The organism is Edwardsiella sp. A.80236, from assembly GCF_044540725.1.
Taxonomy (GTDB): Bacteria; Pseudomonadota; Gammaproteobacteria; order Enterobacterales; family Enterobacteriaceae; genus Edwardsiella; species Edwardsiella tarda.
Window position 1 is genome coordinate 57,672 of sequence record NZ_JBIUCY010000010.1, and the last position, 57,671, is coordinate 115,342.

At 58.3% G+C, this 57,671-nt stretch carries 50 protein-coding genes, 2 tRNA genes and 1 pseudogene (2 of these 53 cut by a window edge); 21 read left to right on the forward strand and 32 right to left on the reverse strand.

Translation table 11 applies throughout. The features are described 5' to 3' along the window. Positions 1-389: the 5' portion of a NarK family nitrate/nitrite MFS transporter gene (locus tag ACEQFP_RS10070; protein WP_035599017.1), read on the reverse strand. Its footprint begins 994 nt before the window's first position; the window shows 389 of its 1,383 coding nt (coding positions 1-389); the start codon lies at positions 387-389; its stop codon lies off the left edge, out of view. A 1,162-nt stretch (positions 390-1,551) separates the two neighbouring features. Here ACEQFP_RS10070 and ACEQFP_RS10075 point away from each other — a divergent pair. From ACEQFP_RS10075 to murP, 3 genes and pseudogenes are all read left to right on the forward strand, one after another. Beyond that, on the forward strand, positions 1,552-3,006 hold the full coding sequence (locus tag ACEQFP_RS10075) for an anion permease (RefSeq protein WP_078000552.1): 1,455 nt from the start codon (positions 1,552-1,554) through the stop codon (positions 3,004-3,006). A gap of 231 nt (positions 3,007-3,237) precedes the next feature. Further along, complete coding sequence (gene murQ / locus ACEQFP_RS10080) at positions 3,238-4,140, forward strand: N-acetylmuramic acid 6-phosphate etherase (protein ID WP_370558305.1); 903 nt, start codon at positions 3,238-3,240, stop codon at positions 4,138-4,140. 33 nt (positions 4,141-4,173) lie between these two features. Continuing rightward, positions 4,174-4,503, forward strand: a pseudogene (murP, locus tag ACEQFP_RS10085) (PTS N-acetylmuramic acid transporter subunit IIBC); the annotation flags it as partial. A 188-nt stretch (positions 4,504-4,691) separates the two neighbouring features. On the opposite strand, the gene ACEQFP_RS10090 reads toward murP, so the two are convergent. Beyond that, positions 4,692-4,767, reverse strand: a tRNA-Phe gene (locus ACEQFP_RS10090). A gap of 511 nt (positions 4,768-5,278) precedes the next feature. On the opposite strand from ACEQFP_RS10090, the gene speFL reads away from it, so the two are divergent. From speFL to nikR, 4 genes are all read left to right on the forward strand, one after another. Further along, complete coding sequence (gene speFL, locus ACEQFP_RS10095) at positions 5,279-5,383, forward strand: leader peptide SpeFL (RefSeq protein ID WP_109579252.1); 105 nt, start codon at positions 5,279-5,281, stop codon at positions 5,381-5,383. 305 nt (positions 5,384-5,688) lie between these two features. Beyond that, positions 5,689-7,851, forward strand: a complete 2,163-nt coding sequence (speF, locus tag ACEQFP_RS10100) for an ornithine decarboxylase SpeF (protein ID WP_396464300.1) — start codon at positions 5,689-5,691, stop codon at positions 7,849-7,851. Between the two features lie 94 nt (positions 7,852-7,945). Continuing rightward, a complete protein-coding gene (gene potE, locus ACEQFP_RS10105) occupies positions 7,946-9,265 on the forward strand; it encodes a putrescine-ornithine antiporter (protein WP_005296088.1) in 1,320 nt (439 codons plus the stop codon). Between the two features lie 127 nt (positions 9,266-9,392). Then, complete coding sequence (nikR, locus tag ACEQFP_RS10110) at positions 9,393-9,842, forward strand: nickel-responsive transcriptional regulator NikR (RefSeq protein WP_035596153.1); 450 nt, start codon at positions 9,393-9,395, stop codon at positions 9,840-9,842. Positions 9,843-9,852: 10 nt separating this feature from the next. Here nikR and mltC read toward each other — a convergent pair whose 3' ends face one another. From mltC to mutY, 3 genes are read right to left on the reverse strand one after another with little or no spacing between them, the layout of a single operon-like run. After that, complete coding sequence (gene mltC / locus ACEQFP_RS10115; protein ID WP_035594126.1) at positions 9,853-10,932, reverse strand: membrane-bound lytic murein transglycosylase MltC; 1,080 nt, start codon at positions 10,930-10,932, stop codon at positions 9,853-9,855. A 47-nt stretch (positions 10,933-10,979) separates the two neighbouring features. Then, positions 10,980-11,252, reverse strand: a complete 273-nt coding sequence (locus ACEQFP_RS10120; protein WP_005280942.1) for an oxidative damage protection protein — start codon at positions 11,250-11,252, stop codon at positions 10,980-10,982. Between the two features lie 2 nt (positions 11,253-11,254). Further along, complete coding sequence (gene mutY, locus ACEQFP_RS10125) at positions 11,255-12,343, reverse strand: A/G-specific adenine glycosylase (protein WP_370558304.1); 1,089 nt, start codon at positions 12,341-12,343, stop codon at positions 11,255-11,257. 265 nt (positions 12,344-12,608) lie between these two features. Between mutY and trmB the strand changes: the two genes are divergently transcribed. The 5 genes from trmB to ACEQFP_RS10150 all read left to right on the forward strand — a co-directional run bounded on the left by trmB (position 12,609) and on the right by ACEQFP_RS10150 (position 17,270). Then, entirely contained in the window at positions 12,609-13,325 is a 717-nt protein-coding gene (gene trmB, locus ACEQFP_RS10130; protein ID WP_035594129.1) for a tRNA (guanosine(46)-N7)-methyltransferase TrmB, read from the forward strand. Then, positions 13,325-13,651: a YggL family protein gene (locus tag ACEQFP_RS10135; RefSeq protein WP_005280949.1), complete on the forward strand. Its 327-nt coding sequence runs from the start codon at positions 13,325-13,327 to the stop codon at positions 13,649-13,651. Before trmB ends, ACEQFP_RS10135 begins: the two co-directional genes overlap by 1 nt. 198 nt (positions 13,652-13,849) lie before the next feature. Beyond that, complete coding sequence (gene glsB / locus ACEQFP_RS10140; RefSeq protein WP_370558303.1) at positions 13,850-14,776, forward strand: glutaminase B; 927 nt, start codon at positions 13,850-13,852, stop codon at positions 14,774-14,776. Between the two features lie 10 nt (positions 14,777-14,786). After that, the gene (locus tag ACEQFP_RS10145; RefSeq protein WP_005296078.1) at positions 14,787-15,515 is read left to right on the forward strand and encodes a DUF2884 family protein; all 729 of its coding nucleotides are present in this window, start codon (positions 14,787-14,789) and stop codon (positions 15,513-15,515) included. A 126-nt stretch (positions 15,516-15,641) separates the two neighbouring features. After that, entirely contained in the window at positions 15,642-17,270 is a 1,629-nt protein-coding gene (locus ACEQFP_RS10150) for an ABC transporter substrate-binding protein (protein WP_005296074.1), read from the forward strand. 49 nt (positions 17,271-17,319) lie between these two features. Here the strand turns inward: ACEQFP_RS10150 and hemW are convergent, their stop codons facing one another. From hemW to ACEQFP_RS10205, 11 genes are all read right to left on the reverse strand, one after another. Next, a complete protein-coding gene (gene hemW / locus ACEQFP_RS10155; protein WP_035596151.1) occupies positions 17,320-18,450 on the reverse strand; it encodes a radical SAM family heme chaperone HemW in 1,131 nt (376 codons plus the stop codon). Continuing rightward, entirely contained in the window at positions 18,443-19,036 is a 594-nt protein-coding gene (locus tag ACEQFP_RS10160; protein ID WP_005280967.1) for an XTP/dITP diphosphatase, read from the reverse strand. The genes hemW and ACEQFP_RS10160 overlap by 8 nt, the downstream gene beginning before the upstream one ends. Before the next feature lie 85 nt (positions 19,037-19,121). Beyond that, complete coding sequence (yggU, locus tag ACEQFP_RS10165; RefSeq protein WP_005280969.1) at positions 19,122-19,412, reverse strand: DUF167 family protein YggU; 291 nt, start codon at positions 19,410-19,412, stop codon at positions 19,122-19,124. After that, positions 19,409-19,963: a YggT family protein gene (locus ACEQFP_RS10170; RefSeq protein WP_005296070.1), complete on the reverse strand. Its 555-nt coding sequence runs from the start codon at positions 19,961-19,963 to the stop codon at positions 19,409-19,411. Before ACEQFP_RS10170 ends, yggU begins: the two co-directional genes overlap by 4 nt. Positions 19,964-20,060: 97 nt before the next feature. Next, positions 20,061-20,771 carry a YggS family pyridoxal phosphate-dependent enzyme gene (locus ACEQFP_RS10175; protein ID WP_035596145.1) on the reverse strand — a complete coding sequence of 237 codons (711 nt, stop codon included), beginning with the start codon at positions 20,769-20,771 and terminating at the stop codon, positions 20,061-20,063. A 193-nt stretch (positions 20,772-20,964) separates the two neighbouring features. Next, on the reverse strand, positions 20,965-21,387 hold the full coding sequence (gene ruvX, locus ACEQFP_RS10180) for a Holliday junction resolvase RuvX (RefSeq protein ID WP_005280975.1): 423 nt from the start codon (positions 21,385-21,387) through the stop codon (positions 20,965-20,967). Further along, complete coding sequence (locus tag ACEQFP_RS10185) at positions 21,387-21,950, reverse strand: YqgE/AlgH family protein (protein ID WP_005280978.1); 564 nt, start codon at positions 21,948-21,950, stop codon at positions 21,387-21,389. Before ACEQFP_RS10185 ends, ruvX begins: the two co-directional genes overlap by 1 nt. Before the next feature lie 211 nt (positions 21,951-22,161). Next, a complete protein-coding gene (gene gshB, locus ACEQFP_RS10190) occupies positions 22,162-23,112 on the reverse strand; it encodes a glutathione synthase (RefSeq protein WP_035607122.1) in 951 nt (316 codons plus the stop codon). Positions 23,113-23,144: 32 nt separating this feature from the next. Then, a complete protein-coding gene (rsmE, locus tag ACEQFP_RS10195) occupies positions 23,145-23,876 on the reverse strand; it encodes a 16S rRNA (uracil(1498)-N(3))-methyltransferase (RefSeq protein WP_005280988.1) in 732 nt (243 codons plus the stop codon). Positions 23,877-23,981: 105 nt separating this feature from the next. Continuing rightward, the gene (gene endA / locus ACEQFP_RS10200; RefSeq protein ID WP_005280990.1) at positions 23,982-24,701 is read right to left on the reverse strand and encodes a deoxyribonuclease I; all 720 of its coding nucleotides are present in this window, start codon (positions 24,699-24,701) and stop codon (positions 23,982-23,984) included. Positions 24,702-24,821: 120 nt separating this feature from the next. Beyond that, the gene (locus tag ACEQFP_RS10205) at positions 24,822-25,337 is read right to left on the reverse strand and encodes a SprT family zinc-dependent metalloprotease (RefSeq protein WP_035594186.1); all 516 of its coding nucleotides are present in this window, start codon (positions 25,335-25,337) and stop codon (positions 24,822-24,824) included. A 399-nt stretch (positions 25,338-25,736) separates the two neighbouring features. On the opposite strand from ACEQFP_RS10205, the gene cadB reads away from it, so the two are divergent. Together cadB and ACEQFP_RS10215 are read left to right on the forward strand one after the other, a co-directional pair. Beyond that, positions 25,737-27,056, forward strand: coding sequence for a cadaverine/lysine antiporter (gene cadB / locus ACEQFP_RS10210; protein WP_068871076.1), 1,320 nt, complete (start codon positions 25,737-25,739; stop codon positions 27,054-27,056). Positions 27,057-27,129: 73 nt separating this feature from the next. Further along, entirely contained in the window at positions 27,130-29,280 is a 2,151-nt protein-coding gene (locus tag ACEQFP_RS10215) for a lysine decarboxylase CadA (RefSeq protein ID WP_005280999.1), read from the forward strand. Between the two features lie 142 nt (positions 29,281-29,422). On the opposite strand, the gene ACEQFP_RS10220 is transcribed toward ACEQFP_RS10215, so the two are convergent. The 7 genes from ACEQFP_RS10220 to fucP form a co-directional block, all read right to left on the reverse strand. After that, positions 29,423-30,583, reverse strand: a complete 1,161-nt coding sequence (locus tag ACEQFP_RS10220) for a glutathionylspermidine synthase family protein (protein WP_068871078.1) — start codon at positions 30,581-30,583, stop codon at positions 29,423-29,425. 3 nt (positions 30,584-30,586) lie between these two features. Then, positions 30,587-31,258, reverse strand: coding sequence for a DUF1190 family protein (locus tag ACEQFP_RS10225; protein WP_005296059.1), 672 nt, complete (start codon positions 31,256-31,258; stop codon positions 30,587-30,589). 219 nt (positions 31,259-31,477) lie between these two features. Next, positions 31,478-32,215 (reverse strand): L-fucose operon activator, encoded by a 738-nt coding sequence (fucR, locus tag ACEQFP_RS10230; RefSeq protein WP_370550591.1) that lies wholly within the window; start codon positions 32,213-32,215, stop codon positions 31,478-31,480. A 54-nt stretch (positions 32,216-32,269) separates the two neighbouring features. Next, a complete protein-coding gene (gene fucU / locus ACEQFP_RS10235) occupies positions 32,270-32,692 on the reverse strand; it encodes an L-fucose mutarotase (protein WP_005281012.1) in 423 nt (140 codons plus the stop codon). Then, a complete protein-coding gene (gene fucK / locus ACEQFP_RS10240) occupies positions 32,686-34,149 on the reverse strand; it encodes an L-fuculokinase (protein WP_035598750.1) in 1,464 nt (487 codons plus the stop codon). The genes fucU and fucK overlap by 7 nt, the downstream gene beginning before the upstream one ends. A 47-nt stretch (positions 34,150-34,196) precedes the next feature. Continuing rightward, a complete protein-coding gene (gene fucI, locus ACEQFP_RS10245; protein WP_035598748.1) occupies positions 34,197-35,978 on the reverse strand; it encodes an L-fucose isomerase in 1,782 nt (593 codons plus the stop codon). A gap of 83 nt (positions 35,979-36,061) precedes the next feature. Continuing rightward, entirely contained in the window at positions 36,062-37,366 is a 1,305-nt protein-coding gene (gene fucP, locus ACEQFP_RS10250; protein WP_005281019.1) for an L-fucose:H+ symporter permease, read from the reverse strand. Positions 37,367-38,382: 1,016 nt separating this feature from the next. Between fucP and fucA the strand changes: the two genes are divergently transcribed. Further along, positions 38,383-39,030, forward strand: coding sequence for an L-fuculose-phosphate aldolase (fucA, locus tag ACEQFP_RS10255; protein ID WP_370547020.1), 648 nt, complete (start codon positions 38,383-38,385; stop codon positions 39,028-39,030). Positions 39,031-39,040: 10 nt separating this feature from the next. Beyond that, complete coding sequence (gene fucO / locus ACEQFP_RS10260) at positions 39,041-40,189, forward strand: lactaldehyde reductase (RefSeq protein ID WP_035598745.1); 1,149 nt, start codon at positions 39,041-39,043, stop codon at positions 40,187-40,189. Positions 40,190-40,254: 65 nt separating this feature from the next. Here the strand turns inward: fucO and ACEQFP_RS10265 are convergent, their stop codons facing one another. Then, positions 40,255-40,824: an HdeD family acid-resistance protein gene (locus tag ACEQFP_RS10265; RefSeq protein ID WP_005281035.1), complete on the reverse strand. Its 570-nt coding sequence runs from the start codon at positions 40,822-40,824 to the stop codon at positions 40,255-40,257. A gap of 506 nt (positions 40,825-41,330) precedes the next feature. Here ACEQFP_RS10265 and ACEQFP_RS10270 point away from each other — a divergent pair. Continuing rightward, positions 41,331-42,248 (forward strand): bestrophin family protein, encoded by a 918-nt coding sequence (locus tag ACEQFP_RS10270; RefSeq protein WP_005281041.1) that lies wholly within the window; start codon positions 41,331-41,333, stop codon positions 42,246-42,248. Positions 42,249-42,455: 207 nt separating this feature from the next. Here ACEQFP_RS10270 and torD read toward each other — a convergent pair whose 3' ends face one another. Genes torD through torC form a run of 3 tightly spaced genes read right to left on the reverse strand, consistent with a single transcriptional unit; the run spans position 42,456 to position 46,828 of the window. After that, positions 42,456-43,115, reverse strand: a complete 660-nt coding sequence (gene torD, locus ACEQFP_RS10275) for a molecular chaperone TorD (RefSeq protein ID WP_035598742.1) — start codon at positions 43,113-43,115, stop codon at positions 42,456-42,458. Then, on the reverse strand, positions 43,112-45,658 hold the full coding sequence (gene torA, locus ACEQFP_RS10280; protein WP_370547019.1) for a trimethylamine-N-oxide reductase TorA: 2,547 nt from the start codon (positions 45,656-45,658) through the stop codon (positions 43,112-43,114). The genes torD and torA overlap by 4 nt, the downstream gene beginning before the upstream one ends. A gap of 12 nt (positions 45,659-45,670) precedes the next feature. Next, the gene (torC, locus tag ACEQFP_RS10285) at positions 45,671-46,828 is read right to left on the reverse strand and encodes a pentaheme c-type cytochrome TorC (protein ID WP_370547018.1); all 1,158 of its coding nucleotides are present in this window, start codon (positions 46,826-46,828) and stop codon (positions 45,671-45,673) included. Between the two features lie 137 nt (positions 46,829-46,965). Here torC and torR point away from each other — a divergent pair, with 137 nt between their 5' ends. Continuing rightward, positions 46,966-47,655 carry a two-component system response regulator TorR gene (torR, locus tag ACEQFP_RS10290; RefSeq protein WP_035598736.1) on the forward strand — a complete coding sequence of 230 codons (690 nt, stop codon included), beginning with the start codon at positions 46,966-46,968 and terminating at the stop codon, positions 47,653-47,655. A gap of 10 nt (positions 47,656-47,665) precedes the next feature. On the opposite strand, the gene torT is transcribed toward torR, so the two are convergent. Continuing rightward, positions 47,666-48,712, reverse strand: a complete 1,047-nt coding sequence (torT, locus tag ACEQFP_RS10295; protein WP_370547017.1) for a TMAO reductase system periplasmic protein TorT — start codon at positions 48,710-48,712, stop codon at positions 47,666-47,668. Between the two features lie 79 nt (positions 48,713-48,791). Between torT and torS the strand changes: the two genes are divergently transcribed. Together torS and ACEQFP_RS10305 are read left to right on the forward strand one after the other, a co-directional pair. Then, positions 48,792-51,590 (forward strand): TMAO reductase system sensor histidine kinase/response regulator TorS, encoded by a 2,799-nt coding sequence (gene torS, locus ACEQFP_RS10300; protein WP_005281062.1) that lies wholly within the window; start codon positions 48,792-48,794, stop codon positions 51,588-51,590. Positions 51,591-51,708: 118 nt separating this feature from the next. Next, positions 51,709-51,849: a hypothetical protein gene (locus ACEQFP_RS10305; protein ID WP_005281065.1), complete on the forward strand. Its 141-nt coding sequence runs from the start codon at positions 51,709-51,711 to the stop codon at positions 51,847-51,849. A gap of 117 nt (positions 51,850-51,966) precedes the next feature. On the opposite strand, the gene ACEQFP_RS10310 is transcribed toward ACEQFP_RS10305, so the two are convergent. Together ACEQFP_RS10310 and ACEQFP_RS10315 are read right to left on the reverse strand one after the other, a co-directional pair. After that, positions 51,967-53,610, reverse strand: coding sequence for an alpha-keto acid decarboxylase family protein (locus ACEQFP_RS10310; protein WP_035598725.1), 1,644 nt, complete (start codon positions 53,608-53,610; stop codon positions 51,967-51,969). Positions 53,611-54,156: 546 nt separating this feature from the next. After that, positions 54,157-54,232, reverse strand: a tRNA-Phe gene (locus tag ACEQFP_RS10315). 498 nt (positions 54,233-54,730) lie between these two features. On the opposite strand from ACEQFP_RS10315, the gene ACEQFP_RS10320 reads away from it, so the two are divergent. Then, positions 54,731-55,372: a YfdX family protein gene (locus ACEQFP_RS10320; RefSeq protein WP_035600106.1), complete on the forward strand. Its 642-nt coding sequence runs from the start codon at positions 54,731-54,733 to the stop codon at positions 55,370-55,372. 68 nt (positions 55,373-55,440) lie between these two features. Here the strand turns inward: ACEQFP_RS10320 and ACEQFP_RS10325 are convergent, their stop codons facing one another. After that, a complete protein-coding gene (locus ACEQFP_RS10325; RefSeq protein ID WP_035600112.1) occupies positions 55,441-56,016 on the reverse strand; it encodes a transcriptional regulator in 576 nt (191 codons plus the stop codon). A gap of 11 nt (positions 56,017-56,027) precedes the next feature. Next, on the reverse strand, positions 56,028-57,671 hold the 3' portion of the coding sequence (locus ACEQFP_RS10330) for a protein-disulfide reductase DsbD (protein WP_370547016.1). The gene runs 114 nt beyond the window's last position; the window shows 1,644 of its 1,758 coding nt (coding positions 115-1,758); its start codon lies off the right edge, out of view — the gene reads right to left on this strand; the stop codon is at positions 56,028-56,030.

Sequence of the window (57,671 nt, forward strand, 5' to 3'; positions counted from 1 at the left end):
TAGAAGGAGGTGTGCGGATCTTGGATAGCGAGACCCAGCCAGATGCTGGGGATCAGCAGTAACACGGTACTGAGCGTGGTCCAGCGCCGTCCGCCGAAGATCGGGACGACGAAGGAGAAGGGAATACGCAGAATAGCGCCGGAGATAGAGGGTAAGGCGGCTAACCAGAAGAGCTGGTTGGTAGTGAAGTTAAATCCGATGTGGTTAAGTTTAATAACGACGGAGCTGAATACCATCCAGATACAGAACGCTAACACGAGGCAGTATACTGATACCCAGAGATTGCGTTTGGCGATGCCACTCCCGGTCGTTTTCCAGAAGTTGTCGTCTTCGGGATCCCAATTTTGTAACACACGCGAGTTTTTTGGGTCTAATGCTTGATTACTCATATCGACACCTTTTTATATATCGATGATGCATTTTGTCTGCGAGGCCACATAACCAACGGTGAGCTGATAAAATAGTGCTCGCCACCGTTAATGTTATCAGTTTGTTAGTCGCTGACTTTTCCTTTTTACAATATCGCGTTACTTCGCTAATTACAAAACGTTGCCAATTTACTAAATAGTATAAATGACAGAATTAGCCAGTGGTGATGATTGTTATTTTTTGCTTTTGCCACTTAAGGAGCGTGTTTCTGTCTCACTAAGATTTTTCGCTAAATGGCTAACTTAGTGATTCCATTATAAGAATATTTCATTATTTATTTAAGCAAAGTAAATGCTTTCTTTATTGTGAGCTGATCGTGATATTTTCCACTTCACGGTGGCAGGATTTCTTTCCGCACCAACGGATCAAGATATGCATTCCCGCGAGTTGGTAAAGAAAGTAAAAATACAAATAATCATCAATAGATTTGGGTGCGAGAGGTGGAATCGCTGGGTCGGTAGCCTCTCCACAACATCTCAAATATGAGGGGAAGAGACCAGCGAGGCCGCTGAGTCGGCCTTAGCTACTTGCTCCGACAGTATGGCTTTAGCCGCGGCATAGCGCCTATTTAGTTGTATGTAAGCATTCACTCGATGATAAAGCGATACAGAGATGGCGATTTACTTACAAATATTTTCTGACTGTCATTATGGTCGAGAGTAATGTAATAGATTAGAAATGGCCTCACACTATTTCTCGCGTTGATACAGCTAGTCTGTTGTTGAAATATGTATCGATGTTGGGGATGCACAGCACCCATATTATTCTTGAATAGCTTTGTTATCTATTTATCTCACGGCACGCCTGGTGCGGTGAGTGGCTATTATCCTGCGTCACTCATGGTTATTTATTGACGTCGATTCGGCGTGTACACACCGCTATGGCGGAAGACCACAGATTGGCGCTATAGGATAAGGCGAGATACACCCTATTTAGATTAATCGTGAAATTGCTAGCCATATTATCCACCATCACGTCATTAGGGAGAAATGACGTGAGCGCGTCAGTATGACTGATCGCTATCGATCCGCGTCTGCCGCTACACGTGGGGATAACGCCGCTAGCATTCTGTTCGTCATTATTGGCGTAATGCTGTTATTTATTTTTTCGCTGAGGTTTAGTATGAAAAAAGGTTATTTGTTATTGATACCTTTTGTGGTTGGGGCGGCACTGGCTTGTCTCCCGGCCCCGGCGGGGCTGAGTCATCACGCCTGGCTCTATTTTGCGATTTTTATCGGCTCGATCGTGGGGTTGATTCTGGAGCCGTTGCCCGGCGCGGTGATTGGCTTAATCGCCGTGGTGATCATTGCGGGATTGGGCCGCTGGGTGTTGTTCTCCCCGGAACAGCTGACAGCGGCACACTTCCATGCGACTTCGGCGGCCTTTAAGTGGGCGGTTTCCGGATTCTCGAACTCCACGGTATGGTTGATCTTCAGCGCCTTTATGTTTGCCTTAGGGTATGAGAAGACCGGGCTGGGGCGCCGCATCTCCTTGATGTTGGTCAAGTCGCTAGGGCGTCGCTCGCTGACGCTGGGTTATGCCATCGCCATCGCCGATCTGGTCCTGGCCCCCTTTACGCCGTCGAACACGGCACGTAGCGCCGGCACCATCTATCCGGTGATCAGTAATCTCCCCCCACTCTATGACTCCAAGCCGAACGATCCCAGTGCGCGGCGTATCGGTTCCTACTTGATGTGGGTCTCCATCTCGATCACCTGTGTGACCAGCTCGATGTTCCTCTCTGCCCTCGCGCCAAACTTGCTATCCAGTGCACTGATCAATCAGATGACGGGCCTACAGATCTCGTGGGGAAGTTGGTTTATCGCCTTTTTACCGTGCGGCATTGTGTTGTGGCTACTGACACCGTTGCTCGGCTATTGGCTGTATACGCCGGAGGTGAAGGTGAATGATGAAGTCCCTAAATGGGCGAAGCAAGAGCTGGCAAACCTGGGGGGGTTGTCACGGCGCGAGAAACTCCTGCTGGTATTCGTGGTTCTAGCCCTGCTGATGTGGGTGTTTGGTTCTGGCTTTATCAATTCTGCCATTGCAGCCTTGTTGGTCATCGCACTGATGCTGGTGAGTAACGTGATCACCTGGGATGACGTGATCGGGAATAAAGCCGCCTGGAATACCCTGTTCTGGTTCGGTACGTTAGTCTCATTGGCCTCGGGCCTCTCTGCCGTCGGCTTTGTTCACTGGTTCGGGTTACTGATCTCTCATTACCTGAATGGGATGTCGGTCGATGTCGCCTGCGTCTCGCTATTGCTGTGTTTCTACCTGCTGCACTATTTCTTTGCCAGTACTACCGCGCATGCTACGGCCTTGGTCCCGGTCATGATCGCGGCGGCGATGGATATTCATGGTATCAACATGATGGCCTTTTCTCTGGCGATGTCCCTGTCGTTGGGCATCATGGGGATCATCACCCCTTACGGCACCGGTCCCAGCCCGATCTACTTCGGCAGCGGCTATCTGCCCTCGAAAGACTTCTGGCGCCTGGGGGCCATCTTTGGCTTGGTGAACCTGTTGGCCTACCTGTTTATCTGCTTACCGTGGATAAATTATCTCTACCGTTGAGTGAGCTCTCATTTCCCTGAGCGTACTATGGATGGCCTCCCGTTGGGGGGCCATCTTGCGTAATGAGGCCGCCAAACTATTTTAGTAATACATTGATGATAAATATATTTTTTACTCCCTTCCGCTCTCTACTCCTGTCTGTCTTGGGATGATTTTCCGTGATTATTCTCACTTTGAAGGCATAAAATGTTCCATACCCTAACGTCATGACGAATTTCTATGAGCGTGTCGATGAAGATTAATTTAAACCAGATGGTGACGGAGAGTCGCAACCCGGCCAGTGCGGCGATCGATACCCTGTCTACCTTGGCGATGTTGCGCGTGATCAATGCGGAGGACCAGCGGGTCGCACCAGCGGTCGAGGCAACCCTACCGCAGGTAGCCGAGTTGGTGGATAAGGTGGTCGAGGCCTTCGCTCAGGGCGGTCGCCTGATCTATTGTGGTGCTGGAACGTCGGGACGCCTTGGCATCCTCGATGCCAGTGAGTGTCCGCCTACCTATGGTACGCCGGCGCAGCAGGTGGTGGGGCTGATCGCGGGAGGTCACCCGGCGATCCTGGCGGCGGTGGAGAACGCCGAAGACGATCGTGATCAGGGGGCGCAGGATCTCCGCGATCTTCACTTTACGTCACGGGATGTGTTGGTGGGTATCGCGGCCAGCGGACGTACGCCTTATGTGTTGGGCGCCATGGTATACGCGAAGCAACAAGGCGCGACGGTAGCGGCGATCGTTTGTAATCCCGGCAGTGAGATGAGCCTAGCGGCCGATATTGCTATCGAGCCGGTGGTCGGCGCGGAGGTGGTGACGGGCTCTTCGCGGATGAAGGCGGGAACCGCACAGAAGCTGGTGCTGAATATGATCACCACCGGGGCGATGATCCGTAGTGGCAAGGTGTACGGTAACTTGATGGTGGATGTGGCGGCGACCAACGCCAAGCTGCTCCAGCGCCAGGTGAATATCGTGATGGCGGCGACGGAGTGTGACTTACATCAGGCCGAGGCGGCGCTCAACGCCTGTGATCGTCACTGTAAGACCGCCATTCTGATGTTACTGAGCGGCGTATCAGCCGAGGAGGCCAGCGCGATGTTGGCACGGCATCACGGCTTTATTCGTCAGGCCTTGTCGAGGACCTAATATCATGACCCAGGCCCAAACCCCCACAGCGATCAAATTAAAGGTGCTCTCTTTCCCGGTTGGTTAGGCATTGGCGAATCGCTGATCTAGGGCGTGACCTTATCGTGTGTTAAGCCATTCGTGACGGCCTGCTTGGGCGGGGCGGGTGGGGGCTTATTTATCGGCCGGGTTGCCTGGCTGGGGCTACCGGTCGGTTTGAATACGGTATTCGGCCCTTCCGGTTTGCTCACCATTCCCCTGATGACCTCTCAACGAGGTATCGTTGCGGAGATGGCCGTTTATGTCGCCAGCATACGGCTCTCTTACCTTGCCGGTTTTATCATAACGTGGTGTTTTGGCTGCAAGGATATCGAGTTAGCGTGACGCCGTGTGCCGTTCATGTTGTCCAGGCGCGGGTCTCTTCTACATGGCGTTAGATGATCTTCTCCAGCACCGTCAGTTGAGCGATGGATGACTGAAAAGATAGATGCGCTGACGCTAAGCAAGGGATGGTGCTACCCGATAGCGCCAAAAGCAAAAACCCCGCCATAAGGCAGGGTTTTCTGAATAAGTGGTGCCCGGACTCGGAATCGAACCAAGGACACGGGGATTTTCAATCCCCTGCTCTACCGACTGAGCTATCCGGGCAACGGAGCGCATTAAACCCGATTCTCATGCTGGCGTCAACGTTATTTCACGCCATAGCGCCTGAGTGCCTATTTCTTGCACGAGCCGCTGCCCATGATCGATGCTATGCAGGATGGCAGTAGAGTAGGAGGATCCTACGTGATGATAGGCATTGCTGTGATATCGATCACATAACTCTCATAAATACCAAATTATGTTTTTGCTTATTTATCCATAATAAATAGATTTTTAATCACTATTCTTTTGTTGGCTTTTTGTTTAATTTGTTAATGTAATTTAAATAACACTGGGGGCGCTAGACAATAATAATTGTCTTTGAGATAAATAGCATGATTGCAATTCTTCTTTCACGCTAAATCCGCGGCTATAGAGTGGTGCATTACTATGCGTTTTTATGCCTTAGCTAGATTAAGTCGCTGCTATGCTGGCTAATCATTAGTGATATATATCACGGTAGCGGCAGAATGAACCATTACAATAAGTTTAGTTTCCGAGGAAAGAGGAAATAAAAATGGAAAATAATAATCGGTTTTGGCCGCATATCCGGCGGGTAACCCATCTGATGATGATGGCGCACCGCAGCTGTTTTGATTTTCATCTCTTTAACGCTAGATAACTCTCCCTCTTTCATGACATCCGTTATCGCGGCATGTCATGTCTTAATCTGTTGCTATACCCGCGGGGAGCGTATCCCCGGGAAGGGTATACCTACAGCTTATTATTGATAATCCACGATAAATGTATGTCATCGGTAGCTTACTTCGGGCTATCGTTTATGGCGCTTTTCCCTGCCGGTGATTTGTCATCATAAAATCATCACGGGCTGATATTGCCATAAGAAAATATAGCGGTTGATGGATTTAATGAAATTTAAATCCAGAGGGTTATTTTGTCTAAAATAAATCAATGAGAATGAATAATATGTCAAATTTAAAAATTGCCTCTAGCCATAACGCTATGGACTGTTTCCATACCATGCGTCCGATTGTGGCGCTAAATAATAGTGACCTCTGCGAGGTCGCGGCGGTGGTGCTCTCCGTCGCCGATATCCTCGCCGGTGAGTTAGACAAGATCGAACAGAGTGCCTTCGGCTTGCCGGTCTTCGCCGCGTTACACTGCGACGAGAATCTGCCCGCCGATTATTTGCCACGCCTCGCCGGGGTATTTACCTGCGACGATGGCAACCAGGATTTCTATGGCAAACAATTGGAAAGTGCCGCGCAGAAATATGAGGCCGCCCTGTTGCCGCCCTTTTTTGGCAGCCTCAAGGCTTATGTGCAACAGGGCAACGCCGCCTTCGACTGCCCGGGGCACCAAGGCGGCCAGTTCTTCCGCCGTCATCCCAGCGGTCGCCAATTCTTCGACTACTTCGGGGAGACGCTATTCCGCTCCGATCTGTGTAACGCCGACGTCTCGATGGGCGATCTGCTGATCCATGAGGGGGCGCCTTGCGCCGCTCAGCAACACGCCGCCCAGGTGTTCAATGCCGACAAAACCTACTTCGTGCTCAACGGCACCTCCTCCTCCAACAAGGTGGTGCTCAACGCCCTATTAACGCCCGGTGATCTGGTGCTGTTCGACCGTAATAATCATAAATCTAACCACCACGGCGCATTGATTCAGGCCGGCGCCACGCCGGTCTACCTGGAGACCGCACGCAACCCGTTCGGTTTTATTGGGGGCATCGACGCACACTGCTTTGACGAGAACTACCTGCGCGATCTGGTGCGTGAAGTGGCACCGGAGCGGGCTGGCGAGCGGCGACCGTTCCGCCTGGCGGTGATCCAGCTCGGCACCTACGACGGCACCATCTACAACGCCCGCCAGGTGGTCGACAAGATAGGTCACCTGTGCGACTACATCCTGTTCGACTCCGCCTGGGTCGGCTACGAGCAGTTTATTCCGATGATGAAAGAGTGCTCGCCGCTGTTGCTGGAGTTGAACGAGAACGATCCGGGGATCCTGGTCACCCAGTCGGTCCACAAGCAGCAGGCCGGTTTCTCCCAGACCTCGCAGATCCACAAGAAAGACCGCCACATCAAGGGACAGGCGCGCTACGTCAACCATAAACGGCTGAATAACGCCTTCATGATGCACGCCTCCACCAGCCCGTTCTACCCGCTGTTCGCTGCCCTGGACGTCAACGCGCGCATGCATGCCGGGGAGAGCGGGAAACGCATGTGGATGGAGTGCGTACGCCTCGGGATCGAGACGCGCAAGCTGCTGTTGCAAACCTGCCACCATATCCGCCCCTTCGTCCCGGAGACGGTCGATGGCCGCCCGTGGGAATCGTTCGACACCGAGGAGATGGCCAACGATCTGCGCTTCTTCGACTTCATCCCCGGTGAGCGCTGGCACGCCTTCGACGGCTATGCCGCGCACCAGTACTTCGTCGATCCCTGCAAGCTGATGCTGACCACGCCCGGCATCGACGCCAAGAGCGGCGAATACCAGGCCTTTGGGGTGCCGGCCACCATCCTGGCCAACTTCCTGCGGGAAAACGGCATCGTGCCGGAGAAGTGCGACCTTAACTCGATCCTGTTCCTGCTCACTCCGGCGGAGGATCTGGCCAAGATGCAGCACCTGGTGGCGCAGATCGCCCGCTTCGAACGCCTGCTGGAGCAAGACGCCCCGTTGGCCGAGGTCCTGCCTTCGATCTACCAGGCCCATGAAGCCCGTTACCGGGGCTACACCCTGCGCCAACTGTGCCAGGAGATGCATGACCTGTATGTCAGCCACGACGTGAAGCAGTTGCAGAAGGAGATGTTCCGTAAGGCGCACTTCCCACGTGTGGCGATGAACCCGCAGCAGGCCAACATCGCCTTCGTGCGCGGCGAGGTCGAGCTGGTGGCGCTGGCGCAGATCGAGGGGCGCATCGCGGCGGAAGGGGCGCTGCCCTACCCGCCGGGGGTGTTGTGTGTCGTCCCGGGCGAGATCTGGGGTGGCGCGGTACAGCGCTACTTCCTGGCGTTGGAAGAGGGCATCAACCTGTTGCCCGGCTTCGCCCCGGAACTGCAGGGGGTCTACCTCCAGCAGGATGCCGATGGTCGAACCCGTGCCTACGGCTATGTCATCAAACCCTAAAACGGCCAGCGATCAACTGGGCTAAGTGATTTTTCCACTAACGATGCGTCGCGGGGAGTCGAGGCTTCTCGCGCGCTAGAGAGAGTGTGTGATTATGAGTACCTCTAGTGGCAATAAAATGGGTGTGGTGCAGCTCACCATCCTGACGGCGGTCAATATGATGGGATCAGGGATCATCATGCTGCCGACCAAACTGGCGGAGGTGGGCACCATCTCCATCGTCTCCTGGCTGGTGACGGCCCTCGGTTCGATGGCCCTGGCTTATGCCTTCGCCAAGTGCGGTATGTACAGTCGCAAGTCGGGTGGGATGGGGGGCTACGCCGAGTACGCCTTCGGCAAGTCCGGCAACTTCATGGCCAACTACACCTACGGCGTCTCCCTCCTGATCGCCAACGTGGCCATCGCCATCTCCGCCGTCGGCTACGGTACGGAGCTGATCGGCGCGACGTTGAGTCCGCTGGGGATCTGCCTGGCGACCATCGGGGTGTTGTGGCTGTGTACCGCCGCTAACTTCGGTGGGGCGCGCATCACCGGGCGCATCAGCAGCGTGACGGTGTGGGGGGTGATCATCCCGGTGGTCGGGATCTCCCTCATCGGCTGGTTCTGGTTTAGTCCCTCGCTGTATATCGGCTCCTGGAACCCGCACCATTATCCGACTTTCGAGGCCATCGGCTCCTCCATCGCCATGACCCTGTGGGCCTTCTTGGGGCTGGAGTCCGCCTGCGCCAACACCGATGTGGTGGAGAACCCGGAACGGAACGTACCGATCGCGGTGCTTGGCGGTACGCTGGGGGCGGCGGTGATTTACATCGTCTCCACTAACGTGATCGCCGGGATCGTGCCGAACATGGATCTGGCCAACTCTACCGCCCCATTCGGCATGGCCTTCGCCCAGATGTTTAACCCGACCGTCGGTAAGATCATCATGGCGTTGATGGTGATGTCATGCTGTGGCTCGTTGTTGGGCTGGCAGTTCACCATCGCTCAGGTGTTCAAGTCCTCTGCCGATGAGGGCTACTTCCCAGGGATCTTCCGTAAGATCACCCAGTCTGGCGCGCCGGTGAAGGGGATGCTGACCATCGTGACGATCCAGACGATCCTGTCGCTGATGACCATCAGCCCGTCGTTGAATGCGCAGTTCAACGTGCTGGTCAACTTGGCGGTGGTGACCAATCTGATCCCTTATATCTTGTCGATGGCGGCGTTGATGATCATTCAGCGTATCGCGGGGATCGATCCGGCCAAGGCGCGCTTGCCCAACATCTTGGCGTTGGTCGGTGCCTTGTATAGCTTCTACGCGCTCTACGCCTCCGGCGAGCAGGCGATGATGTGGGGGGCGATCGCCACCTTCCTCGGTTGGACGCTGTATGGCTTTGTCTCGCCGCGCTTCGAGATGCGTGATAAGCAGGCATAATCGGCGCGCTTGGCCCTAGCGTACCCTGTGGGGAACGATCAACCGGCGTCACGCCCTGTACGCCGGTTTTTTCATGGCCGAATCTTTGTCATACTGCACCCCATTAACCCGTGACAGGAGCAGAATGATGCAACGCGTAACCCTCTCTCTCGACGACGATCTGATGGCAGAGATCGACGCCATCATCAAGGCGCGTAACTACCAGAATCGCTCTGAGGCGATCCGCGATCTGGCGCGCGCCGGGCTACAGAGCATGACGGATGTGCCGACGCAGAGCGCCAATTGCGTGGCGGCGTTGTTCTATGTCTACGATCATGAGTCGCGCGAGCTCTCGAAACGCTTAACGCGTACCTTCCATGATCACCACGATCTTTCCCTGGCTAGCCTGCATGTCCATCTGGATCACGGCAGTTGTCTGGAGGTCTCGCTGTTAAAAGGGGCGGGTACCGAGGTCACGCGTTTCGCCGAGCAGGTGATCGCCGAACGCGGGGTGCGCCACGGTAAATTGGTGGTGGTGCCGGGGGATGAGGGCGAGGGGCATGACCACGCTCACCCTCATCACCACGCGCATGAGTGACGTCGCTTCCTCAGCGGATACGGCGGTAGTTCTTCTGTGTGTTGTTGACCTTGTATAGATAACGGCGCGACTCCGCTGAGGGGTGGCGCTGGGTCAACGCCTCATACACGTCACCGGGCGACATCTGGTTGATGATGTTGACCGCCTGCCCCTTGTCACTGGAGAAGATACGCAGCACGCTGCCCGCCCCGCCGTTGTAGGCGGTGATCACCGCATAGCGACGCGAGGTCGGATTCTGAATGCCGCCCAGGTAGTTATTCTGCAAGATCGCCAGGTAGGCGGTACCGGTGTCGATGTTTTTCTCCGGATCGAACAGGTAGCTGCGACTTGGCGTGCCCCATTTGCCTTTCGAGACGAAGACATCCTTACCGGCGGTATGTTGCATCACCTGCATCAATCCCAGTGCGTCGGAGCGGCTGACGGCGTAGGGGTTGAAGCTAGATTCGGTCTGCATGATCGCCAAGATCAGCGATTCGTCGACGCCATAACGTTCGGAGGCGCGGCGTATCATGCCCAGGTACTTGTGCGCGCGTTTATCCAGGTGGTTAGGTACCAGCTGAATGGTCACTGAGTAGATCACATGCAGCCCAGAGCTGCGTTTCATCAGCTTGTTCTGCAGCAGGTAGTTGGCAAAGTTATTGGCCCGCCCAGACCAGCGAATCGGCTGCCCGGTATTGTCCAGCACCTGGCCGTAGAGGAACGGTTCGCGGCTTGGCTTGATGTCGTTCGCATCAGAATAGAGGTCGATGGCGCTGGGATCATCGCCCATCAACAGGGTGGTGACGATGGCCTGGCGCAGGCTTTCCGTTGGATCGAGGGTGGCGATGGTCTCGATGGTGATCTGACCGGTCTCAAAGTTGATGTGGCTACGGGTCAGATATTGATCGCTATATTTCACATAGTCCTTGGGACCGGCGATCAACACCTCGTTAATCCCCCAGATATTCTCGATGTTGTGGGCGAACTGCCCCATCAGAATATCAAACCCGTTGGTATCTTTAATATATTCTTCGGTGTCGCGCTCGGGCTTCTTGCTGGAGCACGAGATCAGCAACGGGGCGATTAACGCCAGCGCAAGGACTTTCTTCATGGTAACAGCCATATCTGAATGACATCAGGGCGCATCTGCGCCCGGTTTTACTGACTCGGCGGCGTATAGCCTTCGATGTGGACGTCGTGGCCTTCGAACAGGAACTTCTCCATTTCCCGCGCCAATAGACTGCGGTCGTCCGGGTTCATCATATTCAATTTTTTCTCATTGATCAGCATGGTCTGTTTGGCCATCCACTGCCCCCACGCCTCCTTGGAGATATGGTCATAGATGCGCTTACCCAGATCGCCGGGATAGCTCTGAAAATCTAGCCCCTCGGCTTCACGATTCAAGAAAGTACAAAACACGGTTCTACTCATGCTTACTCCTCATGCTGCGTATCAGCGTCACGGTCCTTGACCGTCGGCTGTAGCGGTAGTTGCTGTAAAAGGCACTCGGTAGGTGCCGCCAGCCCTACGGAGGGTGGCTGCGCTAAGTTATACCAGAGTCCCGCACCGTCATCCATGCAGGCCGCTGCCGGAGCATAGTGCGACCATACCGGGATGATATCCAAATGAAAATGGCTAAACGTGTGGCGAAACGCAGTCAGGACTTGCGCCGCCGCGGGGTCCTGCCCTAATTGGCGCAGGTGCGCGTGCAGCGCCGCCGCGTTATCGAACTGGGGAAAGCAGAATAGCCCTCCCCACAGCCCGCTGGCCGGACGCTGCTGTAACCAGACCTGACCTTCGTGTTGCAGCAGCAACAGATAGGCTTGGCGTTCCGGTAGGGTCTGTTTGGGTTTTTTCCCCGGGTAGGCGGCCCAATCGCCGTTGGCGTAGGCTAGACAGCCGCTGCTAAGCGGACACAACTCGCATTTGGGACGGCTACGGGTACAGACCAGGGCGCCCAGATCCATCATCGCCTGGTTAAATTGACTGACACCGTCGGCCGGTGTCACCTGAGCGCTCAGTTGCCATAGGCGCTTTTCGACCTCTTTCTTCCCCGGCCACCCGGCGACGGCATAGCAGCGTGCCAGCACCCGCTTGACGTTGCCGTCCAAGATCGGATGATGCTGGCCGAGCGACAAAGAGAGGATCGCCCCGGCGGTGGAACGACCAATCCCCGGCAGGGCAGCTACCTGATCGAACTCGCGAGGAAACTCGCCGCCGTACTGGGCGACAATGGTTTGGGCCGCCTTGTGCAGGTTCCGTGCGCGGGCATAGTAGCCCAGCCCGGTCCACAGGTGTAGCACCTCGTCTAACGGCGCCTCGGCCAAGGCCTGCACGTCGGGGAAGCGTTGAATAAAGCGTTGGAAATAGGGGAGAACCGTTGCGACCTGGGTCTGTTGTAGCATCACCTCGGAGAGCCATACCCGATAGGGCGTCTTAGGATTTTGCCACGGCAGGGTCTTACGCCCGAAGCGTGCATACCAGGCTAGAACGGCCTGGGCGAAGGGTTGCGCCTGCATCATAAACCAGTCATGTCCTCACTCTATTCGGTTGCGCCGCAGCGCGGGACTGGATTGCAGCACAGCCGGAGCAAGCTGTAAACCGGATCTTGGCGAGCGGCCGCACGCGATGGGCGCGTTAGATGAACGAGGCGTATTATAAAATTTTACTATAGATAGCGCGATTTTCCCCGTAGTCTGTGGGTTGCTGGTAAAATCAGCGCTTGTGTAAATGGGGTAACTTTGCATAATGCCCTGACTTTGACTATCCAGGTAGATGAAACACGACATGAATGAAGTGATCACAGCGGAATTTGATGAAAACGGCCGTGCCATACGCCGGATTCGTAGCTTTGTACGCCGTCAGGGGCGCCTGACCAAAGGGCAGCAACTGGCGTTAGAACAGTACTGGCCGCTGATGGGTGTCGAGTTTACGCCCGAAGCGCTGGATCTGCCGACACTGTTCGGCCGTCAGGCGCCGGTGGTGTTGGAGATCGGTTTCGGCATGGGGGCCTCGCTGGTCACCATGGCAGAGCAACACCCGGAGCGCGACTTCCTCGGTATTGAGGTGCATTCGCCGGGCGTGGGCGCCTGCCTGGCGTCGGCGCATGAGGCGGGGGTGAATAACCTGCGCGTGATGTGTCACGATGCCGTCGAGGTGTTAGAGCGGATGATCCCCGACGCCTCGCTGGATATGGTGCAGCTGTTTTTCCCCGATCCGTGGCATAAGGCGCGCCATCATAAGCGCCGTATCGTGCAGCCCGCTTTCGCCGAGCGCATCCGTGGCAAGCTGAAGGTCGGTGGCGTGTTCCACATGGCGACCGACTGGGAAAACTATGCCGAGCATATGCTGGAAGTAATGAATCATGCGCCGGGCTATCGCAACCTGTCCGACGATAATACCTATGTCCCACGTCCTGACTCGCGTCCGGTCACTAAGTTTGAACTGCGCGGTCAGCGTCTGGGGCATGGCAACTGGGACCTGATGTTTGAGAGGGTAGAGTAATGGCGAAAAATCGTAGTCGTCGTCTGCGCAAAAAGCTGCACATTGACGAGTTTCAGGAAGTGGGCTTTAGCGTCAGTTGGCGTTTTGCCGAGGGTACGCCGGTTGAGACGGTCGATGCTGTACTCGATCGCCTGATCGATGAAGTGATCGAACCGCAGGGGTTGGCCTTTGACGGCAGCGGCTACCTGCGCTGGGAAGGGTTGATCTGCCTGCAACAGATCGGTCGATGCAGCGATGAGCAGCGTCAACTGATCAAGGGCTGGCTGGAAGGCCAAGGGATGCTGGACGTGGTAGTCAGCGACCTGTTTGATGTGTGGTGGGAATAACGCCCTCGCACCGGCGCCGCCCCTGCGGTGGCGCCCTATCCCTTCTGTATTTCGTTCTCTCTGAGGTTCTCCTGTCGCCCCGCCCCCAACCCTAACCCTGTCGGCCTGGGCGCACACGGCCTCGTCGAGGAGAGCGCGTCTGTAGTAACCTTAAGCGTGATGGCACGGTCTGTGCCCCGTGGAGTCGATAGTCTCGCCATGCAAACTGAATTAAGCGATCAACTCTTAGCCGAGATCTTGGATCAGGTCCGCCCATTACTGGGCCGAGGACGAGTAGCCGATTATATTCCGGCCTTGGCCGAGGTCCCGGCGGATAGGTTGGGGATTGCGGTATGCACCGTCGATGGGCAACTATTTTCTGCCGGCGATGCCGCCGAGCGTTTCTCCATCCAATCGATCTCCAAGGTATTAAGCCTGACGCTGGCGATGCACCGCTACAGCGAGGCGGAGATCTGGCAACGGGTTGGCAAGGAGCCCTCTGGTCAGCCGTTTAATTCGCTGGTACAGCTGGAGCTGGAGCAGGGTAAGCCGCGTAACCCCTTTATTAACGCCGGAGCGCTGGTGGTGTGTGACATGTTGCAGACCCGTCTTAGCGCGCCGCGTCAGCGCATGTTGGAGGTGGTGCGCGGGCTGAGCGGTAGCGACGATATCTGCTACGACGCGCGAGTCGCCCGATCCGAGTTCGAGCACTCCGATCGTAACGCGGCCATCGCCTACCTGATGAAGTCGTTCGGCAACTTTGATAACGACGTGATCACCGTGCTGCACAATTACTTCCACTACTGTGCTTTAAGAATGAACTGTATGGAACTGGCGCGTACTTTTGTTTATCTTGCCAATCGGGGACGCGCCCTGGGACCCGACACGCCGATGATCGGTGAGCGTCAGGCGCGCCAGATCAATGCGCTGATGGTGACCAGTGGGCTGTATGATGGGGCGGGGGAGTTCGCCTATCGCGTCGGCATGCCCGGTAAGTCGGGGGTCGGTGGCGGCATCATCGCCGTGGTGCCACGCGAGATGAGTATTGCCGTCTGGAGTCCGCAGCTGGATAGCTGTGGTAATTCATTGGCCGGAGTCGCAGCGTTGGAGTGTTTAGCCCAGCGCCTTGGCCGTTCAATATTTTAACGAGGTCATGATGGGTAAATGGGGATGTTCCCTGCTGCTGTTGCTGGCGGCGACACAGGCGCAGGCCGCTTGGCAATGCCAGGTCAAACCGCAGGATGACATTATTATCGGTGCGCAGCAGGTGCAGATCGTCGGCGCCAGCGGCAACCTACAAATTGCTCGCGATGGCGCGGTGACCCGCGATGGTCATCCGTTGGCGTTGAGCGCCGACGCCCGTCGCCAGGCCGAGACGCTCCAGCGTGATATTCGGCGCGACGTGCCGTGGATCGATCAGGGGATTCAGACCCGCCTGGATCGTGCTCGTGGCGCGCTAGATAACATCATCGTCGAGCAGTTGGGCAGCGACAGCCATGTGCGTCAACGCCTGGCGACGCTGGATACCCAGCTCAAGGCACAGATGAACCGGGTGTTGGAGAAACGCAGCGATGGTTACGCCTTCCATCACCAGGCGATAGCGCAGGTGGAGAAAGAGGGGCAGACGTTGGTGAATCAGACACTGGGTGGCGTATTACAGGATAGCATCAATGAGATGGGGGCTAAGGGATTGCTGCAAGCCGGCAAGTCGGATAATCCGTTGCAGGCGGTGTTGGGCAATCTCGGCGGCCTGCAACAGGCCATCCGTAGCGAGTGGGATAAGCAGGATAACGACCTACGAGCCTTCGGTCAGCAGGCTTGTGAGCGTGTGCAGTCGCTGGACAGCCAGCGTAAGGCCTTGCTGAAGGCGTTGCCTGCCTCCTAACGGTGATCCACGCCACAGAATATGACCCGGCCCGTGTGCCGGGTTTTTTTGTGCCATCTTTTGCCCTGCCATCTGTCTTGCTTTGCTGTTTTAATGTTACCCACATCGACCATGGAGGGTAACTATATGAAAATTAAATATAATTCATTGTTTAGATATGGCTTTTTTATGCTTGCGATTGGACTGGCTCTCCCTACAGTTTCATACGCCGCCGTGGTGCCTGCGGGGGAGGCGCTGGCGGCGAATCAGGTATTGACGCGTAATAATGGTAGCGAGCCCGCCTCCCTCGACCCACACAAGTCGGAGAGCGATGTGGAGTTCAACATCATCCGTGACTTCTTCGAGGGGCTGTTGACCCTCGATGGCGAGGGGAAGCTGCGTCCCGGGTTGGCCGAGCGCTGGCAAAGCGAGGATGGGCGGATATGGACCTTCTCGCTACGCCCCGATCTGCAGTGGTCCAACGGTGAGGCGCTGACGGCGCAGGATCTGGTATTTAGTTGGCAGCGGCTGATCGACCCGGCCACCGCCTCGCCCTACGGCACCTACTTGGTCAATATGGGGGTGGAGAACGCCAGTGAGATTCAAGAGGGCAAGCTGCCGCCCAGCGCATTAGGCGTCGTGGCACCGGATGCGCGCACGTTGCGCGTCACCTTGGTGCAGCCGTTGTCCACCTTCCTGCCGATGGTGGTGCATCCGACGCTGGTGCCGCTCAACGCGCGGGTGATCGCCCGTTATGGCGACAAGTGGACCCAGCCAGGCAACTTTGTGGGCAATGGCGCCTATACCCTCGGCGATTGGATCGTTAACGAGCGCGTGAGCGGAGTTCGCAACCCGCGTTACTGGGATGATGCCCACACAGTCATCGATCGGGTCACCTATCTGCCGATCGCCTCGGAGACGGCTGGTTTTAACCGTTATCGCGCCGGGGAACTCGACATTAGCAGCATCCCGAGTCCGCAGTTCGCCGCCCTGCGCAAGGAGTTGGGCGATGAGATCCAGATCTTCCCCAAGCTCGGTACCTACTATTACCACTTCAATACCCGTAAGGCACCCTTCGATGATGCGCGGGTGCGCCTGGCCCTGAATCTGGGGCTGGACAAGGATGTCATCGCGGAGAAGGTGCTCGGCCAAGGGCAGCGCCCCGCCTGGTTGCTCAGCGCCGAGCATATCGGTGGCATGACGTTCCATGGCCCAGATTACGCCAGTTGGCCGCGTGAGAAGCGTTTTGAGCGAGCCAAGGCGTTGCTGGCCGAGGCAGGATTCGGGCCCGCTAATCCGCTGAGTTTCTCGTTGCTGTATAACACCTCCGAGGGACATCAGCGTATCGCCATCGCCGCCGCCTCGATGTGGAAGAAGAATCTGGGGGTCGAGGCTAAGTTGAATAATCAGGAGTGGAAATCCCTGCTGGATACCATGCGCAATGGCGACTTCGAGCTGGTTCGGACCTCTTGGATCGCCGACTATGACGATCCGGCGGCGATGTTGAGTGGTTTTCGTAGCGGTGACAGCAACAATACGCCGAAGTACAGCAATCCCCGTTTCGATGCCTTGTTGACGCAGGCGGTGGCCAGTCAGGATCAGGCGGAGCGCCAGCAGTTGTTCCAACAGGCCGAGGCCATCCTGGCCGAGGATGTTCCCACGATTCCACTCTATCACTACGTCAGCGTACGGTTAGTGAAGCCCTATGTCGGCGGGTTTAATCCCGGCAATATGGACTATATCTACACCAAGGACATGTATATCCGCGCCCATTGAGGCCACGCGGCGCCCTTGCAGTGACGAGGGCGCCGTAGGAGGGCCGGGGTTAGAGGAACAGCTCCAGCAGCGAGTTAAGGAACAGCTTGCCGTGTGGCGTGATCTGCCAGTGGCTGGGGCTTTCACTGATGTAGCCCTGCGCTAGCGCCGCCTCCAACTGCGGGCGGATGGTCGCCTCGTCCACCCCGGTGTAGGCGGTAAAGTCGGCGCGCGGCGCCGGCTCCAGTAGACGGAAGCGATTCATGAAGAACTCGAACGGGCGATCCGCTAACGTTACCTGTTGCTGCTGATCCAGGTAGTTTCCCTGCATATAGCCACGAGGATGGCGCGTCTTGGCGCGCCGCTCAATGCGTCCGTCGACGAAGGTCAGTTTGCCGTGAGCCCCGCAACCGATGCCGAGGTAATCGCCGAAGCGCCAGTAATTGAGGTTATGCTGGCACTGGCGTCCCGCTAAGGCGTAGGCCGACGTTTCGTATTGCTGGTAGCCGTTGGCCCGTAGCAGGCGGTCGCCCTGCTCGAAGATCTCCCACAGGGCATCGTCATCCGGCAGGCGCGGCGGGCGTGAACCGAATAGGGTATTCGGCTCGATGGTGAGCTGATACCACGAGAGATGTGGCGGATTCAGGGCGATGGCTTGGCGTAGATCGTCTAGCGCCTCCTGCTGACTCTGCTGTGGCAGGCCATGCATCAGATCCAGGTTAAAACTCCGTAATCCTAGGCTTGATGCGAGTTGCGCGGCGGCGATGGCCTCTTGGGGGCCATGGATGCGTCCCAGGCGTTGGAGTTTGTCGGCACTGAAGCTTTGCACCCCGATGGAGATGCGGTTGACCCCGGCGCGTTGGTAGGCGCTGAAACGCTCGGCCTCTACGGTGCCCGGATTCGCCTCCATGGTGATCTCGGCATCGGCTGCCAACGGCAGGCGTGCGCGGACGCCATCCAACAGCCGTTGCAACGCCTCACCGCTGAACAAGCTAGGCGTGCCACCACCGATGAAGAGGGTGCTCAGGGGGCGCCCGGCGACGCGCGGCAACTCCTGATCCAGATCGGCCAGCAGGTGGTCGACATAAGCCTGCTGTGGGATCTCGCCCTTCTGCGCATGGGAGTTGAAGTCACAGTAGGGGCACTTCTGTACGCACCAGGGAATATGGATATACAGGCTGAGCGGCGGCAGCTTAAGCATGGCGCATCAGATCCAATAGCTGTTGCAGTGCCTGGCCTCGGTGTGAAATGGCGCGCTTTTGCTCGCGGCTCAGTTGCGCCGCGGTGCAGCCCAGCGCCGGGATGAAGAAGAGGGGATCGTAGCCGAAGCCGCCTTCGCCACAGGGTGCCGTGGCGATCTCGCCCTGCCAGACGCCGTGGCATACCAGCGGGGTCGGATCGTCGGCGTGGCGCAGATAGACCAGTACACAGTGGAAGCGAGCCTGGCGCTGGCCGGTGGGGATGTCACGCAGGGCATGCAGCAATTTTTCCATGTTGGCCGCATCGTTGGCCTCTTCACCGGCATAACGAGCGGAGTAGATCCCTGGCGCGCCGCCAAGCGCATCGACGGCCAGGCCAGAGTCGTCGGCGATCGCCGGTAATCCGCTCTGGCGAGCGGCATGGCGTGCCTTGAGGATGGCGTTTTCGATAAAGGTCAGCCCGGTCTCTTCGGCACTGTCGATGCCCAATTCGCTCTGGGCAACGATGTCCAGGCCAAAGTCGGCCAGCAGGGAGGCCAGTTCACGGACTTTACCGGCGTTACCGGTGGCGAGTACCACTTGTTGCATGATTCGGATCCTATTGAGGACAACGGCAGGCCGATAGGGCCTGCCGTTGTGTCGTATCAGTGTGCGGCGAGGGTGTTTCCCGCCGTTATTCGAGCGCTGCCGCCACCACGTCGGGGATCTGTTGCGGCTGGTGGATGCGCAGCTGTTTATGGCGCCCCAATTCCCCCTTCTCGATGGTGATTAGGCTCTTGGCGACACGAAACTGTTTGGCGATGAATTTTATCAGGTGAGCGTTAGCCTGACCATCGACCGGCGGTGCGGTGATCGCCACCTTCAACTCTTCACCATGCAGGCCGACGATCTGATCGCGACTGGCCTTGGGCTGAATATACAGCCGCAGGATCCAGTCATCGCCTGCTCGACTGACTGCACTCACAGCAGGAACCACAGCTGGCCGAATAGATCGATGCCCAAATAGTTGAGCAGATAGAGCACTAGAATCACCACCATGGCGGAGAAGTCTAGCCCACCCATCGCCGGGATGATGCGGCGGATCGGCGCCATCATCGGCTCGGTCAGTTGATAGAGTACATAGTCCATCGGGCTGCGCCCCTGGCTTATCCAGCTCATGATGGAGCGGATGATGATCACCCAGAACACCAGATAACCGGCGGACTTGACCACCGAGATCAGGCCAAAGAGTAGGTTATAGGGACTGAGGGAGAGCGAACCGCTCTGGATCAGTAACAGTAGCGGGTATTTGACGGTCATCAGGATGAACGCCAACAGCAGCGAGGCGGAGTCGATCGGCCCCAGCGGCGGCAGGATGCGACGCAGCGGTGCGACCACCGGTTGGGTCAGCTTGACGATAAACTGCGAGAGCGGGTTGTAGAAGTCGCTACGTGCCCACTGCATCCAGATACGCAATAGCAGCACCATGACATACAGATCGAGCAGGGTTTTGACCAGAAACGTCAGTGTTAGCATGAAAAGCCCTTTTTCCATCGATAATAAAGCTTACCCGCCGGTGCGCCGGACGGGGTGATAAAACAGGCTGCCGTCGGCAGCCTGACGTCGCCGTGTGTTAGGCGTGACCGTAGTCGCGTGCGCCGAAAATCGCGGTGCCGATACGCACCAGGGTGCTGCCGGCGGCGATGGCGGCCTCCATGTCGTGGGTCATCCCCAGCGACAGGGTATCCAACTGCGGGTAACGCTGTTGCAGGGTTTGCAGCGCCTGAGCCATACGACGGCAGACGGCCAACTGCCGCGCCGGATCGTCCTCTGGCGCCGGGATGGCCATCAGGCCACGCAGGCGTAGATTGGGTAACTGGCTGATGGCGTCTGCCAGCGCATCGACCTGCTCCAGGGCGATCCCGGACTTGCTCTGTTCGTCGCTGATGTTCACCTGGATCAACACATTGAGCGGCGCTAACGTCGCCGGGCGCTGTTCGTTTAGGCGTTGGGCGATTTTTACACGATCGATAGTATGGATCCAATCGAAATGCTCGGCGACCAGGCGGCTCTTATTGGATTGGAGCGGTCCGATGAAGTGCCAGGTCAATGTCGTCTCACCGGGCTGTTGGCGGTAATGCTGGATCTTGCTAACGCCTTCCTGCACATAGTTTTCGCCGAAGGCACGTTGACCCGCAGCGATGGCGGCGTCGATGTCGGCGATGGGCTTGGTCTTGCTGACCGCCAATAGCGTGATGGCGTGCGGGTCGCGCCCGCACTGTTCGGCCGCGCGGGCGATACGCTGACGGACCGCGTTGAGCTGGTGTTCAATGGTACTGTTCATGATGCCTCGTCCCGGGGAGTGGGAAATCGTGCCGGTCGCACTGAGCGGCGGCAACCCTCGCGTAGTGTAAAGCAAAACGGCGCCGCGCTGCACGCTTCGCGCCAATGCCTGGGGCGGCGTCCCATCGTTCATAGATGGGGGCGTTTTAGCGAGAGTCAATCCATCGCGGCGGTGCGCGGCGGCGGGATGGTCGTTAGCCGGCGTGATTATCGAACCAGCTTTCGAGGATCAGCGCGGCGGAGGCGGCGTCGACGCGTCCCTTCTCCAAGGCACGGTAACCGCCATCGGCGAACAGGTGGGCGCGGGCCTCGACGGTGCTCAGGCGTTCGTCATGCAGGGCAATCTGTACACCGAAGCGGCCATGCAGGCGATTGGCGAACTTGCGCGCGAGTTGCGTCAGCGGTTGTTCACTGCCATCCATGTTCAGCGGCAGGCCGACCACCACCAGATCCGGCTGCCATTCGCGTAGCACCTTTTCTATCTGCTGCCAGTCGGGAATACCCTCGTTGGCCTTAAAGGATTGCAGCGGGCGCGCGCTGCCGGTCAGCTCCTGACCGATGGCGCAGCCGATGCTGCGGGTGCCAAAGTCGAAGGCGAGTAAGGTACGGGAATTCATCAGGCGTGTCCTGCGTTACAAGGCATATTACGGATATCCACCCCCAGCTTTTTCGCCGCGCAGATCCAGCGGTCAGCCAGCGGGGTGTGGAATAGGATCTGACTGTCGGCTTCCACCGTCAACCAGGCGTTGTCGAGCAACTCTTGCTCCAGTTGCCCTTTGCTCCAGCTACAGTAACCCAAGGTGACCAGGATCTCCTCAGGCTGACGATCGGTACCCAGAGTCTCCAACACGTCGCGCGAGGTGGTCAGCATACAGCCGGGGCCGATGTCGGCGCTGGAGCCGAAGGCATCGCTCGGGCTGTGCAGGACGAAGCCGCGATCTTCTGCCAATGGGCCACCGGCTAGCACCGGCTTATCGAGGCGGATGGCGGCGTCGCGTGGCGTCGGCTCGATGTCGAGCTTCTCCAGCAGGGTGGATAAGGTGAGCTGCTCCAGGGGTTTATTAATGATCATGCCCATGGCGCCATCCTCATTGTGCTCGCACACATAGATGACGGTGCGTTTGAAGCGACTGTCCTGCATAGAAGGCATGGCAATCAGAAAATGGTGCGCTAGTTTCATGGTGATATTTTCAACTCGCTGTTTTTGTAGGCATCAGTATGCGAATTTTTGCCGCGCAAGTCACGGGGCGAGCGGCGGGTATTCGATGCAGCGCATGCTATGGCGGCGTAGGCCGACAGCGTGCTGGCGCGGGAGAAGGCGAGGGTGAGACAACGGAAAATACTGGGGCGAGTGTTTTACCCACCCCGAGCGGTTACCTAGATGGCATCAATCAGCGTGCGGCTAGGCGGGCCTCGATGGCATCCATCAACATCCCGGTGATGGAAACCGGGAAGGCCGCCTCGATCTCGCGAACACAGGTCGGGCTGGTGACGTTGATCTCCGTCAGACGGTCGCCGATGATGTCCAGACCGACGAAGATCAGCCCCTTCTGCTTGAGGATCGGCGCAACCTTACGTGCGATGGCCCAGTCACTCTCGCTCAGGGGACGGGCCTCGCCGCGCCCGCCGGCCGCCAGGTTGCCGCGCGTCTCGCCGCTCTTCGGAATACGTGCCAGACAGTAAGGCACCGGCTCGCCATCCACGACCAGGACACGCTTATCACCCTCCTTGATGGCGGGCAGGTAGTTTTGCGCCATGCAGAAACGATGACCGTGTTCGGTGAGGGTTTCGATGATCACCGATACGTTCGCATCATCCTGCTTGATACGGAAGATCGAGGCGCCGCCCATGCCATCCAACGGCTTGAGAATGATATCGCCGTGGCGAGCGTGGAAGTCGCGCAGATGGTCGGCACGGCGCGTGACCAGGGTATCCGGCGTCAGGTCGGCGAACCAGGCGGTAAACAGCTTTTCGTTGCAGTCACGCAGGCTCTGTGGTTTGTTGACGATCAGGGTGCCGTGGGCCTCGGCGCGCTCCAGAATATAAGTGGCGTAGATAAACTCGGTGTCGAACGGCGGATCCTTACGCATCAGGATCACATCGAGATCGGCCAACGCGATATCCTGTTCGCTGTCAAAACGATACCAGCTGGTCTTATCGTCGCTGACGCTGAGCAGACGCGTCTGCGCGCGGGCTTCCCCCTGGTGTAGGTAGAGATCGGCCATCTCCATATAGTGCAGTTGGTAGCCGCGACGCTGTGCCTCCAGCAACATGGCGAAGCTGGTGTCTTTCTTGATGTTAATGGATGCGATGGGATCCATCACAATACCGAGCTTAATCATACTATTCTCCTGTCTCCTTCGCGGATTCTGCCTCAGCCTAAGTCGCCAAAGCGGACCTGAAGTGCGGTAATGGCGGTTAACGCCGTCGTCTCGGTGCGCAGAACGCGCGGCCCTAATAGAATATCAGTAAAGTGGTAGTCGGCGGTCATGGCAATCTCACTCGCCGACAGGCCACCCTCAGGGCCGATCAGCAAGCGTACCCGGCTGAGGGGCTGCGGCAGGGTGTTGATGCTGGCGCTGGCGCGCGGGTGGAGGTTGAGCCGCAGGCCATCGTCCGGCTCGGCGCACCACGCCTCCAGCGTCATCGCCGGGCGGATCAACGCCAGGCTATTGCGCCCGCACTGCTCACAGGCGGCGATGGCGATCTTTTGCCACTGCTGCTGCTTCTTCGCCAGCCGCTCCGCATCCAGCCGTACACCACAGCGTTCGGAGATCAGCGGGGTAATGACGTTGACGCCCAACTCGATCGACTTCTGGATAGTGAACTCCATCTTTTCGCCGCGTGACATCACCTGCCCCAGATGCAGGTGCAATGGCGACTCACGGTTCTCCTCATGCACCGCCGTCAGGCGTACGCGCACGCTCTTCTTATCGGCACTGACGATCTCGGCGTCGAAGACCCGGTTACTGCCATCGAACAGCTGTAAGGCGTGACCGGGTCCCATTCGTAAGACGCGGCCAACGTGGTTGGCGGCATCGTCGGACAGGTTGACTTCGCCGGGAATGCTCAGGGGCTGTGGGTGGTAAATACGGGGAATGCGCATGCAGGATCCTCAGACAGGGTAAAAAGGGCGTGCCTCGGCACGCCTTCACGACTGTGCGCGATTATATACCCGTCATACGCCGAGTGGCAGTGATGGCGAAAGCGATCACGGTTTGCTTGCCGCGCAGGCCTGTTGGACGTAAGGGTTCGGGTTGCCCTGTACTTTGGCGATGCGAGCCTCACGCTCACACTCCCAGGCGGTGACGGGGTATTGACGGTTCCACACCTCAAACAGGCGGGTCTGCTGCGCAGAGAGGCGGATGTGGTAGCGATCGCGCATATAGAAGTAGGTGCGCGCGATGGCCCCACGTGCGCGTTCCGGCGGCTCTGCCTGCTTGTTTTTAAAGTCCACCTTCATCGTACACTGGCCGTATTGCCCCTCGCCGCCACGCCACTGACTGAAGGCGAAGTTGCTGCGATCACCATTCACCTCGCCGATGGCCGGTTGCAGGTTATGCAGGTCGGTTTCGATGCGCACATAGTTTGGGTTCTTGGCGCAGTTTTTCCGCCCCCCCTCCTGCCAGCACTGGAGTTGATGGCCAAACTGCCAGGCCGGCATCACGTGCTCCCATTCGATGCGCTCGGCACGACGGGCATTCTTCCGTACCTGGTAACCGCAACTGGCGAGATCGGGGGTACCTTTTTTCCCCTGCCACTCAATGCGGCAGCCACAGTAAAAGGTACCGGGCGCATCATGGTTGATCTTGACGGCGACGGCCTTGGCCTGGGTGAAGTTGTGGATCTTATCTGCCTGGGCCTGAGCGCTCAATGGCAGCAGCATGGCGCCCAACAGGGCGGCGAGAGAGAGTAGGGTTTTGCCTGACATCTTCTAAAATCTTGTCACAGTGAGAAAGCCAGCAGGGTAGACAATACAATGCGTTCGGGCAACCCTTTGCGGCTATCGCGCGAGAGTTTGGGAAATGAATGGGAAAGTTTTGAGTGCGACTCAGCGTGTGGCGGACTCGGGACTCCAGCACAGGGTGTCTCCGCACTGGCGGCATTGGTAACGCGATTCGCCGCGTTGGACGCGATTGTGGCGGCGTAGCGTCAGCTGATGCAACTGGCAACGGCAACGGTAGGGGAAGGTCGCCCCACGCACCGAGTCGACGGTAAAACGATGCGTACGACGAGGCTCGCTGTCGAGGATGTCGCGCATCATCCAGCGCCACTCAGTGCCATGGGGGGCGACACGGCCAAACTGGCGATACACCAGCAGATGGGCGAGCTCGTGTGGGATCACTTCGGTGATGAAGGGTTGGCCATTCTCCAGCAACAATATCGGGTTGAGGCGGATCTCCCACTGCTGGGGCCAGGCCGTTCCGGCGATGGTGCCACGTTGTCGGTAGTGCAGTGTGGGGAGGGGGAACGTGGCGTCTAGCCGTTGTTCGGCGAGAGCCAACTTGCTGCGCAGGGTATGCATGACCGACTGCTGTAGGGCGATGGGAATACGTGCTGTGTTCATGGTGGCCAGCATAACGGTAGTGGCGGGGCGCTTCAAGCCTGGCGTATGGCTGAGCGTTGGAGGCGAATAGATTAATTAAATTAAACGATTCGTTACCCTCGATCTTATTTCCTCTCACTAATATTAATCTTACAGAAATATAGCGTGGGACCAGGGCGACCAGGTGAATATTATCTCAATGATTATAAAGTATATTTATTTCCACAAAATGCCAATGGTTATCGGTAAATGTAACAGTATGAATTTTAAATAAAAAAATGCAGGTAAATTTATTGTTTCTAACGGGAAAATATTACTTCCTTTTCTATAATTATCAGCGGAGCCTGACGGTTTGCTGACGCGCGCTCCAGTGGGCCAATGTCATGTATGGCCAATCATCATCACAGGGGAGCGCAGACTATGGCTTCTGCAAAAAAAATCGGGCTTATCGCCTGTACCGGGGTGGTTGCCGGCAACATGATGGGCAGCGGCATTGCGTTGTTGCCCGCCAACCTGGCAAGTCTCGGGTCAATCGCAGTATGGGGCTGGTTGATCGCGCTGGTGGGCGCAGTCTCGCTGGCTTATGTCTATGCCCGTTTGGCGACCAAGAACCCGCAGGAGGGGGGCCCGGTGGCCTATGCCGGCGAGGTCGGTGCGGCATTCGGGTTCCAGACCGGGGTGCTGTATTACCACGCTAACTGGATCGGTAACTTGGCGATCGGTATCACCGCCGTCTCCTATCTCTCGACCTTCTTTCCCGTGTTGAACCAGCCGATCCCGGCGGGGATTGCCTGTATCGCGATCGTCTGGATCTTTACCTTCGTCAATATGCTGGGTGGTGCCTGGGTCAGTCGCTTGACCACCCTGGGCTTGGTGTTGGTACTGATCCCGGTTATCGCTACCGGGATCGCCGGTTGGTACTGGTTCGAACCGAGCATCTACATGGCAAACTGGAATACCTCCGGTAGTACCGACTACCATGCGATTATCAAGAGTATCCTGTTGTGTCTGTGGGCGTTTATCGGGGTTGAGTCCGCGTCCGTCAGTACGGGTATGGTCAAGGATCCGCAGCGTAACGTCCCGCTGGCTACCATGATGGGGACCTTCCTGGCCGGGGTGGTCTACATCGCCGCGACCCAGGCGATCGCCGGGATGTATCCGGCACATGAGATGGCCGCGTCTGGTGCCCCCTTCGCGATCAGCGCCTCTACCATGGTGGGCAGCTGGGCCGGGCCGGTGGTCTCCGCCTTTACCGCCTTTGCCTGCCTGACGTCGCTCGGTTCTTGGATGATGCTGGTCGGCCAGGCTGGTGCGCGCGCCGCTCACGATGGTAACTTCCCTAAGATCTATGGTGAATTGGATAAGAATGGCTTGCCGAAGAAAGGGTTATTCCTGGCCGCGATCAAGATGACCGTGCTGATGGTGTTGATCACCGTGATGAACGCCAGCGGCGGTAAGGCGTCCGATCTGTTCGGTGAGTTGACCGGTATCGCGGTGCTGTTGACCATGCTGCCCTACTTCTACTCCTGTATCGACCTGATCCGTTTCGATGGCGCCAACATCAAGAACGTTCTCAGCCTGTTGGCCTCGATTCTCGGTTGTGTGTTCTGTTTTATCGCCCTGATGGGGGCCAACTCGATTGAGCTGTCCGGTACCTTTATCGTCAGCCTGATCATCCTGATGTTCTACTCACGCAAGCTGGGCTCCGCGCAGGAGAAAGATACCGCCCCGCGTAGCTAGTCGTGACCGTTGTTAACCGACCGGCGGTGAGGATACCGCCGGTGCAGCCAGTCTATTGGCCAGGAGAGTTCACATGAATATCATCGCCATAATGAATGACATGAGCGTGTATTTTAAGGAAGAGCCGCTGCGTGAGTTGCAATTGGAGCTGGAGAAGGCGGGATTTCGCATCGCCTATCCGCACGATCGTAACGATCTACTCAAACTGATCGAGAATAACGCTCGCTTATGCGGGGTGATCTTCGACTGGGATAAGTACAACCTGGCGCTGTGCGAGGAGATCAGCGCGTTGAATAAGATGCTGCCGATCTACGCCTTTGCCAATACCTATTCGACGCTGGACGTGAGCATGAGCGACTTGCGTCTGAACGTGCGTTTCTTCGAGTACACCCTGGGCAGTGCACAGGATATCGCGTTGAAGATCCGCCAGAGTACCGATCAGTACATCGATGCCATTATGCCGCCGTTGACCAAGGCGTTGTTTAAGTATGTCCACGAGGAGAAGTATACCTTCTGTACTCCGGGCCACATGGGTGGCACCGCCTTTGAAAAAAGCCCGGTGGGTACCCTGTTCTACGACTTCTACGGTGAGAATACCCTGCGTTCCGACATCTCCATCTCGGTGGCCGAGCTCGGCTCGCTGTTGGATCACAGCGGCCCGCATCGCGAGGCCGAGGAGTATATCGCCCGGACCTTTAACGCCGATCGTAGCTATATTGTGACCAACGGCACCTCGACGGCCAACAAGATCGTCGGGATGTACGCCTCGCCGGCCGGCGCCTCGATCCTGATCGACCGTAACTGCCATAAGTCACTGACTCACCTGATGATGATGAGTAATGTGGTGCCGCTGTACCTGCGCCCGACGCGTAATGCCTACGGTATCTTGGGCGGGATCCCGCGCCAGGAGTTTACCCGCGAGGCCATCGAAGAGAAGGTGCGTAACACGCCGAACGCCAGTTGGCCGGTGCATGCGGTGGTCACCAACTCCACCTATGACGGTTTGTTCTATAACACCGACTATATCAAGCAGACACTGGATGTGAAGTCGATCCACTTCGACTCCGCTTGGGTTCCCTACACCAACTTCCATCCCATCTATCAGGGCAAGGCAGGGATGAGTGGTGAGCGGGTGCCGGGTAAGGTGATCTATGAAACCCAGTCCACTCATAAGCTATTGGCCGCATTCTCTCAGGCCTCAATGATCCATGTGAAGGGGATCATCAACGAGGAGACCTTTAACGAGGCCTACATGATGCACACCTCCACCTCGCCGCACTACGGTATCGTGGCCTCGGCCGAGATGTCGGCAGCGATGATGAAGGGCAATACCGGTAAGCGCCTGATCGCCAACTCTATCGAGCGCGCCATTCGCTTCCGTAAGGAAATTAAGAGACTACGTAGCGAGTCCGAGGGGTGGTTCTTCGATGTGTGGCAACCTGACAACATCGATGACGTCGCTTGCTGGCCGCTGAATGCGCGCAACGACTGGCATGGTTTCAAGAATATCGATGATGACCACATGTTCCTGGACCCGATCAAGGTAACGCTGTTGACCCCGGGGATGAAGGCGGACGGCACCATGGATAGCTGGGGGATCCCGGCGTCGATCGTCTCCAAGTACTTAGATGAGCATGGCATCATCGTCGAGAAGACCGGGCCATATAACCTGTTGTTCCTGTTTAGCATTGGTATCGATAAGACCAAGGCCCTCAGCCTGCTGCGTGCCTTGACCGACTTCAAGCGCGTCTACGATCTCAACCTACGGGTGAAGAACGTGTTGCCGTCGCTGTATCAGGAGGCGCCGGAGTTCTATGAGAACATGCGCATTCAGGAACTGGCCCAAGGGATCCACACGCTGACCAGCGAGTCTCGCCTGCCGGATCTGATGTACAGCGCCTTCGACGTGCTGCCGACGCTGGTATTGACGCCGCACGATGCCTTCCAGGAGGAGGTCCGCGGCAATATTGAAAGCTGTCCGTTACAGCAGATGATCGGTCGGGTCAGCGCCAACATGATCCTGCCGTATCCTCCCGGTGTGCCGTTGATTATGCCGGGGGAGATGATCACCGAGGCCAGTAAACCGGTCTTGGACTTCCTGCAACTGTTGTGCGACATCGGTGCCCACTATCCCGGCTTCGAGACCGATATTCACGGGGTACAGTGCAACGGTAAGGGAGAGTATGAAGTGGTGGTACTGAAGAACCACGGTGACAAGGCGTAAACACCGGCCAACACCAGAGTAAGCGAAGACACCGCCCTCGGGCGGTGTCTTTTTATTATTGCGCCGTTCTTCACAAGGCGGGCAGCCTTGACGCCAGCGTAGCGCGCTGGCTATCCCTGGGTCAGGCTCCGGTGCAGGCGCGTTAATCCAGGATGATATGTGGATAGTAGCGCGACAGATCCTGGGTGATACGACTGCGATCTTCACGCAGGCCAATCCCCGCTGGGCTGTCGTTGACCAGCCAACTGCCGATCAGGGTGTAGCTGTCGCCAAACTTGGGTAGCGGGTGATACTGCTGCACAATCATGCCCTCTTCCCCATAGGGGCCATCGACACGCTCGATCTCCTGGCCATTTTCGATGATACGAATATTGGCCCCCTCGCGTGAGAATAGTGGCTTAATCACATACTTCTCCAGCGGCGGCTGCTGACCATCGGCAAAGTAAGCCGGCAGCAGGTTGGGATGGTTGGGGAACATCTCCCACAACATCGGCAACAGCGCCTTGTTGGAGAGAATGCTCTTCCACGCCGGCTCCAACCAGCGCACCCCGGCATCCTCCAGCTTGGTGGAGAACATCTCGCGCAGCATAAACTCCCAGGGATAGAGCTTGAACAGGTTGCTGATCACCTGGTCTTGGGCATCGGTAAACTGCCCCTTCTCCCCGAGGCCGATCTCGTCCATATACAGAAACTCGGTGGCCAGACCGGCCTCCGCCGCGCAATCCTGTAGGTACTGCACCGTGCCACGATCCTCTTCGCTATCCTGGCAGCAGGCCATGTGCAGCAGTTGGAAGCCATAGTGACTTTTCAGCTCGGCGAAGCGGGCGATCAACTGCTCTTGCAGGCTGTTGAATTGGTCGGCGTTGGCGGGAAGCTTACCGGCGCGGATCTGATCTTCCAGCCAGATCCACTGGAAGAAGGCGGACTCATACAGCGAGGTCGGCGTGTCGGCGTTGTTCTCCAGCAGTTTGGCTGGCCCTTGGCCGTCATAGGCCAGATCGAGGCGCGAATAGAGCGACGGTTGGCCAGAGCGCCAGGAGGCGCGCACGAAGTCCCAGGTGTGTTTGGGGATCTGGAAGCGGGTCAGCAGCGCCTCGCTGTCGACCACGCGCTCCACGACCTGGAGACACATCTGATGCAACTCGGCGGTGGTCTCCTCCAGCGTTTCGATCTGCGCCAGGGTGAATTGATAGTAGGCATCTTCGCACCAGTAGGGCTCGCCATACATAGTGTGGAACTGAAAACCGAATTCGCTGGCTTTGGCGCGCCAGTCTGGGCGCTCGCTGATGGCAATGCGTTTCATCGCTTAACCACCCATGCTGCGAGAGCCGGTGCTGCTGGCACTGCTGCGTTGCAGGCTGTTCTGCTTGGCGACGGTTTCACCGAAGCCGCCACGGGTGACGGTGGTGGTGGTGGCGGGTTTCGGCGCCATGGCGGTCTTCGGCACCGTCATGGTACGCCCGCCGGCGGTCGCGGGACCATAGCTCTTGCCACTGGCGTCGACGAACTGGCCATTAGCCGGGCTGGCGGCACCGCGCGGCGTGAACAGCGGCTGTTGGTTGAAGCCACCGCCCATCAGGCGGCCCATCATATAGCCCGCCATCAGAGGCATCCAGAAGCTGCCGCTGCTCTGTGCCGCTTCGGCATTGTTGCCATTACCCGTCGGTGCCATGCCTGCCTGTGCCGGCGTCTGAGTGCATTGCCCCTCGCCGAATTCGGCGATGCAATCCTCACGGCTGGCATATTTCGGCGCGGTCTTCGCCGCCTCTTTCAGCGCGTTGTCGTAGGACTCCTTGCACTGCGCGCTCATCGAAGGATTGGCCTTGCTACAGTCGTCGGCGTTTTGATACAGCGATACCGTCTCATCGCTCTTCTCGCAGCCGGCCAGTAGGACGACCGCGCTGACGGCTAGCGCCAGCGGCGCCATGCGCCAGTGTTTGCGGAAGGCGCCGCGGTTGATGTGTTTGGTCCGTTTCATTATGTGGTTCTCCGTTGCGGGCCAAGCAAAAGCCATGCCCGTATTACCCAGATTGCCGATAGCATAGGTGAAAGCTGGTTATATTTAAAGCGCGCGGCGGCGCGCTGGCGGGGATTTACATACTCTGAAGCGAGAATGTGCCGTAGCTCGCTCTTTACGTTGGCGCCATGTTGGCGTCGTGGGCGATCGCCTCTCCTCACTCAGCCGTGGCCGGGGGATTCAGAGGTTCACATCATCAGCCACGAGTTCCGCATCCTGCGTATCGGAGATCACCTGTGCGACCTCGTCCAGCGTGCCGATCTGGATCTCGCCGGCGCGGTCGAACTTGCTCTTATCGATCAGCAGTAGTGACTGGGCGGCACGCTTGAGCAGTAATGCCTTAAAGTCGGCGTTATAGGCGTTGGACTCCCACAACCCACCGCGCCCGTCGATCCCCTCGCAAGAGAAGATAAACAGATCGATCTCCAATGACTTGAGCTGAGAGAGGATCGCCGGGTTGACGTAGCAGGCATACTTGCGTTGTAACAGGCCGCCGGAGCTGATCAGTTGGATATGTTGACGCTTGGCCAACTCCTGGCAGATACGCAGGCTGTTGGTAAACACGGTGATGTCGATATCGGGTAATTGACGGGCCAGGTAGTAGCAGGTCGAGCTGGCGTCGAGGGCTAGGGTCATCCCTTCATCGATCCACTCCAGCGCCTGGCGGGCGATTTCGGCCTTACCCGAGAGGTGGCTCTTCAGCCGAGCGTTGAACGGATCGCCGCTATCCTGGGTCTCCCCTCCCAAACCGGTGGCGCGTCCGTGGCGGCGCACGATCTTGCCCTGTTTCTGCAGGGTATTCAGGTCGCGGCGAATGGTTTCGCGGCTCACGTCCAGCCGTTGGGCCAGTGCCTCGGTACTCAGCGTGCCGTATTGAGCCACCAGTTGGATGATGGCCTGATGACGATCGTGTTTCATCTTCGACTCCCGGATGAGGCCGCCCCGACGATCCGAGGCGGCGACGGGGAGAGATTACGGGGTCACGCCCTTTTTTAACAGGATATTGCCGTACTTGGCACGCTCTCCTGTGATAACGATCGCAAACGCTTGCTGTGCGCGCTGATAGAAGGCGAAGCGATCGATGCGAGTCACCGGTTGTGCCGGGAGGTCGCCGAACAGAGCCGTCAGGTAGCGTGCTTCAACGGCCGGATCGAGCGAGTCACCCTCGACCGCCGCCATCATCACTAACGGTGGGGCATAGCTATCCAACTCGAATAGCGGGATGATCGCCGCCAACAGATCGCTGACGCTCAGCCCGTCGGCACGGATCACCTGCGGCCCCATGGCGTGGGCCGGAAAGTGGGCGTCGGCGAAGATGATCTCGTCGCCGTGGCCCATCTCGGCCAGGGTTTTTAGCAGTTGCGGCGAGATCAGCGGAGAGATGTTCTTCAGCATGCGTGACTCCTGATGGACGAGGGCGCGCACTGCGACTGATAGTACGCGCGCTGTTCGCCCGGAATGTAATCGTGATAGGTAAAGGTAACGGCGTCGCGCGCCTGCTCCGCCGAGGCGTAGTAGCCTGCGCCGCTCCAGGCAAATAGGGCGGCGCCGAGGACCGTGGTCTCGGCGTTGGCCAGCACGCGCACCGGGATGTCGAGGATGTCGGCCTTGATCTGGTTCCACAGGGCGTTACGGCTGCCGCCGCCGACCAGCAGTAGGCTCTGCGCGTGGAAGCCTCCCAGCGTCTGCAGGGTGTGCAGGTTGTGACGCAGTTGCCAGCCGAGGCTTTCTAGCGCGGCACGGTAGAAGTGGCCGCGCCCGCTATGCAGACTCACGCCCTGCCAGCCGGCCTGACCGTCGGCTTGGAGTAGTTGGCTGTTCATGCGTAGCCCGTCGCAACCAGGGGCGACGGCGGCGGCCTCGGCAATCATCCGGGCATAGGCCTCTTGGCGTGGTACGTCATGCCAGTAGAGCTGGCGGATCCACTCCAATACCCCCGATGCCAACCATTGCAGGCCGGGATTGAATAGGCCTGGGCAGCTATCCAGCTCACAGGTGGAGCCCGCGTGGCGCGGCAGCAGGGCAGTGTTGACCTGGGGAGTGCGCACCATCAAGATTTCCCAGGTGCCGGAGGAGAGCACCGGTTGTTCCTGTCCGGCGCCAGAGCCAAACAGGGCGAACTGGGTATCGTGTCCGGCGGCGATCACCGGGATGCCCGCCGGTAGGCCGAGTCGTTGCGCCATGCTCGGCAGTAGTTGGCCGATGCGTTCGCCGGCGGCGACCATACGTGGGAACAGATCGGTGCGTAGCCCAGTGCTGCGCAGGATGGTGTCGCTGAACACCTCCTGGCGTACATCCAGTAGCTGGCTGGTCCCGGCCATAGTGCGGTCGGTGGTGAATTCACCGGTCAGGCGCTGGTTGATCAGCGATGAGATAAACAGCCAGGCGTGCGCCTTTTCCAGTAGCTCTGGGTGGTGATGCTTGAACCACAGCAGCTTGTACAGCGTATTGAAACTGAACTGACCGATACCGGAGAGGGTTTGCAGTGCCTCTGGCGAGATGTAGCGATCGATGCCAGCCATCTCCTCGGCGGTGCGCGGGCACTTCCAACTGATCACCGGGTAGAGTAGTTCGCCGTGACGATCGACTAAGGCGCCGTCGACCCCGAAGGTGGTGACGGTTAGCGCGTGGATGCGCGTCTGGGCCAGTTGGGGCGCGATCTGGCGGCAGCAGTCGGCGAAGCGTTGCAGAATGGCCTCTAACGACCAGACATGCCAGCGTGCGTCCTCATCACCGGCCTGACTGGCGTTAGCCTGTGAGGCCTGGGCGACCACGTTGCCGTGGGGATCGACGGCGATGGCGCGCACGTTGGTGGCGCCGCAGTCCAGGACCAAAACAACATCATGAGTCATACCGCCTCCTTGGCAAAAGGTGGGCGGCATGATGCCGCCCGGTTACATCAGGCGCGCTTGTACAGCGGGCCGTAGTTCTGGCAGGCGCGGTAGTCCTGGCCTTCACTGTCCATGCCGTGGGCTGCCCAGGCGGAGGGACGATAGATGGCGTCGTCGGCGACGTTGTGCATGCATACCGGGATGCGCAGCATCGACGCCAGGGTGATCAGGTCGGCACCGACGTGACCGATGGTCAGTACCCCATGGTTGGCACCCCAGTTGGCCATCACCGAGTAGACGTCTTTGAACGGGCCTTCGCCGGTCAGGCGCGGCACGAACCAGGTGGTGGGCCAGGTGGCGTTGGTACGGTTATCCAGGATGTCATGCATCTCCTCGGGCAGCTCGACACTCCAGCCTTCGGCGATCTGCAATACCGGGCCGACACCTTTGATCAGGTTGACGCGGCTCATGGTGAATGGCACGCCGCCACGGGTGAGGAAGCGCGAGGAGAAGCCGCCACCACGGAAGTATTCGTGGATGGCTGGGCACCATTCGGTGGCCGCCAGGCAGGCGTCGGCTTCCTGTTGGCTGATCTGCCAGTGCGGCTTGATGGTCGGCTGTCCTGCGGCATCCTGCTGACGGCAGGTGCCGTCGAGGGCGGCGGAGCCGGAGTTGATCAGGTGGATGATGCCGTGCTCGGCCAGCCCTTGTAGCGGTTGACCGGTGACGCGTTCGACCGCCTGCGGTGACCAGTAGGTGCGTACATCGGCGAAGACTTGGGCGGTACCGGTCAGCATGTGGCCGAACAGCATGGCCACCCCGTTGAGGCTGTCGTTCTCGGTGGCCACCACCAGCGGACGACGCACACCATTCCAGTCGAAGGCGCTGTTGAGCAACGCCTCGGCGGTATCGCCGTTGGGGTATTGATCGGTCCAGTGACGCTGGCCCTGGAAGCCAGCCGCCACGGCGTTATAGCCCAGCGCCTCCTCCTGCCAGCCCAGCTCGGCCAGCTTCGGGTTGCCCTGCATCATGTCGCGGATGCAGATGGCCATCAGCAGACTTTCACGCAGTACGCGGCGGCTATCCTCGGGGGAGCGGCGATACTGCTCGGCGTTGAGATCCGGGCCATAGCGGAAGTGGTGGTCGGCCCAGTCGAGCGCCAGCGCCAGCTCCTCCGGGTCATAGATCTGTTGATCGATACGGCGACGCAGTTCCGTCATGTCGACGGCCTGTACCTTCATGCCCAGCCAGGATTCGAAGAAGTCGTGGTCGACGATCGAGCCGGCGATGCCCATCGATACGCCGCCCAGCGACAGGTAACTCTTGCCCTTGATCCCGGCGACGGCCAGCCCGGCGCGGGCGAAGCGCAACAATTTCTCCTGTACGTCGGCCGGGATGCCTTCGTCGTCGCTGTCCTGCACGTCATGACCATAGATGGAGAAGGCGGGGATCCCTTTCTGGCTGTGAGCGGCCAAGGCGGCCGCCAGATAGACGGCGCCCGGGCGCTCGGTACCATTGAAGCCCCAGATGGCCTTCGGACGCATCGGATCCATATCGATGGTCTCGCTACCATAGCACCAGCAGGGGGTGACGGTGATGGTCAGACCGACGTTATGGCGGCTGAACTTATCTTCACAGGCGGCCGCCTCGGCCATGCCGGCGATACAGCTATCGGCGATGACGCACTCGACCTCGGCACCGCACGGGTGGCGGAGCTGCTCACTGATCAGGCGTGCGGTGGCCTGTGCCATCGCCATGGTCTGCGCCTCGAGAGACTCACGGACGCCCATACGGCGGCCATCGATGGCCGGACGGATACCAATCTTGGGCAGATTATGTTGCTTGTTCATGCAGTTACCTCGTAGTAATCGGTTAGTGCTTAATATTGGGCCGGCATCGCCTTGGGGATGCCGGGCGAATCGGTACGCCGGGCTTAAGCCTTATGGCCTTTGAAGCCAAAGTGGATCAGGTAGATGAAGCCCAGCAGCGGGATGAGGAAGGCCATACGGATGCCTGCCATATCGGAGATCTGGCCCATCAGGGCGGTCAGTACCGCGCCGCCGAGAATCGCCATGATCAGGCAGCTGCCGCCGAATTGGGTGTCTTTACCCAGACCATGAACCGACAGGCCGAAGATGGTCGGGAACATTAGCGACATGCAAGCGGAGACCGCCACCAGGCCATAGACCCCGGCGATACCGCCGACGAACATCACTAACATCAGGCTGACAGAGGCCAGGCTGGCCAGCAGGCCGAGCAGGATGGCCGGTGAGACGAACTTCATCATGGCGGTACAGACGAAACGGAAGGCGGAGAATAAGACGATGGAGAGCAACAGGTAGCTGGAGGCCTCGGCTTCGTTGCCGCCGACTTCGGCCATCACATAACGAATGGTGTAGGACCAGCAACCAATCTGGGCGCCAACATAGAAGAACTGGCCGATCACGCCGCGGACGAAGTAGCCCTTACTGAGCAGGCGGCTAAAGCTCTCCTTCAATGAGCCATCGCTGGCGCTGCTGTCGTGGGCGACGGGCATGCGGGTAAAGGCGATGGCCAGCCAGACCATGATGATCACCAGGGCGACCACCACATAGGGGCCCATCACGGCGGAGAGTTCGGCGGACTGGATAGAGGCCAGGGCATCGGGATCCATGATGGCACGTTCGGCGTCGCTGGCCGGGTTGAGTTGCGCCAGGATGTAGAACTTGCCGATCAACACGCCGGTGATGGAGCCGATGGGGTTAAAGGATTGTGCCAAGTTGAGGCGGCGTGTGGCCGTCTCTTGCGGCCCCATCGCGATGATGTAAGGGTTGGCGCTGGTCTCCAGGATGGACAGCCCGCCCGCCAGGATGAACAGGGCCATCAAGAAGGGGCCATAGGCCATAATCTGGCTGGCCGGATAGAACAGCAGCGCACCGCTACAGAATAAACCAAGGCCCAGCAACACGCCCGCCTTGTAGCTGAAACGTTTGATGAAGAGGGCGGCGGGCAGCGCCAGGCAGAAGTAGGCGCCGTAGAACGCGGTCTGTACCAGGCCAGACTGCATATCGGTGAGGGTAAAGACCTTACGGAACTGCGCGATCAGCACATCCGTCATATTATTGGCCAGTCCCCATAACGCAAAGCAGCTGGTTAATAGGATAAAAGGAAATAAGATCGTCTTTGGCACGACGGCAATACGGCTAGCCGCCGAGGCAATGTTTGTTGCGCTAGTGCTCTTGGTCGTAATATCGGACATGACTAACACTCCACATTTGTATCGGATAAGGGCGTTCTAATTATTAGGCGGCGATGAGGTTAATCGTCCGCTGTGGTGTAATCGGTATGGTTGCGCCGCGCCGGTTCCAGATGGACGGTATTGGTTAAGCCACGCTTATCTATGGCGCCGTGAATTGGCGAAATAGTGAGGCGAGACATGACCATAGTTTGAAGAGAGAGGGATTTTATACAAAATAGACTCCTGAGCGTTCGGAATATATTTAATAAATTAAAGTGAGCGATAGAGTAGACAATATTATTTCTCTGGTGATCCCGAGCGAAAGTGCCAAGGTTAGAGAATGGAGAAATAATACGTGTGCTTATTAGTGGCGAATTATGGCATAACACATGCGTGGCCGAAGTAGGCGATGTCAATGTGTTAGCATTATAACTCACTGATAATAAATCACATATACTCATGTTACCCTCGTCTCTTCTGGTGGGGGAGCGTATTCTCCTCGACCATCTGCATCGTTCATGGGTAGGCGGCATCCCTCCGCTAACAAATGCGCCCACATCATGCCCTGTTGCCGTAACGCAATGCTATTCTCAAAATAAAAAAGGTCTGAAAATATGAAACCAATCACATTTAATTCTTGTGGCTAGGGAAGTGTGAAGCGAGTCACCCTCTCGCTATTAAATAGATGACCGTTTGCGACAAGATTTAATTTAAATACACAGGAGGGATGACCGAATAGGCATTTTTTATTTAAAACGGGCAATTGTTAATAAATCAATGGGATTGCCCGTTTAGTCAGTGAATCGCTGAAACGGACATTTTTTCATGGCTTATTTATCGTGAATTTCGCTGCGAGAGGGAAATAGTCTTGAAGGCGGTCACAAAATAATGCCTAGCGGTTTCCTGCGACGATATTCAGGAGAAATATGAGTGGCAGACATCGAGAGAAATTAGCGCGACGGTCGCTGTAGCCCCCGTATCGAGCGGGCAGGCATGGGCAGCAGACGTGTTCGCCATCACCCTGAGAGAGGTTAACCATGGAAAGAGAAACACTGGCGCGTGCCATTATCGATACCTGCCTGGAGATGACGCGTCTTGGGCTGAATCAGGGCACGGCGGGTAACGTCAGCGTGCGTTACCGCGATGGCATGCTGATCACCCCGACCGGTATTCCTTATGAGCAACTGCGTAGCGAGCAGATCGTCTATGTCGATGGCGCGGGACACCATGAAGAGGGCAAGCTGCCCTCCAGCGAATGGCGCTTCCACTTGGCCGCCTATCAGGCACGTCCGGACGCCGATGCGGTGGTACACAACCACGCCATTCACTGTACCGCCGTCTCGATCCTGAACCGTCCGATCCCGGCGATCCACTACATGATCGCCGCCGCCGGAGGAAACACCATCCCCTGTGCCCCTTATGCCACCTTTGGTACTCAGGCTCTGTCGGAGTATGTCACCGAGGCGTTGAAGTATCGCAAGGCGACGCTGCTACAGCATCATGGTTTGATCGCCTGTGGCGAAAACCTGCAAAAGGCGTTGTGGCTGGCCCATGAGGTCGAGGTACTGGCTCGGTTGTATCTCACCACCCTGGCGATCGCCGATCCGGTACCGGTCCTGTCCGATGAGGAGATCGCGATAGTCTTGGAGAAATTTAAAACTTACGGCTTACGCATCGAAGAGTGAGGGGGAGAACATGGCACATCGTATGATCCTGAATGAGACCGCGTGGTTTGGCCGTGGCGCCATCGCCGAGTTACCGGGAGAGATCCAACGCCGTGGCTACCGTAAGGCGTTGATCGTCACCGATCGTACTCTGGTCGCTTGCGGCGCTGTCGCTCGCGTTACCGATCATCTGGATCGCGCCGGGTTGCCTTATGCCCTGTTCGACGGCGTGGTGCCCAACCCGACCATCCGGGTGGTGCAGCAGGGGCTAACGGTGTTTCGTGAGTGTGGCGCCGACTATCTGATCGCCATCGGTGGCGGATCGCCGCAGGATACCTGCAAGGCGATCGGCATCATCAGCAATAATCCCGCCTTTGAGGATGTGCGTAGCTTGGAAGGACTCTCGCCGACTACGCGTCCGAGCGTGCCGATCCTGGCCATACCGACTACCGCCGGCACCGCCGCCGAGGTGACCATCAACTACGTCATTACCGATGAGGAGCAACGGCGTAAGTTTGTCTGTGTCGATCCTCATGATATTCCACAGGCGGCGTTTATTGATGCCGATATGATGGACGGTATGCCGCCCGCATTGAAGGCGGCGACTGGGGTCGATGCCCTGACTCATGCCATCGAGGGCTATCTCACCCGCGGGGCCTGGGCGTTGACCGATGCCTTGCATCTCAAGGCGATCGAGCTGATCGGCGGCGCCTTACGCGACTCGGTGCGTGGCGATGCCGAGGCCGGAGCGACGATGGCCCTGGGACAGTATGTGGCGGGTATGGGCTTCTCTAACGTCGGTCTGGGACTGGTACATGGCATGGCGCATCCGTTGGGGGCGTTCTATAACACGCCGCATGGCGTGGCTAACGCGATCTTGCTGCCGCATGTCATGCGCTATAACGCCGCCGCCTGTGGCGAGAAGTTCCGCGATATCGCCCGGGCATTGGGCGTTGCCTGTGATGGCCTGAGTCTGGAGCAGGCGCAGATGGCGGCGGTCGATGCGGTTGAGGCACTGAATCGCGAGGTGGGCATTCCCCCCGCATTGCGCGAGGTCGGGGTGCGTGAGGAGGATATCGCGCAGTTGGCCGCGGCGGCACTGGCCGACGTGTGCACCGGCGGTAATCCGCGTAGTGTGACGCTGCAGGATATCGAGCAACTCTATCGTCAGGCTTACTAATCTTAAGCTAGACGTGCAATAAAACGGGGCGCCCTAGGGCGCCCCGTGGTTAGGCTTTTCACGCGTTAACGCGCCTTCAGCATCTGGGCGACCTGGAACAGACTGAAGGAGCTGAACAACATCTCAATGCCGACGATCATGGTCACCAGCAGGATGGAGTCTTGCGGTCCGGCGCTGATCAGCATCCAGGCGATAATCAGATCCAGCAGACCGATGACGACCTGTAGCCAACCGCCGCTGACGCCTTTGAGTTTAAAGCCCGCCACCAGGCGAGCGATCCCTCCCAGGGCAAACAGGGTAGCGACCAGGACGGCGACGGTGAATAGGCCGATCTGCGGGCTACGGATAAAGATGAAGCCCATCACCAAATAGGCGATACCCATCAAGACACCGCCGACCATCGGCCAGAAGTTATTGGTACGGTTGGCGATCATGCCGATGATCAGGCCGATACCACTCAACATCATGAGGATACCCAGCATGGCGCTGAGGGCATCACCGGAGGAGAGTGGACGAAACAGGCAGAACATGCCGCCGAGCAGCAACAGCAGCGAGAGGATCACTAAGGCGATGCGTTGTTGTTTGAGAAAGCGTGGATCCAGTTGCAACAGACGGTTGCGATCGAAGTAAATCATGGTGACTCCCTAACCCGCCTAACGGGCGTTGCTAAGCACAGGGCCGCGGCGCCCCGCATAATTGACCCGGCATCGTCCCAGCGACGACGGCAGGGTGACTCGACTTCCGTTCCCCGGAGTGCGGCGGTGAGCACCGACGCACTGCGAGACTCTACCTAGTAATAATCTATGATCGGGGCGGCTGCAAAAAATGGCCATGATTAGTGACGCCCGGCTTCGTAACGATAGCTGAGCGTTGCGCTCTGCGCAGGAGGATCGCCGAGGCGCGGGTGACTGGAACGTGTACTTTCCAGCGGGAGATGGCCGATAAAACGCCGCTTTTCTCCTATTTTACCGGCAGATGACGCTTTTTTACCCGAGCGGGGAGGCGAGACGTGGCTAACGGTTGCTGCCGTGACGATCACAGGCGTACACTGGCGCGCCGCCGCCCCGTACCGCGCAGGGACGACGACCGTAGGGATGTTCCCCCGTCATGTGCGCGGTGTCGTTTTTCCGAGTAATTCAGTATGATCGTTAGACCCCCGCAACACTGGTTCCGGCGCTTGTTCGTCTGGCACGGTTCGGTGTTGCCGAATATTCTTTTCCGACTCAGTCTTAATTTCATGGTCTCTTGTCTGGCGGTGTTGTGCTACCACTGGCATGAGGATTTCAATGTCAATCTGACCTTGGGGCCCTTCAGCCTGCTGGGGGTGGCGATCGCCATCTTCCTCGGCTTTCGCAACAACGCCAGTTACGCCCGCTTCATTGAGGCGCGGGTATTGTGGGGATCGTTGCTGATCACCACCCGCTCGTTGATGCGTCAGGCTATCAGCCTGATGCCGCATCCCGGGGGAGAGCACCGCCGCTTTGCCATGTTGCTGACCGCCTTTACCTATGCGTTGAAGCACCATCTCCGCCACGAACCGATGGCGATGGAGCTGACCCGGTTGCTACCCGCGCAAGATAAGGCGGCGGTCCTGGCGAGCTACTCCCCCTGCAACCGGCTGTTGCAATTGATGGGGCAGTGGCTGGGCGAGCAGCGTCGGCGCGGTTATTTGAGTGATATCGACTTCCAGACCATCGATACCAACCTCAACCAGCTGTCGGTGATTTTGGGGGGCTGTGAACGTATCTCGAATACGCCGATCCCCTTCGCCTATAGCCTGATTGTCCATCGTACCGTCTATGTCTTCTGTGCCCTGCTGCCTTTCGCACTGGTTACCGATCTGCACTATATGACGCCGTTGGTCTCGGTATTTATCTCCTACACCTTCATCGCCCTGGATGCCCTGGCTGAAGAGCTGGAGGACCCGTTCGGCATCGAGGCCAATGATCTGCCGTTAAACGCCATGGCCCATACGGTAGAGTCTAACCTGCGCGATATGATCAACGATCATACCCACCTGGCGCGCGTCTGCCCCGATAGCCACTGTCGTCTCGACTAAAGGAAGAACATCCTCCCTTAGCATTACGCTAGGGGAGGATGGCATCGTGGGGCGTGGACGCCGCTAGCGCTGAGTTCACCCTGAGAGCGTCGGCAGGAAGGGGGTTATCTTTAGCGTGGCGATGCGGTGTGAATAAAAAAAACGGGCAGAGTCGTCTGCCCGAAATGGTTTTTCTGATTATTTTTATAATGGTATCACCGGTGTGGCTTACTCGTTTCTCTCCTCGCCTACGTTCACCTCGGCGGCATCGAGCCGTACCAGCGCCAACAGCAATTGGCTGAGCGCGGCATAGAAGCCAAAGGGATCGTGTTGGCGACACAGCTCATCGAACTTAGGCAACCAAGCGAGCAGCAGCGTTAGCGTGCGCCGCCGCAACGATTCACCGTTATCTGATGACGTCGCCATCGACTCAAGGCTAGCGAAATGCAGATGACTGAGCAGCTCCAGGAAGATGGCCAGGTGATCCTCGGGCTCGGGGAAGTCGGCGCTGAGCTGCATTCCCGCTTGGCTCAACAGGTTATGCATTTCGTCACAAGCCGACTGGCAGAAACGCGCCGTCTCACCTTGATAGCAGGAGGCGTAGGGTAACGCCGCCCGCTTCTGCGAGAGGAGAAACAACCCGGCGAAGTCCGCCGCCAGTTCGAGGCGGGCATCGGGGCGAGTGGCCAACGCGTTTAGTGCCTGCTCCAGTGCGCTCACCGCTGGCGCGAGTGTCGGCTGTTGCGCCAACATGTCGAGCCAGTCGTGGATCTCGGACGATTGGAGGCGCGCCAGCTGCGCCTCATCCTGTTCACGGGCGAACAGCCCAGCCAGCCAGGCGTATAAACAGGCGTAGTGCTGAGCCGTCAGCGGGCCGACGCTATTCATGCCTGAGCCTCCGCCTGCATCGGTACATAGTGGCATTGCGCGACCATCTCCTGCGGGCCATTAAAGGCGCTGACCGGCTCCAGCGGGCCTCGGTACTTCTCGATTTCGACGATAGCGGTATGGGCGCTGGTGGCTTGCGCCAGGCGCGATGAACCGATATCCAGCGTCAGCACGTTGGGATTGCCATACTTACACAATGCCCCGGCCACGCCGCCGCGATCCGGATCGTACCAGGCGCCTTCGTGGATGCGGATCACGCCTGGGACATAGCGGTCGGAGACCACGGCGCCGGCCAGAACTTGCCCACGATCGTTGAATACCCGCACGACATCGCCGTTACGGATCCCACGCGCCTGGGCGTCCTGTGGGCTGATGAATACCGGTTCGCGTCCCGCCACGCTGTAGTGCGCCCGCAGCGTTTCCGACTCGCACAACTGGGAGTGTAGGCGGAAGTCGGGGTGTACCGATTGCAGGTGTAACGGGAAACGTGCCGATCCGGGGCCGCCGTGGGAGCGTTCCACTTTTTCGAACCACATCGGATGGCCCTGACAGTCACGGTAGTGCATGTCGGCGATACTTTTGGAGTAGATCTCGATCAGCCCACTCGGGGTGCCGAGCGGCTCCAGATCCGGATCTTCGCGGAATGCCTGATGGCGTACGAACATCTGCGGATCGCCGAACTCCACGTAGCCGCTCTCGTTCCAGAAGGTGTCGAATGCCGGTAGGTGAATACCGCGCCCTTTCCCCTGTTGCGCCCCTTCCTGATAGATGCGCTTGATCCAGCCCATCTCATCCAGTCCTTCGCTGAAGGCTTGCTCACGGTTAAAGCGCCGGCAGAGATCGCGGAAGATGTCGAAGTCATTGCGCGCTTCGAACTGTGGCGGAACCAGCTGCTTCATCGCCAGGATGCCGCGGTTAGAGTGGTTGCCGTACTGATCCAGGTCGTTACGTTCGAACTGGGTCGTCGCGGGTAATACGATGTCGGCGAAGCGGCAGGTGGAGGTCCATTGGTTATCAATGGCTACCACCGTTTCCAGCGTCTGCCAACCGGCGATCATCCGGTTGATCTGCTGATGACGATGGAACGGGTTGGTGCCGGCAAACACACACATCTTCAACGGCGGTAGTTTGACCTGCTTGCCGTTCCAGTCGATGCTCTTGCCTGGCTCCAGCATCGCGTCGATAAAGCGCGCGATAGGAATGGTGCTGCTGTAGCCACGGTAGTCGCTGTTATTGTGCAGCGGCGGCGTGTTGGTGGCGCCCGAGAAGCCACTGAGGATGACCCCTTTGCGGCTCGGGGTACCGGCGCCGTTATAGTGCCAACCGAAGCCGAAGCCACCACCAGGCAGGCCGATCTGGCCCAGCATGGCGGCCAATACCACGATCATCCAGGCCCATTGCTCGCCGTGCTGCATGCGTTGGACGCACCAGCCCGCGATAATCTGAGTCCGGCCAGCGGCCATCTGGCGTGCCAGAGCACGGATGGTTTCGGCATCGATCCCGGTCAGCTTGGCCGCCCATTCGGCATCCTTCGGCTGGCCATCCTGCGTCCCCAGCAAGTAGGGCAGGAACTGGTCGAAGCCGACGGTATAGTTGTCGAGGAAGTGGGCGTCGTACAGTTTCTCGCTATAGAGGGTATGGGCCAGCGCCAACTGCAACGGTACGTCGGTCTGTGGGTTGACGGCGAGGTGTTGCACCTTGTCGCGTCCCAGATAGTCGTGGGTCGAAGAGATCACCGTATCGATGCTGATCACGCGGATGGCGCCGCTGGCGACCTTCTCTTTCAACTGGGCATAGTATTGATAGACGTCGTGATCCGGGCACCACCAGTTGGCCTGTTGGTTTTTCACCAGATCCGAGCCCCACAACACGATGGTCTGGCTATTCTCCAGCACCAACGGCCAGGAGGTTTGCTGTTCGTAAACCTCCATCGAGCCGACGACGCGCGGCAGGATCACCTGCGCTGCCCCGGTGGAATAATCGCCGCCGGTGCCGACGTAGTTGCCGTGCAGCGCCAGCGCGCGGCCCATCATCCCGGCGGCGTTATGGAACATGCCGGTGGATTGCCAGCCACTGCCGCTCAGCAGGGCGCTGGGGCCATAAGTGGTCTGGATACGCTCCAACTCTTGGTAGAACAGATCCAGCGCCTCATCCCAGCTGACGCGTACGAAGCGGTTATCGCCGCGCTGGCGGGTATCGCTGTTATGGCGTTTACGCATCCAGTCTATGCGTACCATCGGGTAGCGAATACGGGCGGTGTTATGCACGTGGTCTGGCAGTCCCGCGATCATCTTGGAGGGGTACTTATCCAGCTCGAACGGCTTGGCGGCGACGAAGCGTCCATCCACCACCGTGGCGCGGATGGCGCCCCAGTGGGAGCCGGTTAGGATCCCCTCCTGGGTGCCGGAGGCGGCGGTCGCCGTGGTTGCCCGCGCGTCGCGGGCAACCAGCAGGGAGGGGCCTAACAGGCCGAGGGCAGTCAGGCCGCCCAGCTGCGACAGAAAACGGCGGCGCGATACGCTGACACTTTCATTCTTGTTCATCGAGTCTCTCCCTTAGTGTTTCTGAGCGGCGCCGCCGGTATCTGAGGCGTTCATTTGCAGATATTTGAGCAGGGTGCGTTCTTCACGTTTATCCAGGCTGGTGAAGCCGATCATGCCGTTGAGGGTCCCGATCCAGCCGTTGGCGTCGAAGTGCGACTTATCCGGTGCGCCATGGCATTGGTTACAGGTGCCGTTGTACAGCGCGTCGGCATAGGCCCAGATCGGCTTGATGTTATTGACCAGGTCGCCCTTCTGTACCCAGGCGGTGGTCTGTAGCTTGCTCCACTCCACGCCGGTGGCGGCGACAGTGGTTTTCTCCAGCGTCTTGGCGTGTTGTTGTACCTGGTCGCGGATGGAGGAGACGAAGATGCGCTTGCCCGGCAGTAGCGACAGAACACGTTGGCGGCCGTTGGTTTCGGTCCAACCCTCGATCTGCACCTGGAGCCAATCGCCGTCACGCTTCAGTACGGTGACTTCGGAGGCGGGCAGCAGAGAGCCGGCCGGCTCTTTGTCGCCTTTGGCGGCATAGATCGGCTTCATGTCCAGGGTGTACAGGGTGTTGCCTTCATCGCTGGCATTCTGGCGCAGCTCGGCGAACTGTTTACGGAAGCCACTGCTCATATCCGGCAGCTGGTGGGCGATGCCCTTGTGGCAATCGATGCAGGACTGGTTATCCTTGGCGGCGATGGTCATCTGCTTGGCGGCTTCCGGGTGCTGTTTGGCGTGATCCATCGCGTCATAGTTATGACAGGAGCGGCAGGTCGCCGAATTGTTCTCTTTCATGCGCTTCCATTCGCGCTCCGCCAGCTCGGCCCGCTTGGCCTCAAACTTCTCCGGCGTATCGATCGAATGGGCGATAAAGGTTTGGTAGATATCGTTGCTGGCTTCTAGCTTACGCTTCACCATCCCGGGGATGTCGGGGGGAATGTGGCAGTCGTGGCATTCTGCCCGTACGCCGGAGGCGTTCTTGAAGTGGACTGACTGCTTATATTCCTGATAGACCGGCTGCATGCTATGGCAGCTGACGCAGAATTCGGTCGTGCTGGTCATCTTGATGCCGACGTGCGGCAGGATGATCAACGCCAGGCCGATGACGATGCCCAGTACCAGCAACGCGAGTACCGACCAGCGCGTACTGGGGCGGTTCAGCCTGTTCCAAAGTTTTTTCATCGCAATATCCTGTCATGATGAGGAAGAGAGGGTCATGCGCGATCTTATTGATTAAATATGAACAGGGTCACTGGTCAGCATGAACGCGATACGTCAGAATATGAACAGATATGAACAGAAGACGATGAGCCGTGGCGATGACACACCACATTGTGATTGTTGAAGATGAACCGGTGACCCAGGCGCGTTTGCGCGATTACTTCGTCCAGGAGGGGTATCAGGTTTCGGTGACCGCCAGTGGCGCGGGGTTACGCGAGTTGATGCTGCTGCAGCCAGTGGATGTGATCCTGCTGGATATTAACCTGCCCGATGAGAATGGCCTGATGCTGACGCGCGCGCTGCGCGAACGCTCGACGGTAGGCATCATCCTGGTGACTGGGCGTTGTGATCAGATCGATCGTATTGTCGGCCTGGAGATGGGGGCGGACGACTACGTCACTAAGCCGCTGGAATTGCGTGAGTTGGTGGTGCGGGTGAAGAACCTACTGTGGCGTATCGATCTGGCGCGCCAGGCGCAACCGGCGGCGGATAATTGCTACCTGTTTGCCGACTATTGCCTGAATGTATCGCGTCATACGCTGGAGCGCGATGGCGAGCCGATCCGCCTGACGCGCGCGGAGTACGAGATGCTGCTGGCTTTCGTCACCAATCCCGGCACGATCTTAAGCCGCGAGCGCCTGCTGCGCACTCTCTCGTCGCATCGCGTCGACAATCCCGATCTCCGCACGGTGGATGTGTTGATCCGCCGACTGCGCGCCAAACTCAGCCCCGAACTATTCGTGACACAGCATGGCGAGGGTTACTTTCTCGCGGCTGAGGTGAGCTAGCGCGTCGCCATCAACTGGCCGGCTGGGGTGAGGGCTGGTATAGATAGACCGGTCGGAAGCCTAGCGGCGAGAGGGAGCGGCGCACGAGCTGACGACTGACGTTATGTTGGGTGAGCAGAAGAATCGGTGGGCTGATGTTCTCTGGCACCGTTTGCCCTCGCAAGACACGCAGCGCCTGTTCGACGGCCAGCTCACCTTGCCATACCATCTGGTCGCTGGCGGCGGCCAGGATACGGCCCCGCTTCAAGCCGCGATAGACCTGGTGCGACAGATAGAACGAGACGATGGTCAGCGGGGTCGCGCGATTGCGCCCCTCTCCCATCGCCACTTCGGCGGCGATGGCGGTGCCGGCGACCACATTGATGTCGGGGTGGCGCTCCAGCATGTCTTGCAGTAGGTTGCGTTGTATCTCGATATCATTGTCACCATAGGCGACGTCCACAATCTCCAGTCGGCTGCCCGCGAGGGCGGCACGAAAACCGGCGCTCATCTCACGGCTGCCACCGGCATCGCGGGGGCCGGGCATCAGCAGCACTTTCAGTGGGCGCTGCCCCAGTTGCTGCACGAGATAGCGTCCCGGTTGATAGCCCATCTGGAACCAGGGTACGCCGACTCGGGTACGAATGGCGGGATCGTGTAAGGCATTGACCACCTCGATCAGCGGTGTGCCTCCCGCGAGGGCGGCCAAATCGGGGAATCGGTCGACGCTGCTGCCCAGTAGGATGGCATCGGCTCCCCATTCACGGCATAACGCGATCTGCTCACGCTGCGCCGCGAGCTGGCGGTAGCCGCTGGCTTCGAACACCTTCAGGGTGATGCCGAGCCGTGCCGCCGCACGCGCCATGCCGTCGTTGATCGATAACCAATAGGCATCCTTCAGGCTCGGGTAGAGCGCGCAGAGTTTGCGTGCTGTCGGCGCAGGCGTGGCGGGTAGCGCCGATAGTCGGGTCGTATCGGCCTGACGCTCGTTGCGCCAGTGGCGTAGGGTGTCCTCTGCCTGCGCGTTGGCGAGGGGCAGGCAGAGTAGTGCGAGGATCAGGGATCGCCGTAGGGACATAATGGCCTCATGCTGGGTAAGCCTTTATGCTAGAGCCATCTCGGTGATGAACTCAATGTTTTTACGATGTGGAAGCGCGATGGGCAATCCTTCTCTTACCCGCCGGCTATGGCTGGCCTTTGCGTTAATGGCGGCGCTGACGCTGGGCAGCGGGCTGGTCGGCTGGTTCAGCCTGCGTTATGTTGGCCAGGTCGAACGGGCGAACACCCAGGCGCTATTACCGACCATGAACATGGCGCGCCAACTGAGCGAGGCTGGTGCCTATGAACTGTTCTCCGCGCAGAATCTAGGTAATGCGGATAGCGAGAGTGAGTGGTTGGCGCAAGGGCGGATGCTCACGGCGCAGAGCCTGAAGATTAGCGGGCTGTTGGATCAGTTGCGCGCGCAGGGATTCGACACCAGTGCCATCGCCCAGCAGGAGATGGCGATCACGCAGTCGTTGGGCGAGCAGGGGGAGTTAGTTGGGCAGCGTCTGCAATTACGGGCGCGTCAGCGTCAGCTCAGTGCTCAGATCGCCGCCGCCGCCGGGCAGATCGCCGACTTGGCCAAGGGGCAGGCGAGTAACGCCGCCACGGCGGCGGGAGCGACCCAGGCCGGTATTTACGACTTGATCGAGCAGCATCGCCAAGCGGCGGCGGAGCGAGCCCTGGACCGGTTGATCGACATCGATCTGGAATATCTTAACCAGATGAGCGAGTTACGCCTGAGCGCGCTGCGGGTGCAGCAGATGATTATGGTGCTAGAGGGGGAGAGTGGCCGCTTGGCCTTGACGGCGCAGGAGGATCGTCTGGCGCAGGCGCTGCGGATCTTGCAACGCCGCCAGCAGCGCGTCGAGGATCCGCGTATTCGGGCACAGATCGCGCAGGCGTTGACCCAGGTTGCGGATTATCCCACCTTGGTTGGGTTATATCGTCAAGAGAATGATATCCAGGCCCGACTCCAGGCCTTGTCGCAGAACAATCTGGATCTGTTTACTCATTTCAGCGCGGAGATTGGCCGCCAGGTGAGTGACATCGAACAGCGCAACGCCGACGCGTTGGCCCAACTCCAACAGGCTCGTCGTCTGGGGTTGACCTGGTTGACGTTGCTGGGGGGGGCGGCGTTGTTGACGCTGTGCCTGATTCTGTGGCGTGTCGTCTATCGGTCGGTCTCGCGCCCATTGGCGCGCCAGACGGCGGCCTTGCAGCGTCTGTTAGACGGAGACGTCGACTCCCCTTTCCCCAATCGTACCGGTGTGCGTGAGCTGGATACCATCGGGCGCTTGATGGAGGCGTTTCGTACCAGTGTGCAGGCGTTACGTCATCAGCGTCAGCATCTGGCCGATCAGGTTCAGAGGCGAACCGCCGAGTTGCAGGCGCTGGTGGTTGAGCACCGCCAGGCACGAGCTGCCGCGGAGAAGGCCGATAATGCCAAGTCGGCGTTTCTGGCGGCGATGAGCCATGAGATCCGCACGCCGCTGCATGGCATTCTCGGCACTGCCCAATTGCTGGCCGGGCAGCCTCTCTCCCCGCGCTGCCGGGATTATGTACAGGCGATCAATGACTCGGGTGAGTCGCTGTTGGCGGTGTTGAACGATGTCCTGGATTATTCGGCGATCGAGGCGGGTAGTCACAGTGTGGCGTTGAATGATGAGCCTTTTGCACCACGCCAGTTGCTGGATAGTGTGCTGCGCTTAGCGGAAGGACGGCTACAACAGCGGCCATTACGCCTGGAACATGACTACGCTGCTGCGTTACCGGCATGGTTGCAGGGTGATCCACGCCGTATTCGCCAGATCGTCATGAACCTACTGAATAATGCCCTGCGTTTTACTGAGCGAGGGGTGATCGTACTGCAGAGTGGCTGTGACCAGACACAGTGGTGGATCGCGGTACAGGATAGCGGCTGTGGCATCGATCCGGCACAGCAGGCGGCCATCTTCCAACCCTTTGTTCAACTGAGCGCCCGGCGTGGTGGTACCGGCCTGGGTCTGGCGATCTGCCGTGGTTTGGCTCAGGCGATGGCGGGCAGCTTGACGGTGAGTAGTCTCCCCGGTGAGGGGAGTCGCTTCTGTCTCACTTTACCTCTGCGTCAAGCGAGCCACCCGCCGCAGAGCGATGAGGCGCGTTCGTGGTCGTTGAGTGGGCGACGCATATTACTGATTGAGGATAATCCGCTGAGTCAACGCATTAGTGCCGAGATGTTACAGAGCGTCGATATTCAGGTCGAAGTTGCCGCCAGCGCGGGCGAGGCATTGGCGATCTTGGCACAAGATGCCCGCTTCGATGCGGCGTTGGTGGACTTCGATCTACCCGATAGTGATGGTCCGACCCTGGCGCAACAGATGGTGGCTCTCTATCCTCAGTTAAAGCGCATCGGGTTTAGTGCTCATGTGTTGGATGAGGCCCAGCGGCGGCGGATCCTGCCGCTGTTCTGTGGCCTGATCCAGAAACCGGTGCCATGCGCCGAGTTATGTCGTCTGTTGGCGCACTACTTAGCGGGGGATGATACGGCGGCGCCGGATGACGCGATGCGTGAGTCTGACCAGTCCGGTGTGCCGGAGCTGGACCTGGCGCAGTTGGATCAGGATCTGGCGACGTTTGGCCGAGCGCGTCTAGGCGAGTGGCAGCGGCTGTTTCGTGAACACTCGCTACCTTTGCTGGCGCAGATTATCGCTGCGCGTGAGCGCGAGGATGAGGCGCTCGTCGCCCGTCTGGCCCATCGTCTGAAGGGGAGTTGCGCCAGCCTGGGAATGTGTCGCGCCGCCGAGGCCTGTCTGGCGCTGGAGCGGGATCCATTGACGGCGGCGCGGCCCGATCCGGCGGTACATCACGGTTTAGCCGTGTTGGAGGCATGGTTAAGCGAAATATCAGAGCTAGATGGCAGTAATTCGACATAATCAGGCATATTCTTAACGCCCAATAGTATTGAATCAGACATCATTACTGCCTATCACGGAGTGGCGTCGTCAAGGAATGACGGTGAGCGATAGGTAGATAACAGGAAAGGGAGCCGTGATGTTACAGGCAAAAGTGTGGGACGTCGCCTCGACGACGAGACGGCCTCGACTCAAGTTAGGATGGGTAATTTTTTCCTTACTCCTACTCGGCGGTACGGCATTGGCCGCTATGCTGCTATTGATCGGGCAGGCGCTGTAACGGCGCAGGAACGTTAGGCCGGCGGAGACGTCGGCCTATTTCGTCTGGGGGGATCGCCTCGTTAGCGGCGATACGCTCGATCACGGCATCGTCGCGTGGCGATCGTTGACACGGCATTTAATCCGCGTGGTACAGCGATGCCATGGCTTGGTGCATCTTCTCGGCCAACGGGGAGGCAACGTACTCTCCGGTGATCACCTCGATATAGGCTGCGCTATCACAGTGTTCGGCATGGCGGATCGCCTCATCCAACGCCTCACAGGTCGAAACCCGCGCGCAGAACCATCCTTGGCACCCCAGCGCCGGGGGCAGCTGGGCGTACTGCCACTGTGCCAGATCGTTGTAACTGGCCTCACCATCCTGGCATAGCAAGCGCTCGATCAGATAGCCGTCGTTGTTCAAAATGAAGATGAGTGGCTTCAAGCCGTGGCGGGCGAACTGGCTGATCTCTTGTACCGTCAACTGATGCGAACCTTCGCCGCTGATCAGAATAGTGCGCTGCGTCGGTGCGGCGATGGCGGTGCCGAGGGCCGCCGGCGTTGCCCAACCGATGGCACCCCATAGCGTCTGGTTATGGAAGCTCGCCCCACGTGGGAGCAGCGCAAAGCTAAGCCCCATGGAGACGGTTCCCGTCTCCGCTACCAGGATGTCATCGGGGCGGAGCATTTGTTGCCAGCGGGCATAGAGATAGGGCGCAGTAATCGCGCCGCTGGCGTTGACGGGCGCCAGTGGCTGGGGGCGCGGTGCGTTGGCTGGGCGGGGCAATGGACTGATCTGTTGGGCGACGGCATTGAGTACATCTTTCAGCAGGACCTGGCTGTACTCGGTTGTCCCGATGCGTACCGACTCCGGTAAGAGCGTGATGCAATGCGATGGATCGAGGCGAGCGGTGAAGCCCCCGGTGTTGAAGTCGGACAGCAAGGTGCCCATCAGTAAGACACAGTCGCAACGCTCTACAAAGTCGCGTACTTCAGGGTTGAGTAAGTGGCCGTTATACATGCCAATATAGTTGGGATGTGACTCATCCAGCACGCTCTTGTCCATGACCATCGTCGCGAAGCAGAGATCCGCTGCCTCGATCAGCGCCTGAGCCTCTTGGCGTACCTGATGGCGGGTGAGGTAGATCCCGGGTAATGCGCAAGCCTGCTGACTTTGCTGGAGGCGCTCGACGATCTGGGCACTCACCTCGGCCAGTGTCTGAGGGTCGCTACGGAGCGGCGTGCTAGGCGTGGCGGTGGCGCTAAACGGCATAACGGCATAGTCGCTAGGGATCCCGATGTAGACGGGTTTGCGGTAGCGGAGTGCCGCGTCGATCAGGCGCTGCATCTCTGCGACGCAGTTCTCCGGCGTCAGGATGGTGTGGGCACAGACGACTGCCGCGCTGGCTTGTGCGAAATGGGTAAAGTTTCCGTCGCCGAGCGTATGGTGTACTAATTTACCGGCGGCCTGTACCCCGCTGGCTGGCATACCGACCAAGTGAAACAGGGGGAGTGATTCGGCGTAGGCCCCCGCGATGCCATTGAGGGCGCTGAGCTCCCCCACGCCAAAGGTTGTACTCAGGGCTGCCAGACCATGGAGGCGGGCATAGCCATCCGCCGCATAGGCGGCGTTCAATTCGTTGCAGTTACCGATCCAACGCAGGCGGGGATCGGCACAGACGGCATCCTCAATCGGGAAGGCATAGTCGCCGGGGACGCCAAAAATATCTCGAATGCCTAAGTCGTATAACCGGGAGAGCACATATTCAATAACGCTTGTCATGATCCTGTCCTGTAGCGGATAAACTCTATAGTGAGTGTAGTCATAGTATTTGGCGAGCTACGGCGTAATCGCAATCGCTATACCGCCTATGGACGCGTTCTGTTACGTTATGCGTCGTAGCATTTACAACAGCAAAATAATCTACAAATAGAGTCTGGCTATCTTCGTCAGGATATTACCGGCAGGGGAGCGAACGGACCGCGTGTGTTTATTACGGTCACTCTCTCCTTATATCCATTTTCTAGTCGATTCAGGCTATTTCACATAATACCTCGGTCGCCCCCATCAATTTCGTGCATCGTTGGTCGGTGAATACGCTATGTAACGCCGGCGCTGGATAGGTATCGGGCTGAGGCTGGATCACGAGAACGGGGGGAGAAGTTGACGATAATTGATCCCATCAATCTACACGCGATGACGATGCATAAGAGTGGGACGGCACGCTGAAATGATAAGCGGCATGGGGCTTATCGAGCAGAGAAGAGAAAGAGTAGCTTAACGTATAAAAGCAAAAGCCCCGCCATAAGGCAGGGTTTTCTGAATAAGTGGTGCCCGGACTCGGAATCGAACCAAGGACACGGGGATTTTCAATCCCCTGCTCTACCGACTGAGCTATCCGGGCAACGAGGCGCATTAAACCGTATTGCGTCCGGCGCGTCAACGATTTTATCGACCATGCGGTTCGGGTGGAGAGAAAAGCACCAGCGGCGCGTCCTGAGCATGGCCGGAGCGGGTTGATGGCGGTGACGGGATGGTGTTAGGTACTGAGATTAGGACATGTGTGCCGTCGCGCGGTTATTAACCTTGGGCAGGATGATGTGCGCCATGCCGGAGGCTAGAGATGGCTGAGAATGGTATCTCGTTAAATCTAGAAATAAATAACCAATTTAAAAATAATGGGTTAGCAGTCAATGTAATGAAGATTAAATTTCACCGCGACCTTGTCAGCCCAACAAAACGGAGAGTGTGGCGTTTTTTTGCCGTTTAGCGCTGCCGTTGGCAGTGGAATTGACATGATCCCTCTGGGGCCTATAACTAAATGGGTCAGCGGGAGGAAAGCGTTGGACATCCTCCGCTGTAACGAACGATTTAACCAGTATGGGATAAACGGGCCAAGATTATGAAACGTATTTTGACAGCAACAGCACTTTCTCTGGCGATGTTTTCAACCTTTACCTGGGCGGCCGATGCCGCACCCGCCGCACCGGCGAGCGCTACCTCGGCGGCAGCAGGTCTGTCCGCCCAGCAGGTGCAGGATGTGGCGAAAGTGGCACAACAGGGCTTCACGGCGATGCGTGACATGCAGTATGCACGTGTGGCGTTGTTCCGTGGTTACCCGGATGTTGCGACCAAGCTGACCAATCAAGCTGCGGGTCTATTGGCCGATGACAGCACCGATTGGAAATCCTTTATTAAGAGTGATAAGAAGGCGCCGTTAGCCGGTGATAATTATGTGATTATCAATGCCTCCATCGCGTTGTCTGAAGACTTCGTGGCGACGCCGGAGAAACAGAAAGCGATCGCGAAGGCTAACGAGAAGCTGAGTAAGGGGGATCGTAAAGGGGCGTTGGAAGCGCTACGTCTAGCCGGGGTCGGCATTACCGAGACCCAGTATCTGATGCCGTTGAAACAGACTCGTCAGGCCGTTACTCATGCACAAGCGCTGCTGAAGGCGGGTAAATACTATGAGGCTAACTTGGCGCTGAAGGGCGCCGAAGAGGGGATTGTGACCGATAGCGTTACGCTGGTGAACGCTAACTGATCCTCATCGTACCTCAATCGCGTGTTGTGTAGGCCACCTCCCCTGGGAGGTGGCTTTTTTATGCGTCGTTAACCGAGCGCATCGTGCCGGCGGCAGTGGGCGATGTGTAGGATGTCCTGCGCTAGCTGGCGGGCGATGTCGATATCCTGTCGTTGGCGGCTGAGCAGCAGTCGGCTCAGGCAACCCTCCTGCACCAATTCGATTTGCTGGGCGACCAAGGTGGCATCGTCGATATCATTCTCCCGTAATAGCTGCAGGGTAAAGTCGAACGAGGCCTGTTTTTGCCAGGTGGCCAGTTGATGGATAGGATGATCACGGTGTGGATAATGGATACAGGCGGCGATAAATAGGCAGCCAGGGAAACGGCCCTGTTCGGCATGCTCCGCCAGCACGGGATAACGTGCCAGGATCTTGTCATCATTGCTAAGCTGTTCATCCAAGGCGATCTGTCGCCGCCAGGCATCGATCTGCTGGCCGTGAAAACGCAGGCAGTCGTACAGCAGCGCCTCATCATCGGGCCAGTAACGCCGGGCCTGCTCTCGGGAGAGCGTCGCCTGATCGATCAGATTCGCTAACTTGGCGTCTGCCAGCCCCCGCTGCTCCAAGCGGTGTAGCACCTGCGTCAAGATCATTTCCCGTTGCATCATCACCTCCATTATTGCGCCGCGTCTGAGTCTGACTGTGCGTGCGGCAATTGCTGCAAGTGGCTGAGGAAGCGTGCGGCGTCCATAAAGCCGGTCACGCGAGCCTGATCCAGCGGTTGTCCATCGGCGGCAAAAAATAGGATCGAGGGCAGCCCTAACACATTGAGCTGTTGTAACAGCGCATTATGCTGCGCCGTGTTAGCGGTCACATTCGCCTGCAATAATAGGGTACCGGCGAGTTGCTTACGTACCGCATCATCGCTGAAAGTGTACTTTTCGAACTCCTTACACGCGCTACACCAGTCAGCATAGAAGTCCAGCATTACCGGTTGTCCCTTCGCCTTGGCGTGAGCCAGGGCGGTCGCCAGCTGTTCCGGGCTATCGATGGCTTGAAATGTCAAGGCTGGCGAGGCCGCGTCCACATTCTGTTGCGGGGTGGTGAAGGCCCACTCTTGTAAGGGCCGGGCTGCGATCAGGGCGGCGCCAAGCAGGAGGATTTGTCCTAGGCGAGTCCCTCGTCGCTGACTGTGTAACGTCAGGGTGAAGCCCCACAGCAAGAAGGCGACGCCGAGCAAGCTCCATAGCCGAACTCCCCAGGCATCGCCCAACACGCGCTCCAGCAGGAAGACGGGCAAGGCCAAGATGACGAAGCCAAATCCCTCTTTGACATGTTGCATCCATGGTCCGCTACGCGGCAGTAGACGGTTGCCAAACAGGGTAAGCGCGATGAGCGGGATCCCCATGCCCAAGGCATACAGATAGAGTGTGCCTCCGCCGACCCAGAGGTTACCGCTCTGAGCGATGTACAGCAGGATAGCGCTGAGCGGTGCGGTGGTGCAGGGAGAGCAGATTAGGCCAGCTAAGGCGCCCATGACGAAGACACCGAACAGCGAGCCGGCGCGTTGGCGGTTACTCCAGAGCGTCAGGCGTGTCTGTATGGCCGAAGGCAGTTGCAGGGTGAAGGCACCGAACATCGAGAGGGCCAGCACAATGAACAGGAGTGACAAGCCAACCAGTACATAGGGGTGCTGGAAGGCGGCTTGGAACTGGAGCCCCGCCGCTGCGACGATCATCCCGAGTAGGGTATAGGTGATGGCCATACCCTGCACATACACCAGTGCCAGCAGGGCGGTGTGTCCCCAACTGTGACGCTGTTTCTGCCCGAGGATCAGCGCCGAGATTAGCGGGTACATCGGTAATACACAGGGGGTGAAGGCGATGCCGATGCCGATCAGCAGCGCCCACAGCGCCGGGAAAGGTAATGTCGGTACACTCGGGGTCGCCGCCGCCTCCTGACCCGTGGTGGCGGCTGCCGTATCCGACGCCGCGGAGGCGGGAGTGGCGTTTATCGCGCTGAGTGGGATGCGCCGTGTCTCTGGTGGGTAACAGAAGCCAGCGGCGGCGCACCCTTGGTAAGTGACGCTGATCTCGGCACCGGATGTGGCGCTCAGCAGCGGCACGGTGAGATCGAGGCGATCGCGGAAGATGGCGGTCTCCCCCTGAAACTCGTCGTGATGCGGGGTACCGGCGGGTAATTGCCAGGCACCCAGTTGGGCCTGATGGGGCGTAATGTGGATCTGTTGACGGTAGAGGTAATAGCCGGGCTGAATCTGCCAATGCAGGGTCAGGCGCGCGCCCTGTTGTTGAAAATCAAA

Bases quoted from the DNA above. Each gene is read 5' to 3' on its own strand.
- ACEQFP_RS10075 (WP_078000552.1), top strand. From the start codon at position 1,552: ATGAAAAAAGGTTATTTGTTATTGATACCTTTTGTGGTTGGGGCGGCA.
- murQ (WP_370558305.1), top strand. From the start codon at position 3,238: ATGAAGATTAATTTAAACCAGATGGTGACGGAGAGTCGCAACCCGGCC.
- speFL (WP_109579252.1), top strand. From the start codon at position 5,279: ATGGAAAATAATAATCGGTTTTGGCCGCATATCCGGCGGGTAACCCAT.
- speF (WP_396464300.1), top strand. From the start codon at position 5,689: ATGTCAAATTTAAAAATTGCCTCTAGCCATAACGCTATGGACTGTTTC.
- potE (WP_005296088.1), top strand. From the start codon at position 7,946: ATGAGTACCTCTAGTGGCAATAAAATGGGTGTGGTGCAGCTCACCATC.
- nikR (WP_035596153.1), top strand. From the start codon at position 9,393: ATGCAACGCGTAACCCTCTCTCTCGACGACGATCTGATGGCAGAGATC.
- mltC (WP_035594126.1), bottom strand. From the start codon at position 10,932: ATGAAGAAAGTCCTTGCGCTGGCGTTAATCGCCCCGTTGCTGATCTCG.
- ACEQFP_RS10120 (WP_005280942.1), bottom strand. From the start codon at position 11,252: ATGAGTAGAACCGTGTTTTGTACTTTCTTGAATCGTGAAGCCGAGGGG.
- mutY (WP_370558304.1), bottom strand. From the start codon at position 12,343: ATGATGCAGGCGCAACCCTTCGCCCAGGCCGTTCTAGCCTGGTATGCA.
- trmB (WP_035594129.1), top strand. From the start codon at position 12,609: ATGAATGAAGTGATCACAGCGGAATTTGATGAAAACGGCCGTGCCATA.
- ACEQFP_RS10135 (WP_005280949.1), top strand. From the start codon at position 13,325: ATGGCGAAAAATCGTAGTCGTCGTCTGCGCAAAAAGCTGCACATTGAC.
- glsB (WP_370558303.1), top strand. From the start codon at position 13,850: ATGCAAACTGAATTAAGCGATCAACTCTTAGCCGAGATCTTGGATCAG.
- ACEQFP_RS10145 (WP_005296078.1), top strand. From the start codon at position 14,787: ATGGGTAAATGGGGATGTTCCCTGCTGCTGTTGCTGGCGGCGACACAG.
- ACEQFP_RS10150 (WP_005296074.1), top strand. From the start codon at position 15,642: ATGAAAATTAAATATAATTCATTGTTTAGATATGGCTTTTTTATGCTT.
- hemW (WP_035596151.1), bottom strand. From the start codon at position 18,450: ATGCTTAAGCTGCCGCCGCTCAGCCTGTATATCCATATTCCCTGGTGC.
- ACEQFP_RS10160 (WP_005280967.1), bottom strand. From the start codon at position 19,036: ATGCAACAAGTGGTACTCGCCACCGGTAACGCCGGTAAAGTCCGTGAA.
- ACEQFP_RS10170 (WP_005296070.1), bottom strand. From the start codon at position 19,963: ATGCTAACACTGACGTTTCTGGTCAAAACCCTGCTCGATCTGTATGTC.
- ACEQFP_RS10175 (WP_035596145.1), bottom strand. From the start codon at position 20,771: ATGAACAGTACCATTGAACACCAGCTCAACGCGGTCCGTCAGCGTATC.
- ruvX (WP_005280975.1), bottom strand. From the start codon at position 21,387: ATGAATTCCCGTACCTTACTCGCCTTCGACTTTGGCACCCGCAGCATC.
- ACEQFP_RS10185 (WP_005280978.1), bottom strand. From the start codon at position 21,950: ATGAAACTAGCGCACCATTTTCTGATTGCCATGCCTTCTATGCAGGAC.
- gshB (WP_035607122.1), bottom strand. From the start codon at position 23,112: ATGATTAAGCTCGGTATTGTGATGGATCCCATCGCATCCATTAACATC.
- rsmE (WP_005280988.1), bottom strand. From the start codon at position 23,876: ATGCGCATTCCCCGTATTTACCACCCACAGCCCCTGAGCATTCCCGGC.
- endA (WP_005280990.1), bottom strand. From the start codon at position 24,701: ATGTCAGGCAAAACCCTACTCTCTCTCGCCGCCCTGTTGGGCGCCATG.
- ACEQFP_RS10205 (WP_035594186.1), bottom strand. From the start codon at position 25,337: ATGAACACAGCACGTATTCCCATCGCCCTACAGCAGTCGGTCATGCAT.
- cadB (WP_068871076.1), top strand. From the start codon at position 25,737: ATGGCTTCTGCAAAAAAAATCGGGCTTATCGCCTGTACCGGGGTGGTT.
- ACEQFP_RS10215 (WP_005280999.1), top strand. From the start codon at position 27,130: ATGAATATCATCGCCATAATGAATGACATGAGCGTGTATTTTAAGGAA.
- ACEQFP_RS10220 (WP_068871078.1), bottom strand. From the start codon at position 30,583: ATGAAACGCATTGCCATCAGCGAGCGCCCAGACTGGCGCGCCAAAGCC.
- ACEQFP_RS10225 (WP_005296059.1), bottom strand. From the start codon at position 31,258: ATGAAACGGACCAAACACATCAACCGCGGCGCCTTCCGCAAACACTGG.
- fucR (WP_370550591.1), bottom strand. From the start codon at position 32,215: ATGAAACACGATCGTCATCAGGCCATCATCCAACTGGTGGCTCAATAC.
- fucU (WP_005281012.1), bottom strand. From the start codon at position 32,692: ATGCTGAAGAACATCTCTCCGCTGATCTCGCCGCAACTGCTAAAAACC.
- fucK (WP_035598750.1), bottom strand. From the start codon at position 34,149: ATGACTCATGATGTTGTTTTGGTCCTGGACTGCGGCGCCACCAACGTG.
- fucI (WP_035598748.1), bottom strand. From the start codon at position 35,978: ATGAACAAGCAACATAATCTGCCCAAGATTGGTATCCGTCCGGCCATC.
- fucP (WP_005281019.1), bottom strand. From the start codon at position 37,366: ATGTCCGATATTACGACCAAGAGCACTAGCGCAACAAACATTGCCTCG.
- fucA (WP_370547020.1), top strand. From the start codon at position 38,383: ATGGAAAGAGAAACACTGGCGCGTGCCATTATCGATACCTGCCTGGAG.
- fucO (WP_035598745.1), top strand. From the start codon at position 39,041: ATGGCACATCGTATGATCCTGAATGAGACCGCGTGGTTTGGCCGTGGC.
- ACEQFP_RS10265 (WP_005281035.1), bottom strand. From the start codon at position 40,824: ATGATTTACTTCGATCGCAACCGTCTGTTGCAACTGGATCCACGCTTT.
- ACEQFP_RS10270 (WP_005281041.1), top strand. From the start codon at position 41,331: ATGATCGTTAGACCCCCGCAACACTGGTTCCGGCGCTTGTTCGTCTGG.
- torD (WP_035598742.1), bottom strand. From the start codon at position 43,115: ATGAATAGCGTCGGCCCGCTGACGGCTCAGCACTACGCCTGTTTATAC.
- torA (WP_370547019.1), bottom strand. From the start codon at position 45,658: ATGAACAAGAATGAAAGTGTCAGCGTATCGCGCCGCCGTTTTCTGTCG.
- torC (WP_370547018.1), bottom strand. From the start codon at position 46,828: ATGAAAAAACTTTGGAACAGGCTGAACCGCCCCAGTACGCGCTGGTCG.
- torR (WP_035598736.1), top strand. From the start codon at position 46,966: ATGACACACCACATTGTGATTGTTGAAGATGAACCGGTGACCCAGGCG.
- torT (WP_370547017.1), bottom strand. From the start codon at position 48,712: ATGTCCCTACGGCGATCCCTGATCCTCGCACTACTCTGCCTGCCCCTC.
- torS (WP_005281062.1), top strand. From the start codon at position 48,792: ATGGGCAATCCTTCTCTTACCCGCCGGCTATGGCTGGCCTTTGCGTTA.
- ACEQFP_RS10305 (WP_005281065.1), top strand. From the start codon at position 51,709: ATGTTACAGGCAAAAGTGTGGGACGTCGCCTCGACGACGAGACGGCCT.
- ACEQFP_RS10310 (WP_035598725.1), bottom strand. From the start codon at position 53,610: ATGACAAGCGTTATTGAATATGTGCTCTCCCGGTTATACGACTTAGGC.
- ACEQFP_RS10320 (WP_035600106.1), top strand. From the start codon at position 54,731: ATGAAACGTATTTTGACAGCAACAGCACTTTCTCTGGCGATGTTTTCA.
- ACEQFP_RS10325 (WP_035600112.1), bottom strand. From the start codon at position 56,016: ATGCAACGGGAAATGATCTTGACGCAGGTGCTACACCGCTTGGAGCAG.